The sequence below is a fragment of the Roseobacter sp. AzwK-3b genome (genome assembly GCF_000170875.1).
Lineage (GTDB): Bacteria > Pseudomonadota > Alphaproteobacteria > Rhodobacterales > Rhodobacteraceae > Roseovarius > Roseovarius litoreus.
The window spans coordinates 286,586-342,857 of sequence record NZ_ABCR01000001.1 but is presented as its reverse complement, the minus strand read 5'-3'; the positions used below and the strand labels follow the sequence as shown (position 1 = coordinate 342,857).

Below are 56,272 nucleotides of genomic sequence, written 5' to 3'. Positions count from 1 at the left end.
ACCTCGGACCAGTTCCTCGATCTGCTGCGCCCCGAGGCGCTCGCCAGCGCCTGCGCCGAACGCCGTCAACACGCCACGCTGCGACTGCAGCCGGGCTACGACCACAGCTATTTCTTCATCTCGTCCTTCATGGAAGACCATGTCAGCTTCCATGCCGAGGCGCTCTATTCGGGGTGATCCATGAGCCATTATGACCTGATCATCATCGGCTCGGGTCCGGCGGGCCGGGCCGCCGCCATTCAGGCCGGCAAGCTCAAGCGTCGGGTGCTGGTGATCGACCGCAAGGACCGGTTCGGCGGGGTGTCGGTGCATACCGGCACGATCCCCTCCAAGACCCTTCGGGAAACCGTGCTGAACCTCTCGGGCTGGCGCGAACGCAGCTTTTATGGCCGCTCCTACCGGGTCAAGGACGATATCGGCGCCCATGATCTCAAGGCGCGCCTGCACAAGACCCTCGATTACGAGGTTGACGTGCTCGAACACCAGTTCAACCGCAACCATGTCGACACTCTGAACGGCGCCGCCCGCTTCGCCGGCCCGCACCAGATCGAGGTCGCCACCGAAGCCGGCGAAAAGACCATCCTCACCGCCGACCGCTTCCTGATTGCGACCGGCACCAAAACCTACCGCCCCGAGACCGTGCCCTTCAACGGCACCACCGTCTTGGACAGCGACGAGTTTCTCGACCTCGCCCAGATCCCTCGCAGCCTGATCGTGGTGGGCGCCGGGGTGATCGGCGTGGAATACGCCACGATGTTTTCCGCGCTCGATGTGCGCGTGACCCTGATCGAACCGCGCGAGACCTTTCTCGATTTCATCGACCGCGCCATCATTCAGGACTTCACCCACCAGATCCTCGAAAACGGCGTCGATCTTCGCCTCGGCAGCGCCATCGACCGGATCGAGACAACCCCTGGCCATGTCGAGGTCAGTCTCGCCAATGGCCGCCATGTCCGTGCCGAAATGCTGCTCTTCGCCGCGGGCCGCATGGGTGCGACCGACGGTCTGAACCTCTCCGCCGCCGGGCTGAAGTCCGATCACCGTGGCCGCCTGTCGGTGGACCGCAAGACCTACCAGACCGACATCCCGCATATCTACGCCGCAGGCGACGTGATCGGCCATCCCTCGCTGGCCTCCACCTCTCTGCAACAGGGCCGCGTCGCCGCCTGCCATGCGCTCGACACGCCTACATTGCCGGAAAGCCCCTGGTTTCCCTATGGCATCTATTCGGTGCCCGAGATTTCCACCTGCGGCATGTCCGAAGAAGAGATGCAAGAGCGCGGCATCCCCTACGAGGTCGGCGTCGCCCGCTTCCGCGAAACCTCGCGCGGCCATATCATGGGGCTGGAGCACGGCATGCTGAAAATGCTCTTCAGCCTGAAAACCCGCCGTGTGCTGGGGGTGCAGATCGTCGGCGAAGGCGCGACCGAGCTGATCCACATCGCCCAGGCGGTGCTCAATCTCAAGGGCACGGTGGATTATTTCGTGCAGAACACCTTCAACTATCCCACCCTCGCCGAAGCCTACAAGATCGCCGGTCTCGATGCGTTCAACCGCATGCCCATCCCCGAGGAATACAAGGTCCGCCGCGATCCCCCGGCCACCCCTGCGACGATGTCGGGCGACACGCCCGCGGACCCCTCCCGATGAGCATCTATGTCGACGCCGATGCCTGCCCCGTAAAGGCCGAGGTCGAAAAGGTCGGCACCCGCCACAAGGTGCAGATGTTCATCGTCTCGAACGGCGGCCTGCGCCCCTCGCAGAATCCGCTGGTCGAAACGGTCATCGTGCCCGAAGGCCCTGACGTGGCCGACCAGTGGATCGCCGACCGTGCCGGACCGGGCGATGTGGTCATCACCGGCGACATCCCCCTTGCCGCCAAATGCGTGGCCTCCGGGGCGCTGGTGCTCAAGCATAACGGCGAGCCACTGACCGAGGCCAATATCGGCAACGTCCTGGCCACCCGCGACCTGATGGCCGATCTTCGCGCCGCCGATCCGTTCCGCCAGGGCGGCGGCAAGAGTTTCTCTCGCGCCGACCGCTCCCGCTTCCTCGATGCCCTCGAACGCGCCCTCCGCACCGCCGCCACCCATCGCCCCGGCGCCTGACCCTCTCCCCCCTTTCATCGTTCCCCAAATACTCAAACCCTGTCCCCGCCCGCACCTTGTCCACTCCTTCCGCGAACCGCCCCCCGGGGGTTTACAAACCGCGACCGCTCCTCTCATGTATCCCCCACAGGACAAGCCGCGGATCTTAATGACCACCTCTGCCATTCAGCGATCCAACCTGATGGGCGCGCTTTTCGCGCTTGCGGCGGTGATGTGCTTTTCGCTCAACGATGTCGGCATCAAGTTCCTGTCCGACCGCTATGCGCTGCATCAGGTGATCCTGATCCGTTCGGTGATCGGCACGCTGATCCTTCTGGCGGTCATCATGCCGCTGGCCGGTGGGCTGCGCGTGATGCGCACGCGGCGGCTCGGGGCGCATCTGTTGCGCGGGGTCTGCGTGGTCTTCGCCAATATGTGCCTGTTTCTGGGTCTTGCGGCGATGCCCATCGCCGATGCGGTGGCGGTGTTCTTCGTCTCGCCGCTCATCATTACCATCTTCTCGGTGATCTTCCTGCGTGAAACCGTGGGCGCGCGCCGATGGGCGGCGATCGCCGTGGGATTCATCGGCGTGATGGTGATCGTCAAGCCCGGCACCACGGCGTTTCAACTGGCGTCGCTTCTGCCGATCGCGGCGGCCACGCTCTATGCGGTCATGCATATCGTCGCCCGCAAGATCGGCGGCACCGAAAGTGCGGCGACCATGGCCTTCTACATCCAGTCCACCTTCATCGTGGCCAGCGTGATCTTCGGCCTGACCCTCGGCCATGGCAACTTTGCGGGCTCCGGGCATCCGTCGCTGGAGTTCCTCTTGCGCGCATGGGGCCCCATCGCGCCCGAGGATTGGCCGATCCTTGTCATGCTGGGGGTGTCCGGCGTGTTCGGCGGCTTTTTCATCTCTCAGGCGTATCGGCTGTCTGAGGCTGCCTTCGCCGCGCCCTTCGAATATGTCGCCATGCCGATGGCGATCATGTGGGGCGTCACCGTCTTCGGCACATGGCCCGCGCCCACCGCGTGGATCGGCATCGCGCTCATCATCGGCTCGGGCCTCTATCTCATCTGGCGCGAGTCCACCAAGGGCCGCACATTGGTCGCCAAAGACCCGAGCAGAAGGTAATCGCATGACCATCAACGCCGTCATTTTCGACATCGGCAATGTCTTGATCGAATGGCAGCCGGAACGGCGCATGGCCGAACGCATCGGCGCATCACGGGCCTCCGCCCTGTTCGAGGCGTTCGACGTCCACGCCATGATGACCCGGATCGACAGCGGCGAGGATTTCGCCGGCGTCATCCATGAAACCGCTGCCGCCCATCCCGACTGGCACGACGAAATCGCGCTGTTTCACTCCGACTGGACCGGCATCGCCCAACCCGACATCCCCCATTCCGTCCGCCTGCTGCGCGCCCTGCGTGCCCGGCGCGTTCCGGTCTTCGCGCTGACCAATTTCGGCGCGGCGAACTTTCCGCTCAGTGCCGCGCAATTCCCCTTCCTGACCGAGTTCGACCGCCATTACATCTCGGGCGAGATGGGCCTCGCCAAACCCGACCCCGCCATCTACGCCGCCGTCGAGGCCGATTGCGGGTTTGCGCCCGAAAGCCTGCTCTTCGCAGATGACCGCGACGACAACATCTCCGCCGCCGCGGCGCGCGGCTGGAAAACCCATCTGTTTGCAGACCCTGCCGATTGGGCGCAAACTCTGATAGACTACGGATTACTGACCAAGGACGAGGCCGCATGAGCATCACCATCATCCCTTTCGACGAAGGCGAAGCGCATCTTGACTGGCTGGCCCTCTGCGATGCGTTCGAGGCGGGTCACACACTCCCCCGCGCCGAGATCGCCGACACGTTCCTTTACCGTGACCCCGATACGATGCTCAATCGCGCGGCATGGATCGACGGGCTGGGCATGGCCGTCAAGACCGCGACGATCTTCCCCGGCAATCCCGGGCGTGGCGCGCCGATGGTCAACGGCGCGGTCAACCTCTATGACGACGCGGGCGGCACCCTGTCGGCTCTGGTGGATTTTCACCTCGTGACCAAGTGGAAGACCGCCGGCGACAGCCTTTATGCCGCGCGCAAACTGGCCCGCCCCGACAGCCGGAATATCCTGATCGTCGGGGCCGGCACCGTGGGCCGCTCGTTGTTTGAGGCCTATTCCGCCGCCTTCCCAGACGCCCGCTTCACGGTCTGGAACCGGACGCGGGCAAATGCCGAAGCGATGGCCGCCGACTGCCCCGGCCTGCAGGTGGCCGATGATCTGGAAGCCGCCGTGCGCGCCGCCGATATCGTGACCTCCGCCACCATGTCCACCGATCCGATCCTCAAGGGCGACTGGCTGCAGCCCGGCCAGCATATCGACCTGATCGGCGCCTACCGCCCCGACATGCGCGAGGCCGACGACACCGCCATCTCCCGTGCGCGGGTGTTCGTGGACAGTTTCAACACCACGGTGGGTCATATCGGCGAGATCAAGATCCCGCTCGAGACAGGCACCATCACCCGCGACGCGCTGATCGCGGATTACTACCAGCCGCAGGCGTTCCAGCGCCGCTCCGAAGACGAGATCACGCTCTTCAAGAATGGCGGCGGCGCGCATCTCGACCTGATGACCAGCCGCTATATCCTCGACGCCTGGCAGGGCTCGCAATGATCTGGTGGGTGCTCACGGTCCTCGTCCTGACGGTCCTGCTGGCACCCTTTCTGGCCGAAGCCCTGCGCCCGGCCCTCTCGGATGCGGACCGTGCCGATGCGCCGGGCCAAATGGCCGATCTCCCGCTCGGGCCCACGCATTACCAATGGCTCGGCGCGCAGTCCGGGCCGCTCATCGTCTGCGTGCATGGCCTGACGACACCTTCTTTCGTGTGGTATCCCATCGCCGCCGGTCTGGGGCGTCTGGGGTTTCGGGTGCTGGTCTATGATCTTTACGGGCGCGGCTGGTCGGCGCGACCGCGCGGCGCTCAGGACAGCGATTTTTTCGTGACCCAGCTCGAAGACCTGCTCGATACGCTCGAGATTGACGAGCCGATCACCCTCATGGGCTATTCCATGGGGGGCGTGATCGCTGCCGCTTTTGCGGCGCGCCATGCGGATCGACTGCGCCAGCTTGTGCTGCTGGCGCCCGCCGGCATGGGCCACGATCTTGGCCCCATCGCGCGGCTTGTGGTCAATCATGACTGGCTGGGGGCATGGCTGTTCATGGGGCTCTATGGCCGCCAGTTCCGCTCCGCCACGGAAGCCGAGCGTGGTCTCGACACCAGCATCGACAACGTCGTCGATCTCCAGCAGGGCCAGTTGCGCTGGCGCGGGTTTCGGGGGGCAGTCCTGTCGTCTATGCGCGGCGCCCTCGACGAGGATATGGCCCCCGCCCACCGTGCCATCGCCTCGGCCGGCCTGCCGGTTCTGGCGATCTGGGCGCGCGAGGACGAGGTGATCCCGATCTCCGGCATGGGGCGGCTGGCCGAATGGAACCGCGATGCCCGGCAGGAAATGATCTCGGGCGCAAGCCATGCGCTCGCCTATACCCATGACACCGAGGTGGTCGATCTTCTGGATGTCCTGTTGACCCGCTAAAGCGTTTCGCGAAAAACCTGACTCACAGATTTTCGCGAAATGCAGTGCTCCGTTCAATCGTTGCGAGCGTTCCGCCTGTCGCTGATGCCTCAGGTTAAAGGCGGAACGCTTTAGCCCGCGTTCCTTCAGCTCGCCATGGCCAACGGTGGCGGTGGCGTGCTGCGGCGCTCGCGCACCGGCAGATGCACCAGCGCCGAGAACGCGCCCACCCCCACGCCGATCCACCACACCAGCGTATAGTCGCCATGCAGGTCATACATCCGACCGCCCAGCCAGACGCCCATGAAACTGCCAAGCTGGTGGCTGAAGAACACGATCCCATAAAGCGTGCCCATATAGCGGATGCCGTAGATATGCGCGATCAGCCCGCTGGTCAGGGGAACCGTGGCCAGCCACAGCGATCCCATCGCCGCCGCGAAGATCAGCACGCTTGTGGGCGTCATCGGCACCAGGATGAACACCGCCGCCACCACGGTGCGCGCGGCGTAAATGCCTGCCAGCAGGTATTTACGCGAATACCTCTTGCCCAGCCATCCCGCGCTCAGCGTGCCCGCGATATTGGCCAGCCCGATCACCGCGATCGCCATCGCGCCAAGCGCCGATGTCGTCGTCACCCCGATGGAATGCAGCACACCGCCCGCCATGATCGGCCCGCACATTTCTGTGACGAAGGCCGGGAAATGCGCCGTCACGAAGGCAAGCTGATACCCGCAGCTGAAAAACCCCACGAAGATCAGCGTGAAGGACGGATCGCGAAACGCGCGGCCCAGAACCGTGCCCATGCTCTCTTCCAGCTCGGCGCGGCTGGCCGCTGCCGGACTGCGCATCATCGGCAGGAACGCCAGCGTCGCCAGCACCGCGCCCGCAAAGACCACGAACACCATCTGCCAGTCCATCACGCTCAACAGCGCCTCGGCCACCGGCGGGCCGAACACCTGCCCCGCCGATCCCGCCGCCGTGGCGATGCCAAGGCTCATCGAGCGGTTTTCCTCGGAACTGGCCCGTCCCACCACCGCAAGGATCACCCCGAACCCGGTGCCCGCGATGCCAAAACCGACAAGGATTTCATATAGCTGATGCGCCTCCGGCGTCACCGCGAAGGACGACAGCACCAGCCCCGCGGCATAGGTCACTGCCCCAAGCACAATCGCCTTGCGATCCCCGATCCGCTCGGCCAGCGCCCCGAAGATCGGCTGCCCGATCCCCCAGGCGAGGTTCTGTATGGCAATCGCCAGGCTGAACTCGGCCCGCAGCCAGCCGAATTCTTCGGCGATCGGGATCTGGAACACGCCGAACGACGCGCGCACCGCGAAAGACACCAGCATGATGGCGCAGCCCGCGATCAGAACGGGGGTGAACAGCGGGGTGGATGATTTCATGGGGAACGTCCTGATCTTGCGCCGCCCCATAATGCGCAATGCCCGGCCTGCGTCAATTCAGGCTTCGTGATGCCACCCATCACCAAAGCGACGGCTTTTCTTGCCGCCCGTGCCGCGCTATGCGGAACGCCATGAGCAGTCTGACCGATCTCTATGCCGAAAAAGTGGCCACGGGTGCGCTGACCCCCGATCCCGCGCAGCGCGCCGTGCTGCCCGAGTTCGACCGTATCCGCGACGCCCTCGCCCAACCTGCGCCCAAGGGCTGGTTCCGTCGCCGTGCGCCCGAAGCCCCTCCCGGTCTTTACCTCTGGGGTGGGGTGGGGCGCGGCAAGTCGATGCTGATGGACCTTTTCGTGGAAACCGTGCCGGTGCCCGCGCGCCGCGTGCATTTCCATGCCTTCATGCAGGAAATCCATGCCGGGATGCACACCGCCCGCCAGCGCGGGGTCGAGGATGCCCTGGCCCCCGTTGCCAAATCCGTTTCCGACGATCTGCGCCTTCTGGCCTTCGACGAAATGCAGATCACCGACATCACCGACGCGATGATCGTGGGCCGGCTGTTTCAGGCGCTTTTCGATGCCGGCGTCGTGGTGGTCACTACCTCCAACCGCCCGCCCGATGATCTCTACAAGAACGGTCTCAACCGGCAGCTGTTCCTGCCCTTCATCGACCTCATCAAGACCCGCATGGTCGTGCACCAGATGGACGGCCCCACCGATTACCGCCAGGATCGGCTCTCGGGCAGTCCCACCTATTTCACCCCGCTTGGTCCCGACACCCGCACGCAGCTCGAAACCCTCTGGTCCGAGCTGACCGATGCGCAGCCCACCCCGCCGCTGACCCTGCATGTCCAGAAACGCGAGGTTACGATCCCTGCCTTCCGCAACGGCGTGGCGCGCGCCAGCTTCTATGACCTCTGCGGCAAGCCGCTCGGCCCCGCCGATTACCTCGCCCTTGCCGCCGCCGCGCGTGTGCTGGTGCTGGAAAACATCCCCCAGCTCGGCCGCTCCAACTTCAACGAGGCCAAGCGCTTCGTCACCCTGATCGACGCTTTATACGAGGCAAAGGTGCAACTGATCTGCTCGGCCGCCGCCGATCCCGAATATCTCTATCTCGAAGGCGAGGGCAGTTTCGAATTCGAACGCACCGCCAGCCGCCTGCGGGAAATGCAATCCGACGGCTGGGGCGCCGCCTGACCCGGTTCAGGTCTTTGCCGTCGCCTGCAGCCAGTTGATATACAGCCGCTCGGCCATATCGTTGAACGTGGTCATCCTGGCCGCGCACTCCGCCTCCAGCCGCTCCACGGCGCCCGCGCCCAAAGCCGCCTCCAGCGCACCCGCATATTCCGGGATATCGGCCCAGACCCGCACCGTGTCCGGCTCGACCTCCATGTGGAACTGCATCGAATAGGCCCGCGTGCCCCATTTCATCGCCTGCACCGCGCAATCCGGCGATGTCGCCAGAACCTGTCCGCCGGGCGGCAGGGCCGTCACCTCCGCGCCATGCCATTGCAGCGCCGGAAACACCTCGGGCAGCCCGTCGAACAGAACGCCGCTCGCGCCCGCCTCGGTCAGCATCACATCCAGCACACCCACCTCCGGGCGCTCGGATTTGCCCACCGTGCCGCCAAGCGCCTCGGCCAGCAGTTGATGCCCCAGACACAGGCCCAGAAACGGCATCCCGCGCTCTTCCACCGCCTCCCGGATATAGGCCTTTTCAGCCACCAGCCAGGGATGCGCCTCCTCCTGCCAGACATCCATCGGCCCGCCCATGACCCATAGCGCGTCATAGCCGTCGATCTGGGGCAGCGCCTCGCCCTCATCCAGTTCGATGGCGTCCCATGTATGGCCATCCTCGGCCAGGAACTTGCGGAAGATGCCGGGATGTTCGACGCGCTCATGTTGCAGAACAAGGATATGCATGCGGGCCTCCAATGCGATCGGTCGCGCCAACGGTAGGGGCGCTGCGCGCCTTGGGCAAGCATCCAGCAGGGCTTTGCGCAATTCGCGTCCACCCTGCCGGTTTCCGCCCCTACCTGTAGGACGAGGGCGGCCCCCCGAAATGCTGCGCATAGACCCTCGAGAAATGCGAGGAACTGGCAAACCCCGTCGCCAGCGCGATCTCGGTCAGGCTCAGCGGCGAATTGCGCAACAGGCTCTGCGCCTTGTCCAGCCGCAACTCCCGGTAATAGCGCATCGTGGACCGGCCCAGCCTGTCCTGAAAAAGCCGGTTCAACTGCCTTGGCGACAGGCCCGCATAGGCCGCCAACCGCTCGAGCGGCAGCGGCTCGGCCACATGCGCCTCCATCGCCTCGACCGCATCAAGGATCGCCGGGGTGTTCGATCCCACCCGCTCGACCAGACCGGCACGCTGCGGCCCGATCGACGGGCGCACCTCGGTATGCATGAACCAGTCGCTCACCAGCCGCGCAAAGGGCGCGCCGTGATGCTGGCTTATCAGCGCGTGCATCAGATCCATCGGCGCGGTCCCCCCGGCACAGGTCACCCGATCCCGGTCGATCACGTAAAGCGTCCTCTCGATCAGCAGATGCGGCGAGATTTCGGCAAGTGCTGCGGCATGTTCCCAATGCACCGTCATCCGCCGTCCCGCCATCAGCCCGGCGCGCGCAAGGATGATCGGCCCGCCCGACACGCCGCCAAGCGGGACACCCTCGCGCGCCAGCCTTGCCAGCCATGTCATCACCCGCCGGTCGTCATATCCCGTCGGATCGCCGCCCGCGACCACGAACAGGTAATCCAGATCCAGATCGTCGCCCACCTGCGCTTGCGGCATCACCACCGCCGCACCGGAACTCGCCACCGGCGCGGGGCCGGTCGACACGTTGACCATGTCATAAAGCACCCGGCGCGCCAGCAGGTTCGCCGCGCGCATCGGCTCCACCAGCGACGCATAGGACATCATCGCGAACCCATCGACCGGCAGAACGCCGATTCGCCGGGTGGTCACGGTTTTTGTACCAATCTCGTCCATAAAATGAAAATAAACGTCCGTTTCGGAAAAGTCCATTTCCTGAAGACTCGTCATTGTAGAATGGACCACTGATAGGAAGCGATGCCAATGCGCTACTCTGCATTTCGGATTTTTCGTGAGGGGCTGACCGGCAACAAGGGCTGGAAACCCGTCTGGCGCGAACCCGAGCCGAAATCCGAATACGATATCGTCATCGTCGGCGGCGGCGGGCATGGCCTTGCCACCGCCTATTATCTCGCCAAGGAATTCGGCCTGACCAATGTGGCCGTTCTGGAAAAGGGCTGGCTTGGCTCGGGCAATATCGGGCGCAACACCACCATCATCCGCTCCAACTACCTTTTGCCGGGCAACGAGCCGTTCTACGAATTCTCGCTCAAGCTCTGGGAAGGGCTGGAGCAGGATTTCAACTACAACGCCATGGTCAGCCAGCGGTCGATCCTGAACCTGTTTCACACCGATGCGCAGCGGGATGCCTTCGTGCGGCGCGGCAACGCGATGATCCTTGCGGGCGCCGATGCCGAACTGGCCGATGCCGCGCAACTGCGCCGCGAATTGCCGTTCCTCGATTTCGACAATGCCCGCTTCCCGATCAAGGGCGGGCTTTACCAGCGGCGCGGCGGCACGGTGCGCCACGACGCGGTCGCATGGGGCTATGCGCGCGGCGCCGATGAACGCGGCGTCGACATCATCCAGAATTGCGAAGTGACCGGCTTCGACATCGAAAACGGCACCTGCCGGGGCGTGCAGACCACCCGGGGTGCGATCCGCGCCAAAAAGGTCGCGGTCTGCGTCGCCGGCTCGTCCAGCCGCGTGATGGAAAAGGCCGGCATGCGCCTGCCCATCGAAAGCCATGTGCTGCAGGCCTTCGTCACCGAAGGTCTGAAACCCGTGCTGCCCGGCGTCATCACCTTCGGCGCGGGCCACTTCTATGTCAGCCAGTCCGACAAGGGCGGTCTGGTCTTCGGCGGCGATATCGACGGCTACAATTCCTACGCGCAGCGCGGCAACCTGCCTGTGGTCGAGGATGTGGCCGAAGGCGGCATGGCCATCATGCCGATGATCGGCCGCGCCCGTCTCCTGCGCAGCTGGGGCGGGATCATGGACATGTCGATGGACGGCTCGCCCTTCATCGACAAGACCCATATCGGCGGGCTCTATTTCAACGGCGGCTGGTGTTACGGCGGCTTCAAGGCCACACCCGCCAGCGGCTTTTGCTACGCGCATCTGCTGGCCCGCGACACGCCGCACCCCACCGCCACCCAGATGCGGCTTGACCGCTTCATGACCGGCAACCTGATCGACGAGAAGGGGCAGGGCAACCAGCCCAACCTGCATTAACAAAGGCACGACAGATGATCATCGACCATCCGCTTCTCGGTCCCCGCGACGCCGCCGAATTCGTTTATCTGGGCGATGTCTCCCTAATCGACCGTCCCGATTGGCAGGCCGAGGACGCAATGCAGCGTTTCCATGAATACGGCTATCTGCGCGACAACCCCGCCGGTCTGCACCGCGAGCTGTGGTATCACGAACAGGGCGACCGCTCGTGGCTTGTCGTGACCCGTGACACCGTCACGCATGACATCACATCGGTCGAACTGGCCCGCGACGTGGCCCGCGAACGGGGGCGCAGCAAATGAGCCAGAAGAACCGCATCGCCGACGGTCAGGTTGACCGCGCCACCGAACTCAGCTTCCGCTTCAACGACACCTGGATGAAGGGCCATCCCGGCGACACGCTCGCCTCGGCGCTTCTGGCCAACGGGCAGCGCCTTGTGGGCCGCTCGTTCAAGTATCACCGCCCGCGCGGCATCCTCACCGCCGGCTCCGAGGAACCCAACGCCCTCGTGCAACTCCGCTCCGGCGCCCATCAGGAACCCAACACCCGCGCCACCACGGTCGAGCTCTTCGACGGCCTGACCGCCACCAGCCAGAACCATCGCGGCTCGCTCGAATTCGATCTGATGGCCGTGACCGATCTTCTGTCGCCCTTCCTCTCGGCGGGCTTCTACTACAAGACCTTCATGTGGCCGCGCGCCTTCTGGGAAAAGCTCTACGAGCCGGTGATCCGCGCCTCGGCGGGCCTTGGCAGCCTGTCGATGAAGGACGACCCCGACCGCTATGACAAGGGCTTCGCCCATTGCGACCTTCTGGTGATCGGCGCCGGTCCCTCGGGTCTTGCCGCCGCTCTGGCCGCGGGCCGGGCGGGTGCGCGCGTGATCCTCGCTGACGAGGATTTCCGCCCCGGTGGCCGCCTCAACGCCGAAACGCTCGAAATCGACGGCATGCCCGGCACCGATTGGGCGGCGGGCGTGGTGGCCGAACTCACCGCGATGGACAATGTCCGCCTGATGACCCGCACGACGGTCTATGGCGCCTACGATCACGGCACCTACGGCGCTCTGGAACGCTGCACCGATCACCTGGCCGATGCGGGCGGCAAGCCGCGCCAGATCCTCTGGCGGATCTATTCGAAACGCGCCGTGCTGACCGCTGGCGCCACCGAGCGCCCCATCGCCTTTGGCAACAACGACCGTCCCGGCATCATGCTGGCCGGTGCCGTGCGCGCCTATCTCAACCGCTATGGTGTCACCCCGGGCCACGAGGTTGCGGTGTTCACCAACAACGACGACGGCTGGCGCACCGCCGCCGATCTGGCGGCGCGCGGCGTGCATGTGCCCGCCGTGATCGACAGCCGCGATGCCCCCGCCCCCCTCGACGTGCCCGGTGCGCGCCATATCCGTGGCGCCGGCGTGGTCGATACCGTGGGCCGCAAGGGGATCAAGTCGATCACCCTCACCGATGGTCAGGTGATCCCCGTCGATTGCCTTGCCGTCTCGGGCGGCTGGAACCCCAATGTTCACCTCACCTGCCACCAGCGCGGTCGCCCCGTCTGGCGTGACGACATCAACGCCTTCGTGCCCGGTGACGCCCTGCCGCCCGGCATGGCGGTGGCCGGTGCCGCCAATGGCGCGCTCACCCTTGCCGCTGCCCTTGCGCAGGGGCAGGCGACCGCCAATGCCCAGATCGAACAGCTCGGCTTCACCGCCAGCCACACCGCCACACCCCGCGCCGAGGACGAGCCGCATCGCGGCGCCGCCTTCTGGCATGTGCGCGAAAGCACCAAGCGTGCATGGCTCGATCAGCAGAACGATGTGACCGTCAAGGACGTCAAGCAATCCTACCGCGAAGGCTTCCGCGCGGTCGAACATCTCAAGCGCTACACCACGCTTGGCATGGCCACCGATCAGGGCAAGACCGCCAATATCCCGGCCCTTGCGATCATGGCCGAATGCACCGGCAAGACGATCCCCGAAACCGGCACCACGATCTTCCGCCCGCCCTATACGCCCGTGCCCTTGGGCGCGCTTGGTGGCCGGTCCCGTGGCCACGATTTCCGCCCCTACCGCCTGACACCCTCGCATCAATGGGCCAAGGACAACGGCGCCACCTTCGTCGAGGTGGGCAACTGGCTGCGCGCCCAGTGGTATGCCCGCCCCGGTGAACAGGGCTGGCGCGACAGCGTCGACCGCGAGGTGACGGCCACCCGCAATTCCGTCGGCATCTGCGACGTGACCACCCTTGGCAAGATCGACATTCAGGGCCGCGACGCGGGCGAGTTTCTCAACCGCATCTACTGCAACGGCTTCGCCACGCTGGCCGTGGGCAAGGTCCGCTACGGGCTGATGCTGCGCGAGGATGGCATCGCCTATGATGACGGCACCACCGCGCGGATGTCCGAAAATCACTACGTGATGACCACCACCACCGCCAACGCCGTGCTGGTCTTCCGCCGGCTGGAATTTGCGCGTCAGTGCCTCTGGCCCGATCTGGATGTGCACCTGATCTCGACCACCGATGGCTGGGCGCAATTCGCCGTCGCCGGTCCCAATGCCCGCAACCTTTTGCGCAAGGTGATCGACGCCGAGCATGACATCTCGAACGAAGCGTTCCCCTTCATGGCCTGCGGCGAGGTGACGGTCTGCGGCGGCACGCCCGCGCGGCTCTTCCGGATCTCCTTCTCGGGGGAACTGGCCTATGAAATCGCCGTTCCCGCGCGCTATGGCAACGCCATGATGGGCGTGCTGATGCAAGCCGGGGCCGAATATGATGCTACCCCCTATGGCACCGAGGCGCTTAGCGTCATGCGCATCGAAAAGGGCCATGCGGCAGGCAATGAACTCAACGGTCAGACCACCGCGCATAACCTTGGCATGGGCCGCATGGTCAGCCAGAAAAAGGACAGCATCGGCGCCGTGCTCAGCCAACGCCCCGAGATGATCCGCGACGACGCGATCAAGCTGGTGGGCTTCCGGCCAGTCAACCGCGCCGACAAGCTGGCGGCAGGCTCGCATTTCATCACGCGCGGCGACACGGCCAGCATGGACAACGATCAGGGTTGGATGACCTCGGTGGCCTATTCGCCCTCTTTGGGCCATTCCATCGGCCTCGGCTTCATCAAGCGCGGCGATCAGCGCCAGGGCGAGATCGTCCGCGCCGTCAACCCGCTCATGGGCAGCGAGATCGAGGTCGAGATCGTCTCGGCCCATTTCATCGACCCGGAAGGAGAGCGCCTCCGTGCCTGACCTGACCCTCACCCTCACCTCCGCGCCGCCGCTTGCAGGCTATGACATCACCTTCGGCGATCTGCGCCTGACCGCGCCCGCCGATCTGGCGGTCGTGTCGCTGGCCCTCCCCCTCGGCGCCGAGGATGCCGCCAAAAAGGCGATCAAATCGGCTTATGGCATCGACCTGCCCGATTCCGGCAAATCGGCGGTCTCCAACGAGGGCGCACGGCTGGTCCGGCTGGGGCTGGACATGGCTCTGGCGATCTTCACCCATGCCACCCCCGATGCCGAACGCGTCGTTGCGGGCAAGCTCAAGGGCAAGGTCTACACCACCGATCAGACCGATGTCTGGACCGGTCTTGCGCTCAGCGGTCCGCGCGCCCGTGTCGCGCTGGAACGGATATGCCCGATTGATCTGCACAGCGATGCCTTTGCCGAAAACGATGCCGCGCGGACCGTGATGGAACATCTGGGCGCGCTCATCATCCGCACCGGGCCGGACGCGTTCCTGCTTCTGTCCGCCAGTTCCTCCGCAGGCTCGTTCCTGCATGCCATCGAAACCTCGATTGAAAACATCACTTAAGCCAACCACGCGGAATTCAGGGCTCCGTGTCACAACAGGGAAAGGAAGATAACCATGTATCTTGAAAACCTGGAACCAGCCCCCTCCGCCGCTGTCGGCACCAGTAATGCCCGTCGCAGCCTGTCAGGCGATTTCGTGTTTCTCAGTCAGGACAGCGGCGTGGCCTATGCCGCCGAAGCCTGCATCGACGTACTGCGTTCCGCGAACCGGCTTCTGGGGCACGACGCCTATGGCTGGACGCATCTGCGCGCCGACGATCACGCTTGTGACGCCGCGCCGATCTGCGGCCCCGACCAGACGCTTGTGCTGATCGGCGGCACCGAGCATCCCTGGCGCCCGGCCAAATCCCACCTCACCGCCCTGCGCGCCTGCATCCGCAACGCCGCCCGCGTCTGCGTCGTCGGCTCCGCCGTCTTCGTGCCGCTGGCCGCCGGCGTGCTGGGGACCAAGCGCCTCGCCGTCCACCCCAATTTCCGCCCCGGGGTCGAGGAAACGGGCCGTGGTCTGGACCTCGCCCAAGGCGCCACCTGCCACCACAACGCGCTGAGCAGCGCCATCAGCCCCGCTGCCGCCATGCGCATGATCGTCGAGCTGGTGGGCGCGCGCGACGGCGAATTCACCCGCGCCGCCCTGTCGCGCTATCTCGGCCTCAGCGAACCCGAGGCCGAAACCGGCGCCGGCGAACACTGGCGCTACAAGCGCATGGCCCAGGGCGACGAGGTGATCGGCGACGCGCTGCAGATCATGCTCGACCATCTCGAGGATACCTTGACCGTCGGTCAGATCGCTGGCCTCCTCGACGTCTCCCCCCGCAAGCTCGAACGTGGCTTCCGCGATCTGCTCGAACAGACCCCCCTCAAGGTCTACCGCGACCTGCGGCTTGATCGCGCCCACAGCCTTCTCGCCCAGACCTCCCTGCCGGTGAACGAGGTCTCCGTGGCTTGCGGGTTTTCCAACGTCACCCTGATGAAGAAATGGTTCACCCGCAAATACGGCCAAACCCCCGATCAGGTCCGCCGCCACGCCTTTGCCGGCAGCGCCGCCGCCTGATCCGCGCCGCGCATGGGGGCGCACCCGATCATGTGCGCCCTTGCCAGCCCCATCCCCCTTTGATTTAACCGGCCCGGACCCAACATACCGGAGGCCGGCATGGTCGACATCGCCACCCGCGTCTACAATCACCGCTGGAAGATGGACCCGATCGTCCGCTCCCTGATCGACACCGATTTCTACAAGCTGCTGATGTGCCAGTCGGTCTTTCGCAACAAGCCCGACACCATCGTCACCTTCAGCCTCATCAACCGCACCAAATCCGTCCGCCTGGCCGAGCTGATCGACGAGGGCGAGCTGCGCGCGCAACTCGATCACATCCGCTCTCTGTCGCTCAGCCGGGGGGAATCCACATGGCTGCGGGGCAACACATTCTATGGCCAACGCCAGATGTTCACCCCCGAATTCATGGAATGGTTCGAGGCCCTCCGCCTGCCGCCCTACCATCTCGAAAAGCGCGACGGCCAATATGAACTCACCTTCGAAGGCAAATGGCCCGAGGTCATGCTCTGGGAAATTCCCGCCCTCTCCGTCCTGATGGAGCTGCGCGCCCGCGCCGTTCTCGGCCGTATGGAAAAATTCGAACTGCAGGTGCTCTATGCCCGCGCCATGACCAAACTGTGGGAAAAGGTCGAACGCCTGCGCCCGCTCCCCGATCTGCGCATCGCCGATTTCGGCACCCGTCGCCGCCATTCCTTCCTCTGGCAGGACTGGTGCGTGCAGGCCATGCGCGAGGGTCTGGGCGAGGGGTTCGTTGGCACCTCCAACTGCCTGATCGCCAAGAACCGCGATCTCGAGGCGATCGGCACCAACGCCCATGAACTGCCCATGGTCTATGCCGCCTTGGCCGAAACCGACGCCGAACTGGCGCAGGCCCCCTACAAGGTGCTGGCCGATTGGCACGAAGAGCATTCGGGCAATCTGCGCATCATCCTGCCCGATACATACGGCACCGAAGGGTTCTTGCGCGCCGCGCCCGACTGGCTGGCCGGCTGGACAGGCATCCGCATCGATTCCGGCGATCCGGCAACCGGCGCCGAGGTGGCGATCCGCTGGTGGCAGGACCGTGGCGAGGATCCCCGCAAGAAGCTCATCATTTTCTCGGATGGTCTGGACGCCGACAAGATCATCGAGCTGCACCGCCGCTTCCATGGCCGCGTCAAACTCAGCTTCGGCTGGGGCACGCTCCTGACCAACGATTTCCGCGGCCTGACCGAGGGCGACGCCCTGGCGCCCTTTTCGCTCGTCTGCAAGGCGGTCGCCGCCGACGGCCACCCCACTGTCAAACTCTCCGACAACCCCAACAAGGCAATGGGCCCGTCTGACGAAGTCGCCCGCTACAAACGCGTCTTCGGCGTAGGCGCGCAGGAGGCGATGGCGGTGGAGGTTTAGGGTATCAAATGAAACCGTCAGTATGAGCTTTTAGCTCTCGTTTCACACCGTGATCCATATGGGCGAGTATGACTCGCACGCCCTCGCGGCGCGCGAATTTGAAAGCGGGTATGAAGTCGCTGTCCCCAGTTACAACAACGATTGTCCGAACCATTTGGCGTAAAGACAATCGGTCAATATCCAGACCGATCCTGAGATCAACGCCCTTTTGTTCTATGTCGAGCATGAAGTCTTTTTCTTCCAAAGGCCGACTGGCCAGATCATCTTGGTGCATAACCCTATAGTTGAGTTTGTAACCTCTCGGCGACAGCTCTCCGGCGCGCAAAGATATGTTTGGCTGCAGTTCCAATTTTTGGAGAAATGCTTTGTTTCGCGTAAATACGTCTGTTTCTGCAAGATTTACCGTTTGTTTTGTCACAGGGTGCTTCACTTTACCTGATGCAGCATACGCATCGTAATAATACGTCCTAAGTAACTCAAATCCCGAAAGAAGTTCATTTTCTTTCAGCTCATCGATCGCGTGTAAAACGTCGTCTACATCCGGCGTTTTATTCAGGCGCTGTTTCAGTTTTCTTGTGAAAAAACCACCATCAATCAATATCGCATATCGATGATCCATGAAAAAAATCGACTCCGTACATTCGCGTTATGGTTGCCCATAAACTTTGATAAACGGCGAATGGTACGGAGTCTATTTTTGTATTCAGAGATTTTCCAATCTCTATGAGCACCATATAAGAAAGAATGGGAGAATGTGTAGAGTCAAAAATGCAACACCTTCGGCGCCGACGATTCGCACAGAGCGGTACCTCAAATCAACCGATCCACATCCATCCGCTGATGCAACACCCGGATAACTATGATCTTGTCCGGCGTCTGTCTGAACACCACCAGATGGCGTGCTGCCACTGCCAGGTGATAGCCCGGTTTGGCACCATCTGCGCGACGTGACACCGTTTGACCATCCTGCAGGCCTTTGATCACGCTCCGAAGGGACGCAACATAAGCATCGGCCTGCGCAAGGCCCCACTCCGAAAAACTAAATAGCCAGATATCTTCCAGATCGTTTCGCGCTTTCGGGGAAAGTTCGAGCGCCTTCATGCAAGATGCTTGGCATGCATCTCCGCCAGAAACTCATCGAAATCGAAGGGTTCCGGTGGTCCGCTCGCCTCGCCCTCGGCGATCGCCGCCCGAAGCCGCTCCAGCTTTTCCTCTTCCATTTCCAACATCCGCAACCCCGCACGCACCACGTCGCTGGCCGAGGCATAGCGCCCACTTTCCACCGCCTGCGTTATGAAATCGTTAAAGTGATCGCTCAAAACGACCGAGGTGTTGCGCGCCATGGCCTGTCTCCTTCGCTCCCCAATATACCAATCCTTGGTACCCGGCTCAATCCTCCCCCTCGACCTTGCCGCGCATCGCCTTCACCTCGCCGCGGACCTTCTTGGCCTTCAGCCGCCGTTTCTTCGATCCCAGTGTCGGCCTTGTGGCCACCCGGCGCTTGGGCGCCACCAGCGCCTTGCGGATCAGCTCGGCCAGCCGTTCGCGGGCGATCTCGCGATTGCGGGCCTGGGATCGCGTCTCCTCCACCTGGATGACGACCGCGCCCTCCTTGGTCCAGCGCCGTCCTGCCAGCCGTTGTAAGCGCCGTTTGACAACATCCGGTAAATGCGGCGAGCGCTCCGCCTCGAAACGCAACTCCACCGCCGTCGAGACCTTGTTGACATTCTGCCCGCCCGGCCCACTGGCGCGGATGAACTGTTCGGTCAATTCCCAGTCCTCGATGGTGATCGTATCGGTGATCTTCATGCGGTCTTTCGCAGGCAGTTGTGTACGGGATGGACACAAATTCGCCCCTCGGGTCCGAATTTCGTCCTGAACGCGGGGTGGTTTCGTACGGATCGTACCAAACCCAAAGGGCCGTTCCGATCCCGGAACGGCCCCCTAAAGGCTAGCGAAGGTGGCCCGGTTAGGACGCACCAATTCGGGGGATCATCGCCCCAGGGACTGCCCTAGGACGCACCCTCCCAAACTGTTCCGGCACCTCGCTCCAAATCCTTTATAGACACTGGACCACCTCCTTTCGCTTTGTTGAACTTATCCCCAGCCTGCCACAGATTTTCGGCGTGTCAAAACAAAATGCGGTAGGGTGTGAGAATTTTTCCGCAGGATATGGTCAGTCTGCCTGCAAAACCGCCACGCATTGCCCCGGCAGGTCCGCCATCGTCAATTCGCGGCGCGGTTTCGGCTTGGGGGCGTTCGGATCAGGCGGCGGCGGGTTGAGGATATTGCTCACCCATTCCTGCGCATCCGCGCAGCCATCCCCCGGCGGCGGCGCCTCCTGCTCTGCGCAAGACGCTGAATTCGAAGGACATTTCAGGCGCACATGAAAATGGTAGTGATGCCCCCACCAGGGCCGAACCTTGCGCAGCCAGCTTTTGTCGCCGGTTTCGTCCTGACACATCCGCACCTTGGCGCCCGGAAAAACAAAGATCCGGTCCGTCCTCGGATCCTTCGCTGCGGCCTTGATGATCTCATGATGCGCCCGGCTCCATTCCCCGTTGGTATAGGCCCCGTTCGCCCGCTGCATCGAGATCGACGAGAGGCTCTCCCGCTCCGCCCGGCTCAGGTTCAACCGATCCGCCGGCCTCATCCAGACATCCGCATCCATCCCGATCTGATGACTGCGATGCCCGGTCAACATCGGCCCGCCCCGCGGCTGGCTGATATCGCCCACATAAAGCCCGCTCCAGCCCGGTTGCTTCGCTGCGAAACGGGAAAGATCCTGAATGAAACCAATGGTTTCTGGATGTCCCCAATTGCGGTTCCGGCTGAGCCTCATGGCCTGCCATGTCGGCCCCGTCTCGGCAAGTTGCACACCGCCGGCGAGACAGCCCTTAGCATATCCGCCAAACGGTTCGGCCGCCTGTCGTGACCCGTCGGGCGCGTTTCCGAACAACTGCTTGGCATGCACGCCCACCATCGCGGCGGGGATGTTCTGCGTCGAGACGACCTGACGCGGTGCGGAGATGTCCTGTGGCGTCGCGTTGCACCCGGCGAGGATCAGGCCCAAGGCCATCAGTTTCAGGAAGCGATCCATGTCTCACTGTCTCCCTTCGGTTGAACCCACCGTAGCAGCACCAGACCGATCAGGAAAAGAACAATCACCGGAGAAACACCGATGCGCGCACTCTCGCTAAGGGCTGTGACGGTTCCGATCAGGGCCGGTGCAAGAAAGGCGGTGGCTCGGCCCGACAGCCCGTAAAGCCCAAAACTTTCGGTCGGCGCCTTGGGGTCGGTGTGGCGCACCATCAGCGACCGGCTTGCCGCCTGCAAAGTACCACCAAACCCGCCGATCAGAACACCGCAGCCGAAGAAGATGATGTCGGGCAGTCTTGATCCATCGGCCAGCGTTATCCCGAAAAGCTGCTCGCGGTCCATGCCTACCACGATCACACAGACCATGATCAGCGCCCAAACCGATGCAATGATCACCGGCTTGGGGCCAAAGGCGCGGTCCGCCTTGCCCCCGATCCAACTGAATACGGCGGCAGCAATCGCGCCGATGATCCCGAAGATCCCGATGAAGACGAGCGGCCAGTTCAGAACCAGAGCCGCATATGTCCCACCAAAGCCATAAAGCCCGTTCAGCGCATCGCGATACATCATCGATGATCCAAGATAGGCCGAGAGGCTGATGCGGCGGCGCAGCGACTTGACCGACTTGACCAGCAGGGCCATCGCATCGCCGACACCTTTGCCTTGTGCGGGAGGTCCGACATCCCTGACCCACAGAAAGTAGGGTATCATAAAGATCACGAACCATATCGCCACGAAAGGCCCTACAAAGCGCGTGCCTTCTTTCTGCGTGGCATCGAGACCAAAGGCCGGGTCAAGTCCGATCAATGTCTTGCCCGACGGTTGTTCCACGAACAGCAACAGCATGATGATCAACGACAGCACGCCACCGACATAGCCGATGGCGAACCCGGATCCCGACAACGCGCCCACCTCTTCCTTCGAGCCAAGCGAGGGCAGCTGCGAGTTGATGAAGATCAGCGCATATTCGGCCCCGATGAAGCCGATGCCGAACGCGGTCAGGGCAAGCCACATGTTCGATCCGTCGGGCTGCGTCCACCACAGCCCGCTCGCCCCGATCACATAAAGCACCGAAAATCCGATGATCCATGGCAACCGGCGGCCTGTCGTATCCGCAAGCGCCCCCATGAAGGGCGCACCGAAGCCGATAATGAGCCCCGTAATCGTCAGACATAGCGACCAGAGGCTTTGCGCCCTGGCATCGGCGGCCTGTTCGTCAAGGCCGGACGCCATGAAGTATTCGGCAGCCGTGGCGGCAAAGAAAGGTCCGAAGATGAACGTGATCAACAGCGTGTGATAAGGCTGGCTTGCCCAATCGAAAAAGAACCACCCCCATATACGCTTACGCTTTGAAATACCGGTCATGCTCGCCTCGTGTTTGACAAGATATGACAGGCTCCTTGCGGTTCTATCAAGCTATTCCTGCGCAGGTGGCCAAGGCCTTTGGGCTTCGGCGGCGATCCAGGCGCTGACCCACTCGGGCGCTTGCGGAACGGGCGCCTTGTGCCCCATGACATCGAAGACCCTTGCAGGAGGCACGATCCCGGCCTTGCCGGTGACGGCGATCCGCAAAAGAACGTGGTTGGAGCAGTCACCATCGGGTTTCCACATCGACTGTTCAATATACAAGAAGCGGTCATCCCAGAACACCACGCGCGATCGCATCGTTATGCGTTCGAACATGCGAATACGGCGTCGATACCTAACGGATGCGCCCGCCACGGCGAGCCCCCAGCCTTGCGGCTTGAGTGCGTCGATCAGCCCGATGCGCTGTGCAAGGGGGATACGCCCCAGATCGAACAGGGTCAGGGTCCGCCCATTGTTCAATTCCATCCACATGTCGATGTCCCAAGGCAGGCAGATATGGCTCGAGACATGAACCCCGGTCGCTGCAAGGGGCGGATCGTTGCGGTGCTTGAACATCTGCCAGAACAGGCGTGGGGCTGGATACATCTGAAGCTCCTTTCTTGCCGGGTTTTCTGCCCGCGGCACGGCGGCGTCAACCGCAACCCGGCGTCAGGCTTGCGCTTTGTCGCTGGCGCGCTTAGGTCTTGGGCGTTTCGCGGTTGAAGGACACGCCTATGCAATCCCTGTTTCAGATCCTCATGCTCCTGCTTGATGTGCTTTGGTTCTTCATCATTGCGCATGTCGTGATGAGCTGGCTGATAAACTTCCAGGTGCTGAACCTGCATCAGCAATTCGTGGCGCAGATCTGGTACATGCTCAACCGCATCCTCGAGCCGATCTATGGCCCGATCCGGCGGATCCTGCCATCCATGTCCGGTATCGATCTGGCGCCGCTCGTGGCCTTGATCGCGGTCTATGCAATCCGCATCATCTTGATGAACAATGTGGCGGCCTTTTACTGACCAGCCTCTTGTTCCGCGATTCCGAGTGTGAAAAAGTCCTGCCAAGAGCATAGTAAAAGACAGACAGGACTTTCATGCCGGGCGCGACCACGCTTTTGCGCGACATCTTTGGGTTTGATGCGTTCCGCCCCGGGCAGGAAGACATCGTCGATGCTGTGGCACAGGGCCAAAACGTGCTGGCCATCATGCCGACGGGTGGTGGTAAATCCCTTTGTTTCCAACTGCCCGCTCTGATGCGCGAGGGTGTGACGGTGGTGATTTCACCGCTGATTGCACTGATGCGGGATCAGGTTCGCGCGCTGCGCGAGGTCGGGGTAGAGGCTGGCGCGCTGACGTCGGGCAACACCGAAGAGGAAACCGCCTCCGTCTGGGACGCCTTGGACAACGGGCGGCTCAAGCTTCTCTATATCGCGCCGGAACGACTTGCGACCGGATCGTCCATGACCATGTTGCGGCGCATCGGTGTCAGCCTGATCGCCGTGGATGAAGCCCATTGCGTCAGCCAGTGGGGCCATGATTTCAGGCCGGATTATCTGCGCATAGGGGAATTGCGACGGGCGCTCGGCGTGCCGCTGGCCGCCTTCACCGCCACGGCTGATGCCGAAACCCGCGCCGAGATCGTCGAAAAGCTTTTTGATGGTCAACCGCCCCAAACCTTCCTGCGTGGTTTCGACCGGCCCAATATCCATCTCGCCTTCAGCCCCAAGGACAGCCCTCGCCGGCAGATCATGGATTTTGCCGAAGCGCGCAAAGGGCAGTCCGGCATCATTTATTGCGGAACGCGCGCCCGCACCGAAAGCCTGTCCAAGGCCTTGTGTGACGGTGGCCACAATGCGTGCCATTATCACGGTGGCATGGACCCCGAAGGCCGGCGCGAGGTCGAGACCCGGTTCAACACCGAGGACGGGTTGATCGTGGTTGCAACGGTGGCCTTCGGCATGGGCGTGGACAAGCCCGATATCCGTTGGGTTGCCCATGCCGATCTGCCGAAGTCGATCGAAGCTTATTATCAGGAAATCGGCCGCGCCGGTCGTGACGGGGCGCCAGCGGAAACCCTGACCTTGTTCGGTCCTGACGATATCCGCCTGCGCCGATCCCAGATCGACGAGGGGCTTGCCCCGCCCGAGCGCCGCATGGCGGATCACGGCAGGCTGAACGCGCTTCTGGGGCTGGCCGAGGCATTGGAATGCCGCCGCGCCAATCTCTTGCGCTATTTCGGCGAAGAGGCGACTGCCTGTGGCAATTGCGATCTTTGCGACACGCCGCCTGATACGTTCGACGGCACCGAGGCCGTGCGCAAGGCGCTATCGGCCATATTGCGGACCGATGAACGGTTCGGCGCGGGGCATCTGATCGATATCCTGACGGGCAATGCGACCGACAAGGTCTCCCAAAGGGGTCACGACCAGTTGCCCACATTCGGTGTGGGGCGCGACATCGACAGGCGGGGCTGGCAGGGTGTGTTCCGGCAAATGATGGGGCATGATCTGGTGCGTCCCGACCCCGAGCGTCACGGCGCGCTGCGCATGACCGAGGCCGCGCGGCCGATCCTGCGCGACGAACAGCCGATCACCCTGCGCCGCGACACGCTGATCTCCAAATCGAACCGCCCGGCGGTGCGCGCGCTCGTATCGGACGAGGATGCACCTTTGCTGTCGGCGCTCAAGGCCAAACGCCGGGCGCTGGCCGAGGCTGCAAAGGTGCCTGCCTATGTGGTGTTCGCCGATCGCACCCTCATCGAGATGGCCGAGACCCGCCCTGCGACGCTGGATCAGATGGCGCGGATCAACGGCGTCGGTGCCAAGAAACTGGAACGCTATGGCGATGCCTTCCTGTCGATCATCAATGGCGAGGCGGAGGCGTTGCACCCCACGCGGCGCAAGCTGGCGGGGCGCGCGGCGGGGTCGCTGTACGATCAGCTTCTCGAAGTGCAGGCCGATCTTGCGCGCGGCGAGGGCGGCATCGACAAGCCGCTGAGTTGTTCGGCCTCGCTTCTGGCGCGGGTCGCTTCGAGCCGGCCGCGTGATCTGGGCGAGTTGACCCGTATCCTGGGCGAACGGCGGGCCGAAAGGTTTGGCCCGGCATTTCTGGACGTTCTGCACACGGCGGACTAAATCCTGACCAACTCATAGTAAGGGACTTTTCACATGCTGGTTGTCGTTTCCCCCGCCAAGAAGATGGACATGGACCCGGTGGAGGGGATCACCCCCACACGCCCGATGTTTCGCGCCGAGGCGGATGAGCTGGCCGGTGTGGCGCAGGGCCTTTCGGTGGATGCGTTGCAAAAGCTGATGAAGATCAGCGAGAACCTTGCCAAGCTGAACCGGGACAGGTTCAGCGATTTCGGCTCGATGGCGGAAAAGCCCGCGGCGCTGGCCTTTGCCGGTGACACGTATCAGGGGCTTGAGGCAACGTCGCTGGAACCTGAGGAAATGGCTTGGGCGCAGGATCATTTCCGCATTCTGTCGGGGCTATATGGCCTGCTTCGGCCTCTGGACGCGATCGAGCCTTACCGGCTGGAAATGGGCAGCCGCCTGAGCACCGCCAAAGGCAAGACGCTGTATGAGTATTGGGGCGACAAGATTTCCCGCGCCCTCAATGAACAGGCGGACCAGATCGGCGCCGAGGTTCTGGTCAATTGCGCCAGTCAGGAATATTTCGGCGCGGTCGATCCAGCGGCGCTCAAGTTGCGGGTGGTGACGCCGGTGTTCATGGAGGACAAGCCGGGTGGCCCCAAGATCGTCAGCTTCTACGCCAAAAGGGCGCGCGGGGCGATGGCGCGGTATATCATCCAGCGCCGGTTGACCGATGCCGAGGCCCTGGCCGAGTTCGACACCGGCGGCTATCGCTATCGGCCCGATATGTCCGAGCCTGACAAACCCGTATTCGTGCGCGCCGAGAGCGCCTAAAGCGTTTCGCCTTTAACCTGAGGCATCAGCTAAAGGCGAAACGCGCGCAACGATTGAACAGAGCCCCGCATTTCGCGAAACGCTTCAGGCGCTGGCCGCTTGCTGCTCTGGAGGAGCGCAGATCGCGGCGCACGGATCCAGGGCACGCTCTGGCAGTGCCGTGAGAATGTGTTCGATGATGGCATCCTTTCGCAGAGGTTTTGTCATGTAGTGGTCCAGTCCGGCCGACAGGATCTCGGTTTTGTCGCTGCCAAGGGCATGGGCCGTCATGGCGATGATCGGGACATGGCGCCCGGTGCTCTTTTCGAGGGCGCGGATATGGGCGGTTGCCTCTTTCCCGTCCATGCCGGGCATCGAGATGTCCATGAACACGATATCGGGCCTGACTTCACCATAAAGATCGACCGCCTGTCGGCCATCTTCGGCAAAATGAAGCTCGATGTTGAGATCCTTGAGCATGGAGGAAAAGACCAGCCGGTTGGTCCGGTTGTCTTCGGCGGCAAGGACGCGCATCGGGCGCGCAGGCTCCGGGGGGGCTGCCTTGTGCAAGGCCGCAAGAAGATCGCTGCGGGTTGCGGGCTTTTGAAGAACCGCCGACAGCAAGGGTCTGGCGGGATCAACATAGGTGCCGCCTGCAAAGGGGCTGAGCAGGACGATCGGCACATCCTGCCCGGCTTCGCGCAGGGCTTCGGCCAGCTCCATACCGTCCATGCCGGGCATGTGATGCTCGCTCAGGATCAGATCGGTCGCGCCGCACAGTTCAAGCGCCTGCGCACCGCTTGAACAACCGCGCACGTCGAGGCCCACGGATGCCAGTTGTTTTTCAAGGATCGTGCGGCTGACATCCTGCGGATCCACGATCAGGACGCGGCGCAGGCTGTCGGGCAGGCGGAGCATGTCGGGGTCCAGACGCTCGTGCACGGGCAGGTTCAGTGAAATCCCAAAGGTGGAGCCACGCCCTTCTTCGGAGCCGATCCATATATCGCCCTGCATCATCGCGATCAGCTTGCGCGAGATCGCAAGGCCCAAGCCAGTGCCCTCGAACCGGCGGTTCTTGGCATCCTCGACCTGATTGAATTCGCCGAAGATATGCGCCTGTTTGTCGGGCGCGATGCCGATGCCGGTATCTTCGACCGTGATGCGCAGATGCGCGATCGCGTCTGCATGCTCCGGGCTTTCGGGCGCCGCTGCGGGCATACCGACAACGCGGACAAGCACATGACCCTTTTCGGTGAATTTGACCGCATTGCCGATCAGGTTGGTCAAAACCTGCCGGATGCGCCCCGGATCGCCGTGAAACCGGGTCGGCAGGAACATGTCGTAATCCACCAGAAGCTCGAGCTCCTTGTCGCGCGCATTGGGTTGCAACAGCATCACCAGTTCATGCACCGTGCGTTCGAGATCGAAAGGTTCCTCGTGCAGATGCAGTTTCTCTGCTTCGATCTTGGAGTAATCCAGAACGTCGTTGATGATGACCAAAAGCGCCTCGCCGGATTTGCGGATCGTGTTGGCGTAGAGATTCTGTTCCTCGGTCAGGTCGGTATCCATGAGCAGTTCGGCCATGCCCACAACGCCGTTCATCGGTGTGCGGATCTCATGGCTCATGTTGGCAAGAAACGAGGACTTGGCATGATTTGCCGCCTCGGCACGGCGGCGGGCATCTTGCAACTCCTTTTCGCGCAGGATCGTTTCGGTGATGTCCAGCGCAAGGCTGACCACGTCCCCGCCTTGACCGCGTTCGTCGATCAGCTTGATATAGGCGCCATTCCAGAGGCGGATCACCTCGGGTTCGGGGGCGTTGCCCTGCCAGCGGTCAAGCATCCGCTCGCGCCATTGGGCGGGCGGGGTGTTTCCGATGTTGACGATGCCCTCTTCGGTCAGGAATTGCAGGATTTCGATATAGCTGATGCCGGGCTTGACGGCTTCGAGCCCATCGAACACCGCCAGCCATGAATCATTGGCCGCGATCATCCGGCTGTCGGCGTCGAAAAAGGCAAAGCCGTCGCGGATCGTCTGGATCGAGTGCCAAAGCCGGCGTTCGGCGATTTCGACCTTCTGTTTGGCGGCGGTCAGGTCGGATTTGACGCGCAGGTTTTCATTGCGGACGGTTTCAACCTCGGCCCGCGTCTCGACTATCTGGTCGCTCAGGCGTTCCGCATGCTTTCCCAGCTTGCGGTTGGCGGCCTGCAATTCCGCCTGTTTCTGTTCCAGCAACCGTTCGGCTGCCAGCCGTGCGCGCCGTTCTTCGGCAAGTTTGTTGGCAAGGCTCATGCCCTGTCCTCCGACAGCCCTGTCCCGGGAATGCCGTCAGACTCCGCGATTAAAGTGAACAACCCCTTAAGGCAACGCGTCAGAGCCGTTCGAAAGCCAATGCAATGCCCTGTCCGCCACCGATGCACATGGTCACCAGCGCACGCTTGCCCCCGGTTCGTTGCAGCTCGTAAAGCGCCTTGATCGTGATGATCGCACCGGTGGCGCCGACCGGATGACCAAGTGCGATTGCCCCGCCATTGGGATTGACCCGGGCAGGGTCCAGCCCAAGCGCCTTGTTGACGGCCAGCGCCTGTGCGGCAAAGGCCTCGTTGGATTCGATGACATCGAAGTCATCCGCCGTAAGTCCGGTCTTTTGCAACAGTTTTTCCACGGCAGGCACCGGGCCGATGCCCATCACATCGGGGCGCACACCGGCATGGGCATAGCCCAGGATACGCGCCTTGGGCGAGAGGCCAGCCGCCTCGGCGGCGTCGGCGCGGGCGAGGATCATGGCGGCGGCCCCGTCGTTGATGCCGCTGGCATTTCCTGCGGTCACGGTGCCGTCCTTCTGGAAGGCGGGGCGCAGACCGGCAAGGGCTTCGGCGGTGGTGGGCTTGGGGTGCTCATCGGTGTCGAAAGACACGGTGTCGCGGCGGATCTTGACCTCGACCGGGACAATCTGATCCTTGAAATACCCGGCCTCCATGGCGGTGGCGGCGCGACGCTGGCTTTCGAGGGCGAAGGCATCCTGTGCGGCGCGGTCGATGCCATGCTCGGCGGCGACATTTTCGGCTGTGATGCCCATATGGCCGGTTCCGAACGGGCAGTTGAGGGCACCCAGCATCATGTCGAGCGTGCGCACATCCCCCATCTTGGCGCCCCATCGCTGGTCAGGGATGATGAAGGGTGAGCGGCTCATGCTTTCGGCGCCGCCCGCCAGCGCAAAATCGGCATCCCCCAGCATCAGGGATTGCACTGCTGAAACAATAGCTTGCGCGCCCGACCCACAGAGCCGGTTGACGTTCATCGCGGGTGTGGTGTCGGGGATGCCAGCGGTCATGGCGGCGACCCGGCTGAGATACATGTCCTTGGGTTCGGTATTGATGACATGGCCGAAAACGACATGGCCGATCTGTTCGGGTGAGACACCGGATCGCTGCATCGCTGCGGTGGCGACGGCGGCGCCAAGCTGGGCGGGGGGTGTGGCCGCGAGCGCGCCGCCGAAGGTGCCGATGGCGGTGCGTGCGCCGTCCAGAATAACGATATCGGTCATGGCGTGGTCCCTTTGTGACATGCGTTGCAGCAAGGTAGCGGGGCAGGGGGGTGGAGTGCAATGCGGACGTGCCGTCACATGATGCAGAGGGGGTGGGCCGCGAATCGGGTTAATGTACTGAAAAGGTAAGTAAATACGAGTTCGGCATGACGTCGGTATAACGTCGGTATCGCGTCGGTGCGGTATCGGTAAAAAGCTGGGGTTAACGCGGCGAGCGGTGCAGGGGGCGCTGCAAAGGAAAACGGCCCGGGCACGCGATGGTGACCGGGCCGCTTGGGCGTCAGTGTGCCACAGGTTAAGCCACGTCGAATTGCAGCGCGCGAACCTGTTGGAACTTGCCGGTGGCTTCCAGCTTCTTGATGACTGCAGTTTCGATCGGGGCATCGACATAGAGCAGCGCGATCGCCTCGCCGCCTGCGTTCGAGCGGCCGAGGGTGAAGTTGGCGATGTTCACGCCGTTTTCACCCATCGTCTGACCGAGCGTGCCGATGATGCCGGGCTCGTCATTGTTGGTGGTATAGAGCATGTGGCGTCCGATCTCGGCGTCGATATTGATACCCTTGATCTGGATGAAACGCGGTTTGCCATCGCTGAATACCGTGCCGCCAATGGAGCGTTCGCGCTTGTCGGTCACGACCGTCAGCTTGATATAGCCTTCGAACGCGCCAGATTTGTCCTGTTTGGTGGTGCTGATCTTGACGCCGCGTTCCTTGGCCACAACAGGCGCGGAGACCATGTTCACCTCGGGATTGACCGATTTCATGATCCCGGCGATGGCCGAGCAGGTCAGTGCCTCAAGGTTCATGTTGGACACGACACCGTCATAGAGGATGTTGATCGCCTTGATCGGCTCGTCTGTCATCTGGCCGATAAAATTGCCCAGATGATCCGACAGCTTGATCCACGGGCCCATGACCTTGGCCTCTTCGGCGGTGACCGACGGCATGTTGAGCGCGTTGCTCACCGCACCGGTCAGAAGATAGTCCGACATCTGCTCGGCCACCTGCAGCGCCACGTTTTCCTGTGCCTCGGTGGTGGCGGCCCCCAGATGCGGTGTGCAAACCACGTTGGGCAGGCCGAACAGCGGGTTTTCCGTGGCCGGCTCCACCGCGAACACGTCAAAGCCCGCACCGGCGACATGGCCGGATGTCAGCAGATCGGCCAGCGCCTGCTCATCGACCAGCCCGCCGCGGGCGCAGTTGATGACCCGCACGCCCTTCTTGGTCTTTTCAAGGTTTTCGCGGCTCAGGATATTGCGGGTCTGATCGGTCAGCGGCACATGCAGGGTGATGAAGTCGGCACGCTTGAGCAGCTCGTCCAGCTCGACCTTTTCGATACCCATCTTGTCGGCCTTTTCCTGACCGAGGAAGGGGTCATAGGCCACCACCTTCATCTTGAGACCACGGGCGCGGTCGCAGACGATGCCGCCGATATTGCCCGCGCCGATCACGCCGAGCGTCTTGCCGGTCAACTCGACACCCATGAACTTGGATTTTTCCCATTTGCCTGCCTGGGTCGAGGCGCTGGCCTCGGGGATCTGGCGGGCCACGGCGAACATCATGGCGATGGCATGTTCGGCGGTGGTGATCATGTTGCCAAAGGGCGTGTTCATGACGATCACGCCTTTTTTCGAGGCGGCGTCCTTGTCGATATTGTCGGTGCCGATCCCGGCGCGGCCGATCACCTTGAGATTGTCGGCGGCTTCAAGGATCTTGTCGGTCACCTTGGTGGCCGAGCGAATGGCGAGACCGTCATACTGGCCGATCACCTCGCGCAGCTTGTCCTTGTCCTTGCCCAGATCGGGCATGAAATCCACGTCGATGCCGCGATCACGGAAGATCTGCACGGCGGTTTCAGAGAGTTTGTCGGAGACGAGCACCTTGCGAGCCATTTTCGTGGTCCTTGTGAGAAATGGGGGAGGGGCGGGGCCACTGCGGGCCCCGATATTCTTGCAGGATTGTGGGGATCAGGCCGCTTGTGACAGCGCCTCGATCTCGGCCTCGAAGGCCCATTTGATCCACGGCATCAGGGCCGCCACATCAGTGGCCTCGACCGTGCCGCCGCACCAGATGCGCAGACCCGGAGGGGCGTCGCGATAGGCGCCGATGTCATAGGCCACGCCTTCGGCGTCGAGACGCTTGACCACCGCCTTGGCAAAGGCCGCGCCGTCGGTGATCCGGTCGTCGGTGAACTTGAGGCAGACGCTGGTGTTCGAGCGGTATGCGGGATCGTTGACGAGGAACGCGATCCAGTCGTTTTCCGCAACGAAGCTCTGCACCGTGGCGAGGTTCAGGTTGGCCCGGTCGCGCAGGCCGTTCAGCCCACCCTCGGAGCGCGCCCAGTCCAGCGCCAGCAGGTAATCTTCGACCGCCAGCATGGAGGGGGTGTTGATCGTCTCGCCGATGAAAATCCCCTCGATCAGCTTGCCACCCTTGGTGAGGCGGAAGATCTTGGGCAGGGGCCAGGGCGGCGTATAGCTTTCCAGGCGTTCGACGGCACGGGGGCTGAGCACGATCATGCCATGCGCCGCCTCGCCGCCCAGAACCTTCTGCCAGGAGAAGGTGGTCACATCCAGCTTGTCCCAGGGCAGGTCCTGCGCGAAGGCCGCCGAGGTGGCATCGCAGATCGTCAGACCCGCACGGTCGGACTTGATCCAGTCGCCATTCGGCACGCGCGCGCCGCTGGTGGTGCCGTTCCATGTGAACACGACGTCATTGTCGGTATCGACCGTGGACAGGTCCACGATCTCGCCATAGGGGGCTTCCTTGACGACGGCGTCCAGCTTGAGCTGTTTGACCGCGTCGGTGACCCAGCCTGCGCCGAAGCTTTCCCAGGCGAGCATCTCGACCTTGCGGGCACCCAGCATGGTCCACATCGCCATTTCCACGGCGCCGGTATCCGAGGCGGGCACGATGCCGATGCGGTAATCGTCGGGGATGCCGAGGATCTCGCGGGTGCCGTCGATGGCGGCCTTCAGCTTGGCCTTGCCCACGGCGGCGCGATGGCTGCGGCCCAAGGGAGCGTCAGCCAGTTTGGAGAGATCGAATGCGGGGGGTTTGGCACAGGGGCCAGAGGAAAAACGCGGGTTTGCCGGCCGCGTTGCCGGATATTGCGTAGCCATTGATGCTATCCTTCCAGATAAGCGCCCCTCGTTGGGGAGGGGTGTCCCGCCGCCGGGAATATGTCCAAGCCGCGACCTGTGCAAGAGCAGAAATGACGCAGAGCGGCGTTTCGGTGACAAAATGCGACGCGAGTATCCATCATCGGAAACTTCAGGCGGTCGGGCGGGTGGCGTTTGCCTTTTGCACAGGGGATGCGCGACGGGTGAATGTGACGAGAACGGTGAATGGCGCGGTGTTCTGCGCGAAAATCACCAAGGTTAATTGGTGGTGCAAAAGGGGTGATTGCACGTCTGGTCATTGCGTCGGAGCCAAGGAAGACTTAAATGGCGCGACAAGCGCATGCGACAGGATCCGTCTTTCGAGTTTGCGTTGCGCCCCTGTTTGACGCCGGGGCAAGCGACTGACACGTGAACGCGGAAAGAATGATGGACATATCCTGCAGACGCCTGGTGCGCCTTGTGGCTTTCCTGAATGAAGGCAGAGGCGATGCCAAGACCCACAACCGGGCCGGTTGCAACGTGATCCTGCATGTGTGGGCCGCCTTATGAGCCAAATTGACCGTTCCCGCAGGCGGACCGCCCGACATATTTGCCGACATCGCTTCGGACATGGGGTCCGTGCGGACGGCGCCCTTGACTTGATCTTTGGCCAAACAGGAGCTTGAACGATGACGAAACCGTCACAGCCACGGCCGTTTAGCGGGGTGAAACCCCGAGCAGAAACCGCGATGGAAAAAACCACGCGCGCCGCGAACGAGATCATCGAAGAACAGAACGCCACCAAGGACCGCAAGACCGCGCAATTGCGCGAGGCGCGGCTTGAACGCGACGCGCAGGCCAAGCTTGACTCCGAACCGACGAAACCCAAGCCGCCTGCCAAGAAATCCACCGGGAAAGCCTGAGCCGTGTGCCACGCGACGGGTCGTCGACCTTCTCCCTTCTTTCTGACAATCCCTGAGAAAAGGCATTCGCTTGCAACCTTCTGAATGGACCCGGATCCTCGCCAAGTATCGCGAACCGATCCTCTCTCGTAGTGTGTTTGAACTCAGCGTCACGATCCTGCCGTTCCTCGCCTTGTGGGCTTTGGCATGGTGGTCCCTGCAGATCAGCCCGTGGCTTGCCTTGGCGTTTGCGGTTTTGAATGCCGGTTTCCTGATGCGGCTATTCATGATCCAGCATGATTGCGGGCATGGCTCTTTTCTCAAGAACCGACAGGTGGGCGACTGGGTGGGCCGCGTGATCGGCGTTCTGACGCTGACGCCCTACGAAACATGGCGCCGGACCCATGCCATCCATCATTCGTCAACGGGCAATCTGGACCGTCGCGGGATCGGTGACGTGCCGACCCTGACGGTGCAGGAATACCGGGCCAAGGGCTTTCTGGGGCGGTTGGGCTATCGTGTTGTACGAAACCCCGTCTTTTTGTTCGGCATCGTACCGTTCTTCATGTTCTTCCTGCACAACCGGCTTCCGGTTGGCCTTATGCGGTCGGGCCGAAAATACTGGATCAGTGCGATGGGCACGAACCTGTCGATTGCGGTGCTGCTGACGGGACTGTTCTGGTTGGGCGGTTGGCAGGTGATCCTGTTCATCTACCTGCCGACAACGCTGCTGGCGGCAATGGCCGGCATGTGGCTGTTCTTCGTGCAGCACCAGTTCGAGGACACGATCTGGGATCAGGAGGCGGATTGGAACGTGCAGGAAGCCGCGCTGCATGGCAGTTCGTTCTATGACCTTCCCGGTGTCCTGCGCTGGATGACTGCAAATATCGGGATGCACCATGTGCATCACCTTGCCAGCCGCATTCCGTTCTACAGGCTGAGCGAAGTGCTGCGCGACCATGACATTCTGGCCCATACCCAACGTCTGACGTTGCGCGACAGCCTTGGTTGCGCGCGCTTGCACCTGTGGGACGAGAAAAGCCGCAAGCTGCTGTCGTTCTCGGATGCGCGGCTGTTGCCTGCGTGACGCTTGACATCATTGGGCCGGCGCCCGATTGGTCCGGCGTGATGGAGCATTTGGCGTGATATCGGAAACCGGGATCTGCATCGTCGGCGCGGGGCTTTCGGGCCTTGCTTTGGCGGCCAGTTTGCAAGCCGAGGGGCGGGATGTGACCGTGCTCGAGGCCCGCGACCGCGCCGGTGGCCGGGTGCTGTCGTGGCGCGGCTATGATCTTGGGCCAGCCTGGGTCTGGCCGCATAACCGCCGAATGCTGGCGCTTGCCGAGCGATTGGGCCTGCGCTGTTTTCCGCAATATGCTCAGGGCCGTCTGGTGTTCGAGGCAGGCGACGGGACCATTCGGCGCGATCTGGATTTCGCCACGATGGGCGGCGCGCTGCGTATCGAGGGCGGGCTGGCGCGGGTGACAGATGCCCTGGCGGGGCAACTGGGCGACCGGCTGGTGCTGGGGCAAGCTGTGCGCCGCGTGTCCGAGGATGCGGCGGGCGTGACCCTGAATTGTGACACCGCAGAGATCCGCGCCGGTCGGGCCGTGCTGGCCCTGCCCCCCCGTCTGATGACCGGGCTTGGCGTTGCGGTGCCCGATGCGCCGACATGGATGGCGGGCCATGCGAAGCTGGTTGCCACATATCCCACCGCCTTCTGGCGTGACACAGGGCTTAACGGCGACGCCATTTCCCATCGCGGGCCGCTGGCGGAAATTCATGACGCCTCGCTGGCCGAGGGCGGCGAGGGCGCGCTGTTTGGTTTCGCCCTTCCCGGCGCTGCGGGCCACCCCGGCTTTCAGGAGGCGGCACTGGCGCAGCTTGCGCGCCTGTTCGGGCCGGATGCCGCCACGCCGCGTGATGTGATCGTCAAGGACTGGAGCACAGACCCCGCCACCGCCACGCTGGCCGACCTGACCCCGCCCGCCGGTCATCCGGCCTACCGGGTGATTGCGCCGACCGCGCGGCTGGTCTTTGCCGGGACCGAGACATCGGCAGAAGATGGCGGCTTTCTTGAAGGGGCGCTGGCGGCGGCGGAAGCAGCTTATATGCGCCTTGGCCGGTCTGTCGCATGATCGGGGTCCGGCGCACGCGCCTCGACCCTAGAACCTTGGTCAAAGCTGCGCTATGGCACAGGCGCACAGCAACGCCGAGGTTTCCATGTTCATCGTCACCCTGATTGCGCCGGCAGGCGCGCTTGATCCTGCCCTTGTCGATGCGTTGCGCAATGCGTGGGGCGGCGGCGACGCACAGTGGCTCTCGCCCGATGAGGCGGCGGAATTCGCAGTGGCGGAAACTCCCGGCAATCGCTGGGACGTCTGGGCCGATCTGCAAAAGCAACGCGTCGATCTGGTGGTTCAGCCCGCCGAAACCCGCCGCAAGGCGATGCTGCTGGCGGATATGGACAGCACCATGATCCAGCAGGAATGCATCGACGAGCTGGCCGACATGGCCGGTGTCGGCGCCCATGTCAAAGAGATCACCGCCCGTGCGATGAACGGCGAGCTGGATTTCGAAGGCGCGTTGCTGGAGCGTGTAGCACTACTCGAGGGGTTGCAGGCCGATGTGATCGACCGGGTCCTTGCGGAGCGGATCACCTATATGCCGGGCGGGCGTGCACTTGTGGCGACCATGCGGGCGCACGGCGCGCATTGCGCCTTGGTGTCGGGCGGGTTCACCGCCTTCACCGCCAAGGTGGCTGCCGATCTTGGCTTTCACGAGAATCACGCCAATACTTTGCTGATCGCGGATGGCCTGCTGACCGGGGATGTGGCCCGTCCCATCCTTGGCCGCGAAGCCAAGGTGCAGGCGCTGCAGGACATCACCGCGCGGCTTGGCCTGACGTCGGCCGATGTGATCGCGGTTGGCGATGGGGCGAACGATCTGGGAATGCTGGGCCTTGCAGGCACGGGTGTCGCGCTGCATGCCAAGCCGTCGGTGGCGGCTGAGTGCGATATCCGGATCAATCACGGCGACCTGAGCGCGCTGCTTTACCTGCAAGGATATGCGCGCAGCGAATTTGCCGAAACATGATGGCACCTTGCGGCTTGCAGGTGATCGCGGGCTGCCCCATATCCTGCGCAAATGGGGACAGGTGGGTAACTAAGCCATGACAGTCAGACAAAAGGTCGGCGCCTTCATCGACCGGCGCGCGGTGCAGAACTTTATCCTCGGGGTGATCCTGTTCAATGCGGCCATTCTTGGCATGGAAACCTCGCCCGTCATCATGCAGGCGGCCGGTCCGCTGATTATCGTGCTGGATACGATCTGCCTGAGCATCTTCGTGATCGAGATCGCCGCCAAGCTGTTTGCCCGCGGCCCGATCGCGTTCTTCCGAAGCGGCTGGAACATCTTTGATTTCGTGATCGTCGCGATTTCACTCATCCCAAGTGGCCAGGGTCTCAGCGTGCTGCGGGCGCTGCGCATCCTGCGTCTGTTGCGGGTGCTGTCGGTCACGCCTTCGTTGCGCCGTGTGGTCGAAGGGCTTATGGCGGCGCTGCCCGGCATGGGATCGGTGTTCCTGCTGATGGGCATCATCTTCTATATCGCGTCGGTGATGGCCACGAAGCTGTTTGGTGCCACCTTCCCCGACTGGTTCGGCACGCTTGGCCTGTCGGCCTATTCGCTGTTTCAGATCATGACGCTGGAATCGTGGTCCATGGGCATCGTGCGCCCGGTGATGGAAGTCTATCCCCAAGCCTGGATGTTCTTCGTGCCCTTCATCCTTGTCACCACCTTTGCGGTGGTGAACCTTGTCGTCGGTCTTATCGTCAATTCGATGCAGGACGCCCACCATCAGGAAGACGCCGCAAAAACCGATACCTATCGCGACGAGGTGCTGCGCCGGCTTGACCGCATCGAAACCTCGATGACAGATCGCAAATCCGGCTGAGGGCGCGGCGCGCCTATCGCGACCGGGTGAGTTCCAGGAACACGTCCTGCAGGTCGGCCTGTTCGGTCTTGACGTCGCGAATGTGGATACCGGCATTGCGCACGGCTTCCAGCACGGCCTCGGCCGGGGTCTGGTGCGACTGGTAGCTCAGCGCAAGCGATCCGTCGGCGCGACGCTCCACCTCGATCCCCGGCGCCTCGGGCAAGGTGGTGACCTCGGTCTCGGGATGGATGATCATCGTTTTGGAATCGAGCCGGTCGAGCAGGTTGGCGGTGCTGTCGCGCGCCACCACCTGACCGGCATTGATGATGGCGATCTCGTCGCACATCTCTTCTGCTTCCTCCAGGTAGTGGGTGGTCAGGATCACGGTCATCCCCTGCTCATTCAGCCGCCTCACATTGGTCCAGAGCATCTGGCGCAACTCGATATCGACGCCCGCCGTCGGTTCGTCCAGCACAAGAACATGCGGGTTGTGCACCAATGCCTTGGCCAGAAGCAGCCGCCGCCGCATGCCCCCCGACAGGGTCCTTGCATAGGCTTCGGCCTTGTCTTCCAGCCCCACCAGCGCAAGGATCTCGTCGCTGCGCCGTTGTGACTTGGGCACGCCGTAAAGCCCCGCCTGCACCTCGAGTGCGGCGCGCGGCGTGAAGAAGGGATCAAGGTTCAGCTCCTGGGGCATCACCCCGATCGACGCGCGGCTCTGGCGCGGGTTCACATCCTGATCGAAGCCCCAGATCGTAACCTGGCCCGCGGTCTTGACGACAAGCCCGGCAAGGATGTTGATGAGGGTCGATTTACCCGCGCCGTTCGGCCCCAGCAGGCCAAAGACCGCGCCTGTCGGGATCTCCAGATCGACGCCCCGCAGGGCCGGTTTGGCCGGACTGCCCTTGCCGGCGGCATAGGTTTTTTCAAGACCTCGGATTTCGATGGCGTTCTCGCCCATGGCTGCCCTTGCCCCTGTCGTTCGGATCGCTCATATTCCGCACGTAGTGGAATTGCAGGCAAAAGGAAACGCCAGATGGTCACGCAGGCACCTGAAACCCGGATCGTCGACAGCTATCGCATCGCCTGTGATGGCGGCGAAGGCGCGTTGGGACATCCGCGTGTCTGGCTGTCGATTCCCCGCGACAAGGGCTTCGTCGAATGCCCCTATTGCGATTGCAAGTTCATCCACCGCGATTTCGAAGGTCAGGTCCCCGCTGCCTGACCGCCGCGATCTTCTGATGTCCGGCGCCGCGGCGCTCGGGCTGACCGGGCTTGGCTTTGCCGCTTGGCCCCGGCTCTCGGGTCTGCTCGCGCCGTCCTTCGCCTTCGAGCCGATCCCTGATCTGCCGGGGTTTCGCCGGATCGCCGGATCGCCCTCAGCACCCGCAGCGCTTGTCGGCATCGAGGATAGCCAGCGGACCGACAGCGCATGGTCCGGCCTGTCGACCTGCGAGCTTCTCTACACCGAAGCCCGCGCGCCCGGTGACATCCCGCTCGCCTATTTCTCGGATTACCGCTGCACCTTCTGCCGCCGCCTCAGCCCGCGGCTTGCCGATCTGGCGCAAACGCGTGGCGTCTCGCTCACCTGGCACGAACTGCCTCTGCTTGGCCCCGCCTCGCTGCAGGCTGCCCGCGCCGCCTTGGCCGCGCGTCGTCAGGGTGCCTATGCGGCGTTCCACACAAGGCTGATGGACAGCTCTTTCGTGCCCAACCCCGCCTTTCTGCGCCGGTTGGCGCAGGACGAAGGCATCGATCCCGACACGCTGATCGCCGACATGGACCATCCCGGCGTCAGCCGTCAGCTTGCCATCACGGCCGATCTTGCCCGGCGCTTCGGTTTTTTTGGCACGCCCGCTCTGGTGATCGGGCGCACGGCCTCGCTTGGGGCGATCCCCGATGCCCGGATCGACGCCCTGATCGCACTCGAACGCTCTGAGCCCGCGCCGGCCTGCGCCTGAGCCGCTGTTTCTTCTGGCTGAAAATATCCCGGGGGAGGCGTTGAAATCCCTCTTGGGGGATTTCGACGTCGGGGGCAGGGCCCCCATCCTGTCCTTCCCGCTGGAAGCGCGCGGCGGTTCGTGGCAATACCGCACCGCAGGTCATCGGCAATTCGCAAGGGGGCGATCATGGGCAATTCATTCGGCAAGGGCTGTCACCTTCACCTGATCGACGGATCGGCCTTCATCTTTCGCGCCTATCACGCGCTGCCGCCGTTGACGCGCAAATCCGATGGTCTGCCGATCGGGGCCGTGTCGGGCTTTTGCAACATGTTGCAGCGCTATATCGACGGCAACAGCGCCAGCTCCGATGCGCCGACCCATATCGCGGTGATCTTCGACAAGGGCAGCCATACCTTCCGCAACGACCTTTATGATCTCTACAAGGCCAACCGCGAGGCCATGCCCGAGGATCTGCGCCCGCAGATCCCGCTGACACGCCGCGCCACAGAAGCCTTCAACATCGCCTGCAAGGAAATCGAGGGCTATGAGGCCGATGACATCATCGCCACGCTGGCCTGTCAGGCCCGTGATCTGGGCGGGCGCGTGACGATCATCTCGTCGGACAAGGACCTGATGCAGCTGGTGGGCGACGGGGTCGAAATGTTCGATGCCATGAAGAACCGAAGGATCGATGTCGAAGGCGTGGAAGAGAAATTCGGTGTCGGCCCGGATCGTGTGGTGGATGTGCAGGCGCTGGCCGGTGACAGCGTCGACAACGTGCCCGGCGCGCCCGGCATCGGCATCAAGACCGCCGCCTTGCTGATCAATGAATTCGGCAGTCTTGAAGAGCTTCTCGACCGCGCCGAGGACATTCCCCAACCCAAGCGCCGCCAGACCCTGATCGAGCATCGCGCGCAGATCGAGCTGAGCAAGAAGCTGGTGCAGCTGGATTGCGAGACGCCGTTGGATTTCACGCTGGACGATCTCGAGCTGCGCGATCCCGATCCCGATACGCTGCTGGCGTTTCTGGCGGAAATGGAGTTTCGCACCCTGTCCAAGCGCATCGCCGACAGCCTTGGCGCCGAGCCGCCGGTGATCCCAGACACCAACCCGGCGGGCGCCAATCCGACAGAGGGCGATGCCGCGCCCGATTGGCCCGCCATCGACCCCGACAGCTATGAGCATGTCCGCGACATGGAGGCGCTCGAGGCATGGATCGCCCACATTCAGGCGCGGGGCCTTGTGGCGGTCGATACCGAGACGACCTCGCTCAACGAGATGCAGGCGGCGCTTGTGGGGATATCTCTGGCGGTCGAGCCGGGGCGTGCGTGCTATATACCGCTGCGCCATACCGAGGGTGCGTCGGGGGATCTGTTCAGCAGCGATGCGCTGGCCGAAGGGCAGCTTGATCTGGACGCCGTTCTTGGGGCGCTCAAGCCCATGCTTGAGGACGATGCGATCCTCAAGATCGGGCAGAACATGAAATACGACGCGAAGATTTTCGCGCGTCATGGCATCAGGGTCGCGCCCTTCGATGACACGATGCTGATGTCCTATGCGCTCAATGCGGGGATTCACGGACATGGCATGGACACGCTGAGCGAGCGGTATCTCAGCCACCAGCCGATCCCGATCAAGGAACTACTGGGCACGGGGAAATCCGCCGTCACATTCGACCGCGTGCCCGTCGCGGATGCCGTGAAATACGCGGCCGAGGATGCCGATATCACCCTGCGCCTGTGGCATGTCTTCAAGCCGCAGCTGCACCGCGAGAAGGTGACCACCGTCTATGAAACGCTGGAACGCCCTCTGTCGCCGGTGCTGGCACAGATGGAGCGGAACGGGATCAAGGTGGACCGCGAGACGCTGTCGCGCATGTCTGGCAAGTTCGCCCAGAAAATGGCGCAGCTCGAGGAAGAGATCCACGAGTTGGCAGGTCGCAAGTTCAATGTCGGCTCCCCCAAGCAATTGGGAGAGATCCTGTTCGACGAGATGGGGCTGGATGGCGGCAAGCGCGGCAAGACCGGCGCCTATGCCACCGGCGCCGATGTGCTCGAGGATCTGGCGACCGAACATGATCTGCCTGCCCGCGTGCTGGACTGGCGCGCGCTGAGCAAGCTCAAGTCGACTTATACTGATGCGCTACAGGATCACATCGATCCGGATACGGGCCGGGTGCATACATCCTACGTGCAGACCGGCGCCACCACCGGGCGGCTGGCCTCGACCGATCCCAACCTGCAGAACATCCCCGTGCGCAGCGAGGAAGGCCGCCGCATCCGCGAGGCCTTTGTGGCCGAGCCGGGCAATGTTCTGGTCAGCCTCGACTACAGCCAGATCGAGCTGCGCATCCTTGCCCATATCGCCGATATCGACGCGCTCCGGCAGGCGTTTCGCGACGGGCAGGACATTCACGCCATGACCGCATCCGAGATGTTCGACGTGCCGCTGGACGAGATGACCCCCGAGATCCGGCGGCAGGCCAAGGCGATCAATTTCGGGGTGATCTACGGGATTTCCGGCTTTGGCCTTGCGCGTAACCTGCGCATTCCGCGCGGCGAGGCACAGGGCTTCATCGACCGCTATTTCGAACGGTTCCCGGGCATCAAGACCTATATGGACAAGACCGTCGACTTCGCGAAGGAGCATGGGTTCGTGCAGACCCTGTTCAACCGCAAGATCCACACGCCCGAGATTTCAGCCAAGGGGCCGCGCGCGGGTTTCGCCCGCCGTGCCGCGATCAACGCGCCGATTCAGGGCACTGCCGCCGACATCATCCGCCGCGCGATGATCCGCATGCCCGCCGCGATCGAGGGGATGCCCGCGAAGATGCTTTTGCAGGTGCATGACGAATTGATCTTCGAGGTCGAGGCCGGCGCCGCAGATGCCCTGATCGCGACCGCGCGCGATGTGATGGAAGCTGCCGCCGACCCGGCGGTCAAGATCGACGTGCCGCTGGTTGTGGATGCAGGACAGGGCGCCAACTGGGCCGAGGCGCATTGAGCCCGGCGCGACCGACCCGGCTTAGCCGCTGAAACGATAGTCGGGCAGGATATCGAGCGCCTCTTTCAGGGCATCGCCCCAGCCTTTGGAGACCTGTTGGAAATAGGGGTCTTCGGGTTCGATCCGCCCCCGATGTCCGACACGCAGGCTGTCGGCCTCGTAGAAATGGAAATCGAAGGGTGCCCCAACGGTCAGATTGGCCTTGAGCGTGGAATCGAAGCTGACGACAAGCAGTTTCATCGCCGCCTCGAAGCTCATCGCGGGGTCATAGGCGCGCACGAGGATGGGGCGGCCATATTTGGTCTCGCCGATCTGGAAAAACGGCGTGTCCTGACCGGATTCAATGAAATTTCCTTCGGGATAGATCATGAACAGGCGTGGGGGACTGCCGGCGATCTGCCCGCCGATGACCAGCGTGGCGTGAAACGTGCTGTCCGACCGCAGGCCGCCATCGCCATGCTGGTCGATCACCTCGCGCAGAGTTTCGGCCACCATGCGGGCGGCCTGAAACATCGACGGCACCGCCAGCAGCGACGGCTCGCGATGTTCCGGCGATTTGCTGCGTTCATCCAGCAGGCTGACCACGGCCTGTGTCGTGGCAAGGTTCCCCGCTGCCATCAGCGTGATGACCCGCTCGCCCGGCTGTTCCCAGATCGTCATCTTGCGAAAGGTCGAGATATTGTCGAGCCCGGCATTCGTCCGGGTGTCTGACATGAACACCAGTCCTCGATCCAGAACCATTCCCACGCAATATGTCATCCACAGGGCCTTTACTGCTGTGCCACGTCGATCTGCACCTCGAGAGTTTCGCCCGTGCCGCCGATCCGTGTTCCCGATACCGGAGAGGCCTCGGCATAGTCCAGCCCGGTTGCGACACGCACATAGCGCGTATCCGGCGAAATTCCGTTGGACACATCGAAGCCGACCCAGCCAAGACCGTCCACATGGGCCTCGGCCCAGGCATGCATGGCGTCCTGTGCGGTGGTGTCGTCCAGCATCAGGTAGCCCGACACGTAACGTGCAGGCATCTGCATCTCGCGTGCGCAGGCGAGGAAGATATGGGTGTGATCCTGACAGACGCCGCGCCCTGCGGCGATGGCGTCCTCGGCGCTCCAATTCGGCTCAGAGGCGCCGATCTCATAGGTCACGGCCTCGCGGATACCGGCAGACAGCCGATGCATTCCTTCAAGATCGGGCGTGGCGCCGATGCTGCGCACAAGGCTGCGCACCCCGGTTTTGATCCGTGTATGGACCGTGTCGCGCAGATAGAGCCACAAGGGCGCAGGTCCGCGATGGGGGCCGACGATCCCGCCGGTATCCGTGACGTCGATATCGCCCTCGCTGATGACGCTGAGTTCCGTGGCGCCGGGCGCAAAACTGATCAGTTCGGTGGTGTTATGATGATAATCCTCGAAGCTGAGTTCCTTGCGGCCGTTCTCGACCTTGGTGCGCCATGACCGGATCGATTGCTGCGCCGTGGATTTCGGCGTCTTGCGCAATTGCTGCAGCCCGTATTTCACGGGCGTCTCGAAGCGGTAGCGGGTGGCGTGGCGGATTTTCAGGCGCATGGAGCCGCTCATTCGTAGAACCGGAAGTCGATTTCGATCTGTCGGGCGATCTGCCCCAGATGATCCAGGATCTGCTGGATGCATTCATGCAGCCCGAATTCGAACACAGCGGCGATGTCATGCGACAGGTAAAGCCGTTCCAGCTGATCGACCTGCTTGAGCGACGGCAGGGGCGTCCGCTTGCCCTTGTGCAGATAGCGCAGATTGTCGCGCATCTTGCCCACGCAGAACGCCAGACTGCGCGGCATCCGCCGGTCGAGCACCAGAAATTCGGTGATCTCCCTGGGGCCGCCGCCGGCACCGTATTCCATCCGGAAGCCGCCTCGCGCCGAGACCGAGCGCAGGATCGTCTCCCACTGCACATTGTCCAGTGATGTGCCAACTGAGCTGGCCGATGGCAGCAGCACGTAATACTTCACGTCGAGGATGCGCGCGGTGTTGTCGGCGCGTTCCAGAAAGGTGCCGATTCGGGCGAAATCGTAGATCTCATTGCGCAGCATTGTGCCATGCGTCATCCCCCGTACCAGCGCTGTCTGTTGCCGGATCGCGCCCAGAACGGCAGGCAGATCGCGTTCCGACACCTTGCGCGCCAGAACCTCGCGGCTTTTCATGTAGGTGGCGTTCACAGCCTCCCAGACCTCGCCGGTCAGGGCGGTGCGCACCATGCGGGCGTTCTGCCGCGCGGCTTCGATGCAGGACAGCACCGAGGAAGCGTTGGAGCGCGACCGCAACAGCCAGTCGATCGCGGCCTCCTTGGTGACACTGTCGTTCTCGGCCTGAAACGCCTCTAGCGCGCCGGCAGATTGCAGCACCGAGACCCATTCACCATCCCCGTCGGTCAGGCGCGTCAGCGCAATGCGCTGTCCTGTCTCGATCAGGCGGGCGGTATTTTCGGCCCTTTCCAGATAGCGATACATCCAGAACAGCCCGTTTGCGGTTTTTCCCAGCATCGCGCGTCAGTCCTCCAGCACCCAGGTGTCCTTGGTGCCGCCGCCCTGGGACGAGTTCACCACCAATGATCCTTTCTTGAGCGCAACGCGCGTCAGGCCGCCGGGCGTGATCTTGATCCCCTCGGGACTGACCAGCACGAAGGGCCGCAGATCGACATGTCGCGGCACTAGCCCGGTGCGCGAGAAGATCGGCACGGTGGACAGGCTGAGGGTCGGCTGCGCGATGTAATTGCCGGGCCGCGCCATCAGCTTCTTGCGGAAGGCGGCGATCTCCTTGCGGGTCGCAGTGGGCCCGATCAGCATGCCGTAACCACCCGAGCCATGCACTTCCTTGACCACCAGATCCGAAAGATTGTCCAGCACATGCGCCAGATGGCCAGGATCCGAACAGCGCCATGTCGGCACGTTCTGAAGAAGGGGGCGTTCGCCTGTGTAGAACTCGACGATCTCGGGCATGTAGGAATAGACCGCCTTGTCATCGGCGATGCCGGTGCCGGGTGCGTTGGCGATCGTGATGCCGCCCGCGCGGTAGACATCCATGATCCCCAGCACGCCAAGCTGACTTTCGGGATTGAAGTTGAGCGGATCTAGAAAATCGTCGTCGACCCGGCGATAAAGCACGTCAACGGGCTTGTAGCCGCGTGTGGTGCGCATCGCGACACGCCCGTCCACCACGCGCAGATCATGCCCCTCCACCAGTTCGACCCCCATTTGATCGGCCAGGAACGCATGTTCGAAATAGGCTGAGTTGTAGATCCCGGGCGTCAACACCGCCACGACCGGCGCGTCCGCGCTGCCCGAGGGCGCGCAGGCCGCCAGCGACCTTCGCAGATCGGTGGGATAGCTCTGCAACGGCTGAACACGGTTCTGGCTGAACAACTCGGGGAACATCTGCAGCATGGTCTCGCGGTTTTCCAGCATGTAGCTGACACCCGATGGCGTGCGGGCGTTGTCTTCGAGCACATAGAATTCCCCGGCCCCGGTACAGACCAGATCGATGCCGACGATATGCGTATAGACCCCGCCCGGAGGGCTGACATTGATCATCTGCGGCACGAAAGCGTCATTGCGGCTGATCATGTCCTCGGGGATGCGCCCGGCCTTGATGATCTCCTGCCCATGATAGATGTCATGCAGGAAAGCGTTGATCGCGCGCACCCGCTGTTCGATGCCGCGCGACAGCTTGAGCCATTCCGATCCCGAGATGATGCGCGGGATGATGTCGAAGGGGATCAGGCGTTCCTCGGCCTCGGCGCGGCCATAGACGTTGAAGGTGATGCCCGTCAGGCGAAACAGCTCTTCTGCCTCGCGTTGCTTGGCGCGCAGGCGCGCCGGATCCTCATCCCCAAACCAGTCGTGAAACTTGCGGTAAGCCGGGCGCAATGACCCGTCATGTCCCCACATCTCGTCGAAAGTAGTCGTGTCGTTCATTATTGGCCCCCAACCTCTTCCGAGGACGCCCCAGATTAGTCCGATCGTCACGGGGTACGCCTGTTTCATGCGCGCGGCACCGGATCAGCCTGGAAGTATGCACAATTGTTGGCGCGCTCGCACAATAAATGAACTGTTTTGAAATTCTTGGCTGCAGGCGGTGTTTGGCCCGGGCTGAACGCTGCCGCTTCCGGGCATCCGAGCGCCGGTCGTGTGCCGCGCCGATTTTGCGAATCATCTAGGGCCATGCAACCTTGTCACGCCAAGTTGCAGAAAGGCCCGTGATGCCCCGTGAAACCAAGCTCATCCTCTGTCCGGTCAATCTTCGCCACGTGAAGTTCGAATATCACGCCTATCAGGAAGCCGTCGAAATGGCGCAGCGTCGTGGCGCCAAGCTGATCGTTGCCACCGTGGCCCCCGAGATCGAGCGGAACCTGAACATCTACGATTCAGGACAGTATTGGGGCGATGAGCTGAAGAAATTCATTGCCTCCCAGCCCGCCGAAGGGGTCGATATAGAAACCGTCGTTTGCAAGGGGGCGGTGCACCGGCAGATCGTCAAGCTGGCGACCGCCCGAAAGGTCGATATCATCGTGATGGACGCCGCCAATCCCAAGGTTCAGGATTATCTTCTGGGCACCACCGCGAGCCATGTGGTCACCCATGCCGAATGCTCGGTCTACGTGGTGCGCAACCCGTCCTGATCGCTGCGGGATCCCTGCAGGAGGTGGATGATGCCGCACGATCACAGCCATGTCCCGGATCTGCAGGGCGACCGGCGCGTCGCCTGGGCGGTCGCGGTCAATATCGTGCTGACCCTCGTGCAGATCGCGGCGGGTGTCGTTTCGGGCTCTCTGGCGCTTGTTGCCGATGCGGTTCACAATCTGGGTGACGCGCTGTCGCTGGTCATCGCCTTTGCCGCGCGGCGGATCGGGCGGCGTCCGCCGGATGCCAGCATGACGTTCGGCTATGGCCGGGCCGAGGTGGTGGCGGCACTCATGAATTACACGACATTGATCGTCATCGCGGTCTTTCTGCTGGCCGAAGCGGTGCAGCGGGCCCTCAACACAAGTGCCGTCGAGGGATGGATCGTTGTCGTTGTCGCGGGCGTGGCGCTGGTCATCGACACGCTTACCGCATGGCTGATCCACGGCATGTCACGGGACAGCATGAACATCCGAGCGGCCTTCTTGCACAATCTGGCCGATGCCATGGGATCGCTTGCGGTCATCGTCGCGGGCACGCTCATCCTGCTTTATGACTGGCGGCTGATCGACCCGCTGGTGACTGTGCTGATCGCGGGCTACATCCTTTTTCATGCGGCCAAGGGTATTCGTCCGGCCATCCATGTGCTGATGCTGGGCAGCCCCGACAGTCCCGCGCTGCACGAGGTGGCAGGCGTCCTTTGTGACATGGATTGCATCGAGGGCGTGCATTCGGTGCATCTGTGGCGCATGCAGGAACATGAAAACGCATTTCAGGCCCATGTCGTCATGGCACCCGGCGCCGATGCAATGACCCTGAGGGCGCAGATCAAGGACAAACTGGCGGATCGTTTCGGGATTCACCACGCCTCGATCGAGATCGAGACCGCAAGTGCTCAATGCCCTGATCCGGGTCTGATCGGCTGACGGGGGCATCGCCGAGCCGCCGCTCTGCCATCCGATCATATTTTAATCTTTCGTTCATCTTTGGCTCATGCGGCAGTCAGGCTCGGTTCTTAACTGTTGGTCATGTCGTGCGGATGGTCCGTGCGCAACCATAAGGACAATACACCATGAAATCAGTTGTTTCGGCAGTTGCTGCTGCATCCTTTTTCACGGTTTCGGCGACTGCCGTACTGGCCGTTGAAGCCACGATGATCGACACCACCATCACCCAGGCCGAGGTTGAAGCCGCGCAGGTGGCTTGGGGCGAGGCGCTTGTTCAGATCTCGAACGACTACGCCGAAGGCGGCATCGACAAGGCACGTGCCACCGCCGAGGCCGTCATCGACGCAGCCTATGGGTATGGTATCGGCCCGGTCCTGTTCAAGCCGACGCTTGCCGCGGCGCCGCAGACATTCCGCACAACGTCCGAAGGCGCCTTGGCCTATTTCGTCGGTCATGATGAGAACTTTCCCGGCGATTCCGGTTTTGCTCTGAAGGGCTGGACCGCGGTGGAAATCGAGAATGCCGCCATCTTCATCAGCGGTGACACAGCCCAGACCATCGGCAATGTCCACATCACCGACACGACAGGCGCGGTGACGACCGTCGACAAGACGTGGGGCTATCAGCGCGATGACGAGGGCAACCTGCGGATCGTGCTCCATCACTCATCGCTGCCGTTCAGCGCAAACTGATCGCGCCCTACGGCGCGTCCACCCCGTCTCCACTCGTGTCTAAATCCCCGGCATGGTGGGGGCGGGGTCCGGTTATCCGGTACCCAAGCCCGCGTACTGCGGTAATCGCCACATCCGGGTCAAGCCGGACGATTTTGCGACGCAGGCGGCTCACATAGACATCGACGATATTGGTCAGCGGATCGCGATCCGCCTGCCAGACTCGCGACAGGATACGTTCGCGGCTGACGGTGGCTCCATTTGCGGCGACCAGCAATTCCATCAGCGCCATTTCCCGCGCGCTTAGGATAGTCTCGATGCCGGCGCTGCGCAGACCCGGCAATTGCCGGTCCAGCGTGATCGTTCCGATGCTCGTGGACTTCGCGGCCGCCGGAGTCCGGCCACGTCGCATCAGCGCTTCGATCCGCGCCAGAAGTTCGTCGAAATCGAAGGGTTTCGTCAGGTAGTCATCTGCGCCGCGCCGAAGCCCATCCACCCGCTCATGGCTTTCCCCCATCGCGCTCAGCATCAGGACGGGCACATGATGGCCGCGCTGCCGGAGCATCTGGCACAGGGTCAGCCCGTCCAGCTCGGGCAGCAGCACATCCAGAATAACCACAGCCGCGCTTTGCTGACTGGCGCAGCCGCGCGAAAATGTTTCGGCAGCCGCCAATCCGGCGCGTCCGGTCCGCACCCATTGCACGCCATATCCTTCGGCCTGAAGGCCGCGCATCACGAAATCCGCCACGCGGGCGTCATCCTCGATCAGCAGAATGTCCATGTGCCTCTTTCTCCTCCTGTCCGGGCCTGTCATCCGTCACCGCCAGAGGCAGGCCGACAATGGCGATGACCCCTTGCCCGTCAGGCCCGCCCCGTATCTCGAGCACGCCGCCCTGCGCGTGTGTCAGCTGCCGCGCGATGGCCAGCCCAAGCCCCAGCCCGTCCGGTCGGTGCATCCGCGCGCCTTCGGACCGCCAACCGCGATCGAACACCCTGTCCAGATCGTCGGGATCGATGCCGATTCCCTGATCGCTGATCTGGATCTCCAGCCGATCCGGGGACTCCTGCGCCACCGCAAGGCGCACCGTGCCGCCGGGATGCGAATAGCGCAGCGCGTTGTCCAGAAGGCAGCCGAGCACCTGCCTCAGCCGCGCAGGATCGGCCCGCAGCGTCACGTCGCAATACGGATCGGGGCCTTGCAAGATCACCTCGCGCTCCCGGGCAAGGCTCTGCGCCGTCTCAAGCACCGGGGCGATCACATCTGCCAGCCCGATGTCGCGCGCCGCAATCAGGGGTTGGCCCTTGGGGTCGCGCACAAGAACCAGCAGATCCTCGATCAGATGTCCCATCTGGCGCGTGACGCCGACAATCCGTTCAAGTGCTGTGCGATAGGTCTGCGGGCTCGCTGCCTTGTGCCGCAACGCGACCTGCGCCTCGCCCCGGATCACGGTCACGGGCGTGCGCAATTCGTGGCTGATATCGGCAAGCAACTTTTGCCGCGCCCCTTCCGAGGCGGCCAGTTCATCAAGCGTGCGCCGCAGTTCCGCGGTTCGCGCGGCCACGGTCCGTTCCAGTTCGGCGCGGTTCTGCTGACCGCGCGCACGGGCGGCTTCGACTTCGGTGGCCATGGCGTTCAACTGCTGCCCGAGGGTTACGAACTCGGTGTCGCGGAACCGGTCGAACCGATAGGTGAAATCACCCTCTTGATAGGCGCTCAGCCCGTCTTCGAGATGTTTCAGCGGCTGACGCAGGCGACGAGCGAGAAGAACGGCCATGATGAACGTGGCCACAAATCCGAAGCTGCCCGCCGTCACGAACAGACCGCGCGCCGCGGACAGGCCGTCATCCGCCCGGGTTCGTTCCCGATCAAGCGCTGCGGCCTCAACCGCCAGCGCGTCACGCAGCGCATCAGCCAAAGGCACACCACGCACCTGATCGAAATCCGCGTCAATAACCGCCATCGGCCATGTCTGGCCGTCATCCTGTATCAGCAAGCGCGCTGTTTCGCGGTCCAGCTTGCCGACCACTTCGTTCAGAAAATCCAGCAATCCAAGCCGTTGTGCGTGTTCATCCAGAACCTTGCCGCGTTCCAGATCGAGCTGCGCAGCACGCTCGGCCTTGTCGGCGATGCGGGTGATCTGGGCGCGCATCCGCGTGAGGCTGGCATCCCTCTGGCTCGGGTCGGCCACCTGATCCAGCGCCTGCTGATAGCTCCATTTCCGCAGGCTGGCCTTTTCAAGGTCGAACTCCAGAAGGCTCGTGTAGATGTCGCTTGCGATCCTGCCCCGTTCGACCCTGTATTGCGACTGTGCCAGAACCTGCCAGCCGAGCCATGCAAAGATCACCGCCGGCGCGGCAAGCCCGACCATTGCAAGCTGCAATTGCGCCGCGTAGCTGAATGTCCTGTGAGGCCTAAACCCTGTCATGCGCGCCGCCCTGTCGCCCGTTGTGCCTGTGGTGCAGGCCATGTTCGGGCCGTCTCTCGTTGTGCGACGCTTCAGGCTGTACATAGCCTCTCAACACACCGCAGAAATCACCGGATGACCTTACCAGCCGCCGGAGGCGTCTGGCAATCTCGGCGCCACATTAGGGCAGGTGCCGCCCCGCCGCGCGCGCCTCAATGATCAGGCAGGTCCGCCTCGGGGATCATACGAAAGAACATGCCCCCGGACCACAATCCGAACCAGCCATCGTTGATGCAGCCGATCTCGGCCAAGCGGTAAAAGCTCTTGCGGTCGATCAGCGCCTCCAGCCCGTCCCGGATCATCACATAAGGTGACGGCTCTCCGCTGTCGGGGTCACGCTCCACCCGGATTGGATTTTCCGGGCCGGCGACGACCTTGTCACCGATATTGGTCTCGAAAATCAGGTCCTGCTGCGGGCCGCTGCCCTCGGCTTCGACATCGACCGCCAAGAACGGCGCGTCCTCGACCGTGATTCCCACCTTTTCCACCGGCGTGACAAGGTAATACCGATCCCCTTCGCGGCGCAGGATGCCTGCGAACAGCTTCACGAGACCCGGCCGGTTGATCGCGCCACCCTCGTGATACCACGTCCCGTCGCGCGCGATTCGGATGTCCAGATCACCGCAATAGGGCGGGGTCCATTGATGAACAGGCGGCAAACCCTTGCCTTGCGCCGCCCTGACCGAGGCGGCAAGACTGTCCACTGACAGCGTCGTGATCGTATCGTTGCTCATTACTTTTGCCATTTCGGTTTCGCGCGATACACTCTTAACGAAGGATATAGCCCCGACTGGAGTTTTGCCATGACCGATGACGCCGATCTGCTTGCCGGTATTGAAGCGCTGGAAGACAAACTGGCGCAGGCGCGCGCCTCGATCACCCGCCGCTTCATCGGACAGGAGAGGGTGGTCGACCTGTCTCTGTCGGCGCTTTTATGCGGTGGCCATGGCCTCCTGATCGGCCTTCCGGGTCTGGGCAAGACGCGGCTGGTGGAAACGCTCAGCACGGTGATGGGCCTGAATGCCAATCGCGTCCAGTTCACGCCCGATCTGATGCCGGCCGACATTCTCGGCTCAGAGGTGCTGGAAACCGCGGCAGATGGCGGGCGGGCGTTCAAGTTCATTCCCGGCCCGATCTTCTGCCAGCTGCTGATGGCCGACGAGATCAACCGCGCCAGCCCCCGGACGCAATCGGCGCTGCTGCAGGCGATGCAGGAACGACAGGTGACCGTCGCCGGCGAGGATCGGCCCCTCGATGCGCCGTTCCATGTGCTCGCCACGCAGAACCCCATCGAACAGGAAGGCACCTATCCCTTGCCCGAGGCGCAGCTTGACCGCTTTCTGGTGCAGATCGACGTGCCCTATCCCGACCGCGACACCGAGCGTGGCATCCTGTTGGCCACCACCGGCGCCGAAGAGGCGACATCCCATCAGGTGTTCGACGCGGCCCAGCTGATCGCGGCGCAAAAGCTGCTGCGCCGGATGCCTGTGGGGGAATCGGTTGTCGAGACGATCCTCGATCTGGTGCGCGCCTTCCGTCCCGAAGACGCAACTGCCACCGACGCCGTCCGCAAGGATGTGGCATGGGGCCCCGGTCCTCGTGCGGCACAGGCCCTGATGCTGACGGTGCGTGCGCGGGCGATGCTGCAGGGGCGTCTGGTGCCCGACCTCGACGATGTGGCGGCGATGGCACAGCCTGTGCTTGCGCATCGCATGGCGCTGAATTTCGCGGCCCGCGCCCGTGGCGAAAGCCTTGAAGGCCTGATCGCTGAAACCGTCTCGCAAATCACACGGGTCGAGGCCGCAGCGTGACCGACGCCGCCCATCTTCGCGCCAGATCCGAGGCCGAAGCCGCCCCGCTGCCGCCGCTTCTGGCGCGGGCCGAGCATTTGGCCGGGACTGTGCTTTTGGGCGAACATGGGCGCAGGCGTGCGGGCATGGGCAACGATTTCTGGCAATACCGCCCGGTGATGCCGGGCGACGCGCGCCGCGACATCGACTGGCGCCGCTCGGGCAAGTCTGATGCGCAATTCGTGCGGCAACTGGAATGGCAGATTGCGCAAAGCGTGATGATCTGGGTGGATGACGCGGCCTCGATGCGGTTTTCCTCGGATGCAAGCCTGCCCGAAAAGGCGGATCGCGCTCGGGTTCTGGCGCTTGCGGTGTCGATCCTGCTCAACCGCGCGGGCGAACGCGTTGGCCTGACCGGTCAGGCTTTGCCGCCGCGCCGGGGGGAAACCCAGATCCTCCGGCTGGCCGAGGCGCTCACGCAAGAGAGCGATGAGGATTACGGCACGCCCGACCTGAACGGCCTTCTCCCGCATGGCCGCGCGCTCTTCATCTCGGATTTCCTCGGCTCCATCGATGCCGTGCGCGCCGCCCTGACCAGCGCGGCCGATCGTGGCGTGCAAGGTGTGCTTCTCCACCTTCTGGACCCCGCCGAAGAGGCGTTTCCCTATCGAGGGCGCACCATCTTCGAAAGCATGGGCGGCACCATGGCGCATGAAACGCTCAAGGCGTCGGACCTGCGTGACCGGTATCTCGAACGGCTGGCCGAGCGTAAGGACGAGCTGCAATCGCTTTGCGCCGCAACCGGCTGGCATTACGGGCTTCACCACAGCTCGGATCCTGCGCAATCGGCGCTGTTGTGGCTCTATCGCGCCTTTGACGGGGGGATGTCGCGATGATGCTGGGCCCCATCGGATTTACCGCGCCCTGGCTCTTGCTCGCGCTGGCCGCGCTGCCGATCCTTTGGATCTTGCTGCGCGCCGTGCCGCCCGCACCGATCCGGCGCCGGTTTCCCGGTGTGGCGCTGCTCCTTGGGCTGCAGGACGACGACACCGTGACCGACCGCACGCCGTGGTGGCTTTTGCTGTTGCGGATGCTGGCGGTGGCGGCGGTGATCGTGGGGCTGGCCGGGCCGGTGCTCAATCCGCGCAGTGCCGATGATGCGGCGCGCAGCGGCCCGCTTCTGATCGTGATGGATGCCAGCTGGGCCAGCGCCCGCGATCACGCCGCACAGACGGGTCTGCTGGATGGGCTCCTGTCCGAAGCGGGCCGGGCCTCACGGCCCGTCGCCATCCTTCGCCTGACCGATCCCGAACCCGTGACCTTCCGCTCGGCCGAAGACTGGCGCAGCCGTTTGTCCGGGCTGGCGCCCGATCCTTGGGCGCCCACCCCTGCCATGATGCAGGACGCTTTGGCGATGCTGGGCACGCAGGAGTTTGAAACACGCTGGTTTTCCGACGGGCTGTCGCGGCCTGGCCGCGATGCGCTGCTCTCCGAACTCGAGCGTCGCGGGCCGGTGACCGTGCATGAAAGTCCCGCAACCATCATCGCCTTGAAACCGGCGGTGATCGAGGACGGGATCGTGCAACTCAGCGCGCTGCGCGCCACCCCTGGTGCTGCGCGCGACATCACGGTCGAGGCGCATGGCCGCGATCCGCAAGGTGTGCCGCGTCTGTTGGCGACCTTGCCGATCACCTTCGAGGAAAGCGCCCTGGAGGCGTCCGGCGAATTGTCCTTGCCCGGTGAATTGCGCGGTCGTCTGACCCGGTTCGAGATCGCGGGGCAGGGCACTGCCGGCGCCGTCAGCCTGACCGATGACAGCCTCAAGCGCCGCGAGGTTGCCCTGATCGCCGGGCGCGAAGATCGCGAGGGGCTCGAACTCCTGTCGCCGCTGCATTACCTGGAACAGGCGCTGTTGCCCTCGGCTGATCTGCTGGATGGCGCGCTGATGGATATCCTTCCCGCCAACCCGGACGTGATCGTGCTGGCCGATGTCGCCGTGCTGTCCACCGCCGAACAAGAGGCCCTGCTGGACTGGCTGGACAAGGGCGGGCTTCTCTTGCGGTTCGCCGGTCCGCGCCTCGCCGCGTCGGATGTGTCGCGCGACAGTGAAAGCCCGCTCCTGCCTGTGCGCCTGCGGGCCGGTGGGCGCACCGTCGGCGGCGCCATGAGCTGGGGTGAGCCAAAGACGCTTGCGCCCTTCCCTGATGACAGCCCATTTGCCGGGCTGAGCATTCGCGATGATGTGACCGTCTCGGCGCAGGTCATGGCGCAGCCCGATCCAACCCTTGCCGACCGCGTAATTGCGCAGCTGACCGACGGCACCCCGCTGGTCACCCGCAAGCGTGTCGGGGCCGGGCAGGTGGTGCTGTTTCATGTGACCGCCAATGCAGAATGGTCGTCGCTGCCGCTGTCGGGGCTGTTCGTGCAGATGCTCGAACGTCTGGCCGTGTCCTCGGCCGTGGCGCTGCCGGACATGGCCGAGATGCAGGGCACAACATGGCAGCCGGTTCAGGTGCTCGACGGGTTCGGGCAGTTGCGCGATGCGGGCACCTTGCCGGGGATCGCGGGCGAGCGGCTGATCACGGATGCGCTTGGCCCAAACCTGCCTCCGGGGCTCTATGATGGTCCGGACCGCCGTCTTGCGCTCAATGTCACCCGCGCCGACACTGTGCTTTCACCCGTTTCATGGCCCTCGCGCCTTCCGGTCGAAGGGCTGGCACGTGCGCCGGAAACGCCGCTTGGTGGCTGGCTTCTGGCGCTGGCCTCGGTGATCCTGCTTGCGGATATCGTGGCATCGCTTGCGCTGTCTGGACGCCTTTTGCCGGCGCGTGCCGCGGGATTGGTCCTCGGCGCGGTGATGCTGCCGGGCCTGATGCTGACCGCGCCTCCCGCTGCCGCGCAAGAGGGGACGCCATCGGCGCTGGACAAGGAACTGCTGGCCGTATCCGAAGTGGTTCTGGCGCATGTGCTCACCGGCGACCGCGGGTTGGATGACACCGCGCGCGCCGGTCTTGCAGGCCTGTCGGAAACGCTGTTCTTCCGCACCTCGGTCGAGCCGTCCGAGCCGATCGGCGTCGATCTGGAAACCGATGAGCTGGCGGTTTACCCCTTCCTCTACTGGCCCGTGACCCCTGAACAGCCGATCCCCTCGCAAGAGGCCTATGCCAACCTCAACAGCTATCTGCGCACCGGCGGCATGATCCTGTTCGATACCCGTGATGCCAACGTGGCGGGGTTCGGCGCATCCTCGCCCAATGGTCAGATGTTGCAACGCCTGGCCCAACCGCTTGACATCCCGCCTCTCGAGCCGATCC

General features: G+C 63.3%; 53 protein-coding genes (2 of these 53 cut by a window edge). 31 read left to right on the top strand and 22 right to left on the bottom strand.

Annotated elements, in window-relative coordinates:
* The 7 genes from fghA to RAZWK3B_RS01435 all read left to right on the top strand — a co-directional run.
* A protein-coding gene (fghA, locus tag RAZWK3B_RS01465) for an S-formylglutathione hydrolase (RefSeq protein ID WP_007811549.1) crosses the window boundary here: on the top strand, positions 1-177 show its 3' portion. It extends 657 nt beyond the left edge of the window; the window shows 177 of its 834 coding nt (coding positions 658-834); its start codon lies beyond the left edge, outside the window; the stop codon is at positions 175-177.
* A gap of 3 nt (positions 178-180) precedes the next feature.
* Positions 181-1,650, top strand: coding sequence for a Si-specific NAD(P)(+) transhydrogenase (gene sthA, locus RAZWK3B_RS01460; protein ID WP_007811547.1), 1,470 nt, complete (start codon positions 181-183; stop codon positions 1,648-1,650).
* On the top strand, positions 1,647-2,108 hold the full coding sequence (locus RAZWK3B_RS01455) for a YaiI/YqxD family protein (protein WP_007811546.1): 462 nt from the start codon (positions 1,647-1,649) through the stop codon (positions 2,106-2,108). The genes sthA and RAZWK3B_RS01455 overlap by 4 nt, the downstream gene beginning before the upstream one ends.
* 148 nt (positions 2,109-2,256) lie before the next feature.
* Positions 2,257-3,222 carry a DMT family transporter gene (locus tag RAZWK3B_RS01450; protein WP_007811542.1) on the top strand — a complete coding sequence of 322 codons (966 nt, stop codon included), beginning with the start codon at positions 2,257-2,259 and terminating at the stop codon, positions 3,220-3,222.
* Positions 3,223-3,226: 4 nt separating this feature from the next.
* Positions 3,227-3,847, top strand: coding sequence for an HAD-IA family hydrolase (locus RAZWK3B_RS01445; protein ID WP_007811540.1), 621 nt, complete (start codon positions 3,227-3,229; stop codon positions 3,845-3,847).
* Positions 3,844-4,761 (top strand): ornithine cyclodeaminase family protein, encoded by a 918-nt coding sequence (locus RAZWK3B_RS01440; RefSeq protein WP_007811535.1) that lies wholly within the window; start codon positions 3,844-3,846, stop codon positions 4,759-4,761. Before RAZWK3B_RS01445 ends, RAZWK3B_RS01440 begins: the two co-directional genes overlap by 4 nt.
* Complete coding sequence (locus tag RAZWK3B_RS01435) at positions 4,758-5,681, top strand: alpha/beta fold hydrolase (RefSeq protein ID WP_007811533.1); 924 nt, start codon at positions 4,758-4,760, stop codon at positions 5,679-5,681. The genes RAZWK3B_RS01440 and RAZWK3B_RS01435 overlap by 4 nt, the downstream gene beginning before the upstream one ends.
* A 125-nt stretch (positions 5,682-5,806) precedes the next feature.
* Here the strand turns inward: RAZWK3B_RS01435 and RAZWK3B_RS01430 are convergent, their stop codons facing one another.
* Positions 5,807-7,060 carry an MFS transporter gene (locus RAZWK3B_RS01430; RefSeq protein WP_007811532.1) on the bottom strand — a complete coding sequence of 418 codons (1,254 nt, stop codon included), beginning with the start codon at positions 7,058-7,060 and terminating at the stop codon, positions 5,807-5,809.
* Positions 7,061-7,191: 131 nt separating this feature from the next.
* On the opposite strand from RAZWK3B_RS01430, the gene zapE reads away from it, so the two are divergent.
* Positions 7,192-8,256, top strand: a complete 1,065-nt coding sequence (gene zapE, locus RAZWK3B_RS01425) for a cell division protein ZapE (RefSeq protein WP_007811531.1) — start codon at positions 7,192-7,194, stop codon at positions 8,254-8,256.
* 6 nt (positions 8,257-8,262) lie between these two features.
* On the opposite strand, the gene RAZWK3B_RS01420 is transcribed toward zapE, so the two are convergent.
* Both RAZWK3B_RS01420 and RAZWK3B_RS01415 read right to left on the bottom strand, forming a co-directional pair.
* The gene (locus tag RAZWK3B_RS01420; protein WP_007811530.1) at positions 8,263-8,982 is read right to left on the bottom strand and encodes a type 1 glutamine amidotransferase; all 720 of its coding nucleotides are present in this window, start codon (positions 8,980-8,982) and stop codon (positions 8,263-8,265) included.
* 109 nt (positions 8,983-9,091) lie between these two features.
* Complete coding sequence (locus RAZWK3B_RS01415; protein ID WP_232279465.1) at positions 9,092-10,027, bottom strand: GlxA family transcriptional regulator; 936 nt, start codon at positions 10,025-10,027, stop codon at positions 9,092-9,094.
* A 111-nt stretch (positions 10,028-10,138) separates the two neighbouring features.
* On the opposite strand from RAZWK3B_RS01415, the gene RAZWK3B_RS01410 reads away from it, so the two are divergent.
* The 6 genes from RAZWK3B_RS01410 to pncB all read left to right on the top strand — a co-directional run bounded on the left by RAZWK3B_RS01410 (position 10,139) and on the right by pncB (position 17,643).
* Entirely contained in the window at positions 10,139-11,389 is a 1,251-nt protein-coding gene (locus tag RAZWK3B_RS01410) for a sarcosine oxidase subunit beta family protein (RefSeq protein ID WP_007811528.1), read from the top strand.
* A gap of 14 nt (positions 11,390-11,403) precedes the next feature.
* A complete protein-coding gene (locus RAZWK3B_RS01405) occupies positions 11,404-11,691 on the top strand; it encodes a sarcosine oxidase subunit delta (RefSeq protein WP_007811527.1) in 288 nt (95 codons plus the stop codon).
* A complete protein-coding gene (locus tag RAZWK3B_RS01400; RefSeq protein ID WP_007811526.1) occupies positions 11,688-14,636 on the top strand; it encodes a sarcosine oxidase subunit alpha family protein in 2,949 nt (982 codons plus the stop codon). The genes RAZWK3B_RS01405 and RAZWK3B_RS01400 overlap by 4 nt, the downstream gene beginning before the upstream one ends.
* The gene (locus RAZWK3B_RS01395) at positions 14,629-15,201 is read left to right on the top strand and encodes a sarcosine oxidase subunit gamma (RefSeq protein WP_007811525.1); all 573 of its coding nucleotides are present in this window, start codon (positions 14,629-14,631) and stop codon (positions 15,199-15,201) included. The genes RAZWK3B_RS01400 and RAZWK3B_RS01395 overlap by 8 nt, the downstream gene beginning before the upstream one ends.
* 54 nt (positions 15,202-15,255) lie before the next feature.
* Positions 15,256-16,251 (top strand): helix-turn-helix domain-containing protein, encoded by a 996-nt coding sequence (locus RAZWK3B_RS01390; RefSeq protein WP_007811524.1) that lies wholly within the window; start codon positions 15,256-15,258, stop codon positions 16,249-16,251.
* A 99-nt stretch (positions 16,252-16,350) separates the two neighbouring features.
* On the top strand, positions 16,351-17,643 hold the full coding sequence (gene pncB, locus RAZWK3B_RS01385; RefSeq protein ID WP_007811523.1) for a nicotinate phosphoribosyltransferase: 1,293 nt from the start codon (positions 16,351-16,353) through the stop codon (positions 17,641-17,643).
* A 4-nt stretch (positions 17,644-17,647) separates the two neighbouring features.
* Here the strand turns inward: pncB and RAZWK3B_RS01380 are convergent, their stop codons facing one another.
* From RAZWK3B_RS01380 to RAZWK3B_RS01350, 7 genes are all read right to left on the bottom strand, one after another.
* On the bottom strand, positions 17,648-18,262 hold the full coding sequence (locus RAZWK3B_RS01380; RefSeq protein ID WP_007811522.1) for an NYN domain-containing protein: 615 nt from the start codon (positions 18,260-18,262) through the stop codon (positions 17,648-17,650).
* Between the two features lie 191 nt (positions 18,263-18,453).
* Positions 18,454-18,744, bottom strand: a complete 291-nt coding sequence (locus RAZWK3B_RS01375) for a type II toxin-antitoxin system RelE/ParE family toxin (protein WP_007811521.1) — start codon at positions 18,742-18,744, stop codon at positions 18,454-18,456.
* Positions 18,741-18,986: a type II toxin-antitoxin system ParD family antitoxin gene (locus tag RAZWK3B_RS01370; RefSeq protein ID WP_007811520.1), complete on the bottom strand. Its 246-nt coding sequence runs from the start codon at positions 18,984-18,986 to the stop codon at positions 18,741-18,743. Before RAZWK3B_RS01370 ends, RAZWK3B_RS01375 begins: the two co-directional genes overlap by 4 nt.
* 46 nt (positions 18,987-19,032) lie before the next feature.
* On the bottom strand, positions 19,033-19,452 hold the full coding sequence (gene arfB / locus RAZWK3B_RS01365) for an alternative ribosome rescue aminoacyl-tRNA hydrolase ArfB (RefSeq protein WP_007811518.1): 420 nt from the start codon (positions 19,450-19,452) through the stop codon (positions 19,033-19,035).
* A 367-nt stretch (positions 19,453-19,819) separates the two neighbouring features.
* The gene (mepA, locus tag RAZWK3B_RS01360) at positions 19,820-20,743 is read right to left on the bottom strand and encodes a penicillin-insensitive murein endopeptidase (RefSeq protein ID WP_007811517.1); all 924 of its coding nucleotides are present in this window, start codon (positions 20,741-20,743) and stop codon (positions 19,820-19,822) included.
* Positions 20,728-22,107, bottom strand: coding sequence for an MFS transporter (locus tag RAZWK3B_RS01355; protein ID WP_007811511.1), 1,380 nt, complete (start codon positions 22,105-22,107; stop codon positions 20,728-20,730). The genes mepA and RAZWK3B_RS01355 overlap by 16 nt, the downstream gene beginning before the upstream one ends.
* A 51-nt stretch (positions 22,108-22,158) precedes the next feature.
* Positions 22,159-22,695 carry an acyl-CoA thioesterase gene (locus RAZWK3B_RS01350; RefSeq protein WP_007811509.1) on the bottom strand — a complete coding sequence of 179 codons (537 nt, stop codon included), beginning with the start codon at positions 22,693-22,695 and terminating at the stop codon, positions 22,159-22,161.
* A 128-nt stretch (positions 22,696-22,823) separates the two neighbouring features.
* On the opposite strand from RAZWK3B_RS01350, the gene RAZWK3B_RS01345 reads away from it, so the two are divergent.
* The 3 genes from RAZWK3B_RS01345 to yaaA all read left to right on the top strand — a co-directional run bounded on the left by RAZWK3B_RS01345 (position 22,824) and on the right by yaaA (position 26,020).
* Entirely contained in the window at positions 22,824-23,111 is a 288-nt protein-coding gene (locus tag RAZWK3B_RS01345) for a YggT family protein (RefSeq protein ID WP_007811507.1), read from the top strand.
* A gap of 74 nt (positions 23,112-23,185) precedes the next feature.
* The gene (gene recQ, locus RAZWK3B_RS01340) at positions 23,186-25,225 is read left to right on the top strand and encodes a DNA helicase RecQ (protein WP_007811505.1); all 2,040 of its coding nucleotides are present in this window, start codon (positions 23,186-23,188) and stop codon (positions 25,223-25,225) included.
* A 33-nt stretch (positions 25,226-25,258) separates the two neighbouring features.
* A complete protein-coding gene (gene yaaA / locus RAZWK3B_RS01335) occupies positions 25,259-26,020 on the top strand; it encodes a peroxide stress protein YaaA (protein WP_007811497.1) in 762 nt (253 codons plus the stop codon).
* 84 nt (positions 26,021-26,104) lie between these two features.
* On the opposite strand, the gene RAZWK3B_RS01330 is transcribed toward yaaA, so the two are convergent.
* The 4 genes from RAZWK3B_RS01330 to RAZWK3B_RS01315 form a co-directional block, all read right to left on the bottom strand.
* The gene (locus RAZWK3B_RS01330) at positions 26,105-28,291 is read right to left on the bottom strand and encodes a response regulator (RefSeq protein ID WP_007811495.1); all 2,187 of its coding nucleotides are present in this window, start codon (positions 28,289-28,291) and stop codon (positions 26,105-26,107) included.
* A gap of 79 nt (positions 28,292-28,370) precedes the next feature.
* The gene (locus RAZWK3B_RS01325; RefSeq protein WP_007811493.1) at positions 28,371-29,546 is read right to left on the bottom strand and encodes an acetyl-CoA C-acyltransferase family protein; all 1,176 of its coding nucleotides are present in this window, start codon (positions 29,544-29,546) and stop codon (positions 28,371-28,373) included.
* Between the two features lie 295 nt (positions 29,547-29,841).
* On the bottom strand, positions 29,842-31,437 hold the full coding sequence (gene serA, locus RAZWK3B_RS01320; protein WP_007811492.1) for a phosphoglycerate dehydrogenase: 1,596 nt from the start codon (positions 31,435-31,437) through the stop codon (positions 29,842-29,844).
* A 75-nt stretch (positions 31,438-31,512) separates the two neighbouring features.
* The gene (locus tag RAZWK3B_RS01315; protein WP_007811490.1) at positions 31,513-32,667 is read right to left on the bottom strand and encodes a phosphoserine transaminase; all 1,155 of its coding nucleotides are present in this window, start codon (positions 32,665-32,667) and stop codon (positions 31,513-31,515) included.
* 728 nt (positions 32,668-33,395) lie between these two features.
* Here RAZWK3B_RS01315 and RAZWK3B_RS20960 point away from each other — a divergent pair.
* The 5 genes from RAZWK3B_RS20960 to RAZWK3B_RS01295 all read left to right on the top strand — a co-directional run bounded on the left by RAZWK3B_RS20960 (position 33,396) and on the right by RAZWK3B_RS01295 (position 37,503).
* On the top strand, positions 33,396-33,569 hold the full coding sequence (locus RAZWK3B_RS20960) for a hypothetical protein (RefSeq protein ID WP_007811486.1): 174 nt from the start codon (positions 33,396-33,398) through the stop codon (positions 33,567-33,569).
* A gap of 70 nt (positions 33,570-33,639) precedes the next feature.
* Entirely contained in the window at positions 33,640-34,635 is a 996-nt protein-coding gene (locus RAZWK3B_RS01310; protein WP_007811484.1) for a fatty acid desaturase, read from the top strand.
* Positions 34,636-34,690: 55 nt separating this feature from the next.
* On the top strand, positions 34,691-35,686 hold the full coding sequence (locus RAZWK3B_RS01305; protein WP_007811476.1) for a flavin monoamine oxidase family protein: 996 nt from the start codon (positions 34,691-34,693) through the stop codon (positions 35,684-35,686).
* An 85-nt stretch (positions 35,687-35,771) separates the two neighbouring features.
* Entirely contained in the window at positions 35,772-36,644 is an 873-nt protein-coding gene (gene serB / locus RAZWK3B_RS01300; protein ID WP_037294933.1) for a phosphoserine phosphatase SerB, read from the top strand.
* A gap of 76 nt (positions 36,645-36,720) precedes the next feature.
* On the top strand, positions 36,721-37,503 hold the full coding sequence (locus RAZWK3B_RS01295) for an ion transporter (protein WP_007811472.1): 783 nt from the start codon (positions 36,721-36,723) through the stop codon (positions 37,501-37,503).
* 13 nt (positions 37,504-37,516) lie between these two features.
* Here the strand turns inward: RAZWK3B_RS01295 and RAZWK3B_RS01290 are convergent, their stop codons facing one another.
* Positions 37,517-38,446 (bottom strand): ABC transporter ATP-binding protein, encoded by a 930-nt coding sequence (locus RAZWK3B_RS01290; RefSeq protein ID WP_007811471.1) that lies wholly within the window; start codon positions 38,444-38,446, stop codon positions 37,517-37,519.
* 75 nt (positions 38,447-38,521) lie between these two features.
* Between RAZWK3B_RS01290 and RAZWK3B_RS01285 the strand changes: the two genes are divergently transcribed.
* From RAZWK3B_RS01285 to polA, 3 genes are all read left to right on the top strand, one after another.
* Positions 38,522-38,710, top strand: coding sequence for a zinc-finger domain-containing protein (locus tag RAZWK3B_RS01285; RefSeq protein ID WP_007811470.1), 189 nt, complete (start codon positions 38,522-38,524; stop codon positions 38,708-38,710).
* A 16-nt stretch (positions 38,711-38,726) separates the two neighbouring features.
* Positions 38,727-39,446, top strand: coding sequence for a DsbA family protein (locus RAZWK3B_RS01280; RefSeq protein ID WP_007811469.1), 720 nt, complete (start codon positions 38,727-38,729; stop codon positions 39,444-39,446).
* A gap of 168 nt (positions 39,447-39,614) precedes the next feature.
* Entirely contained in the window at positions 39,615-42,431 is a 2,817-nt protein-coding gene (polA, locus tag RAZWK3B_RS01275) for a DNA polymerase I (protein WP_007811468.1), read from the top strand.
* Between the two features lie 21 nt (positions 42,432-42,452).
* Here the strand turns inward: polA and RAZWK3B_RS01270 are convergent, their stop codons facing one another.
* From RAZWK3B_RS01270 to RAZWK3B_RS01255, 4 genes are read right to left on the bottom strand one after another with little or no spacing between them, the layout of a single operon-like run.
* Positions 42,453-43,190 (bottom strand): proteasome-type protease, encoded by a 738-nt coding sequence (locus RAZWK3B_RS01270; protein WP_198133230.1) that lies wholly within the window; start codon positions 43,188-43,190, stop codon positions 42,453-42,455.
* A gap of 11 nt (positions 43,191-43,201) precedes the next feature.
* Positions 43,202-43,999, bottom strand: coding sequence for a transglutaminase family protein (locus RAZWK3B_RS01265; protein ID WP_007811466.1), 798 nt, complete (start codon positions 43,997-43,999; stop codon positions 43,202-43,204).
* Between the two features lie 8 nt (positions 44,000-44,007).
* Positions 44,008-44,949: an alpha-E domain-containing protein gene (locus RAZWK3B_RS01260; protein WP_007811465.1), complete on the bottom strand. Its 942-nt coding sequence runs from the start codon at positions 44,947-44,949 to the stop codon at positions 44,008-44,010.
* Positions 44,950-44,955: 6 nt separating this feature from the next.
* Positions 44,956-46,380, bottom strand: a complete 1,425-nt coding sequence (locus tag RAZWK3B_RS01255) for a circularly permuted type 2 ATP-grasp protein (protein WP_007811464.1) — start codon at positions 46,378-46,380, stop codon at positions 44,956-44,958.
* 284 nt (positions 46,381-46,664) lie between these two features.
* On the opposite strand from RAZWK3B_RS01255, the gene RAZWK3B_RS01250 reads away from it, so the two are divergent.
* The 3 genes from RAZWK3B_RS01250 (at position 46,665) to RAZWK3B_RS01240 (ending at position 48,724) form a co-directional block, all read left to right on the top strand.
* Complete coding sequence (locus tag RAZWK3B_RS01250; RefSeq protein WP_007811463.1) at positions 46,665-47,084, top strand: universal stress protein; 420 nt, start codon at positions 46,665-46,667, stop codon at positions 47,082-47,084.
* 30 nt (positions 47,085-47,114) lie between these two features.
* Positions 47,115-48,011 (top strand): cation diffusion facilitator family transporter, encoded by an 897-nt coding sequence (locus RAZWK3B_RS01245; RefSeq protein WP_007811461.1) that lies wholly within the window; start codon positions 47,115-47,117, stop codon positions 48,009-48,011.
* A gap of 146 nt (positions 48,012-48,157) precedes the next feature.
* Complete coding sequence (locus tag RAZWK3B_RS01240) at positions 48,158-48,724, top strand: metal-independent carbonic anhydrase family protein (protein WP_007811459.1); 567 nt, start codon at positions 48,158-48,160, stop codon at positions 48,722-48,724.
* A 7-nt stretch (positions 48,725-48,731) separates the two neighbouring features.
* Here RAZWK3B_RS01240 and RAZWK3B_RS01235 read toward each other — a convergent pair whose 3' ends face one another.
* From RAZWK3B_RS01235 to RAZWK3B_RS01225, 3 genes are all read right to left on the bottom strand, one after another.
* A complete protein-coding gene (locus RAZWK3B_RS01235) occupies positions 48,732-49,484 on the bottom strand; it encodes a response regulator transcription factor (RefSeq protein WP_007811456.1) in 753 nt (250 codons plus the stop codon).
* Entirely contained in the window at positions 49,459-51,129 is a 1,671-nt protein-coding gene (locus RAZWK3B_RS01230; RefSeq protein ID WP_198133229.1) for a sensor histidine kinase, read from the bottom strand. Before RAZWK3B_RS01230 ends, RAZWK3B_RS01235 begins: the two co-directional genes overlap by 26 nt.
* 191 nt (positions 51,130-51,320) lie before the next feature.
* The gene (locus RAZWK3B_RS01225; protein ID WP_007811452.1) at positions 51,321-51,902 is read right to left on the bottom strand and encodes a DUF1285 domain-containing protein; all 582 of its coding nucleotides are present in this window, start codon (positions 51,900-51,902) and stop codon (positions 51,321-51,323) included.
* Positions 51,903-51,971: 69 nt separating this feature from the next.
* Between RAZWK3B_RS01225 and RAZWK3B_RS01220 the strand changes: the two genes are divergently transcribed.
* The 3 genes in view from RAZWK3B_RS01220 to RAZWK3B_RS01210 are tightly spaced (each overlapping or abutting the next) and all read left to right on the top strand, a layout consistent with a single transcriptional unit that may run on beyond the window.
* A complete protein-coding gene (locus RAZWK3B_RS01220; RefSeq protein WP_007811451.1) occupies positions 51,972-52,979 on the top strand; it encodes an AAA family ATPase in 1,008 nt (335 codons plus the stop codon).
* Entirely contained in the window at positions 52,976-53,854 is an 879-nt protein-coding gene (locus RAZWK3B_RS01215) for a DUF58 domain-containing protein (protein ID WP_007811449.1), read from the top strand. The genes RAZWK3B_RS01220 and RAZWK3B_RS01215 overlap by 4 nt, the downstream gene beginning before the upstream one ends.
* Positions 53,851-56,272, top strand: the 5' portion of a protein-coding gene (locus tag RAZWK3B_RS01210; protein WP_007811447.1) for a DUF4159 domain-containing protein. The gene runs 362 nt beyond the window's last position; only the first 2,422 of its 2,784 coding nucleotides appear in the window; the start codon lies at positions 53,851-53,853; the stop codon falls past the right edge of the window. The genes RAZWK3B_RS01215 and RAZWK3B_RS01210 overlap by 4 nt, the downstream gene beginning before the upstream one ends.

Excerpts from the sequence above, each read along its gene's own strand:
- sthA (WP_007811547.1), top strand. The coding sequence starts at position 181 with ATGAGCCATTATGACCTGATCATCATCGGCTCGGGTCCGGCGGGCCGG.
- RAZWK3B_RS01455 (WP_007811546.1), top strand. The coding sequence starts at position 1,647 with ATGAGCATCTATGTCGACGCCGATGCCTGCCCCGTAAAGGCCGAGGTC.
- RAZWK3B_RS01450 (WP_007811542.1), top strand. The coding sequence starts at position 2,257 with ATGACCACCTCTGCCATTCAGCGATCCAACCTGATGGGCGCGCTTTTC.
- RAZWK3B_RS01445 (WP_007811540.1), top strand. The coding sequence starts at position 3,227 with ATGACCATCAACGCCGTCATTTTCGACATCGGCAATGTCTTGATCGAA.
- RAZWK3B_RS01440 (WP_007811535.1), top strand. The coding sequence starts at position 3,844 with ATGAGCATCACCATCATCCCTTTCGACGAAGGCGAAGCGCATCTTGAC.
- RAZWK3B_RS01435 (WP_007811533.1), top strand. The coding sequence starts at position 4,758 with ATGATCTGGTGGGTGCTCACGGTCCTCGTCCTGACGGTCCTGCTGGCA.
- RAZWK3B_RS01430 (WP_007811532.1), bottom strand. The coding sequence starts at position 7,060 with ATGAAATCATCCACCCCGCTGTTCACCCCCGTTCTGATCGCGGGCTGC.
- zapE (WP_007811531.1), top strand. The coding sequence starts at position 7,192 with ATGAGCAGTCTGACCGATCTCTATGCCGAAAAAGTGGCCACGGGTGCG.
- RAZWK3B_RS01420 (WP_007811530.1), bottom strand. The coding sequence starts at position 8,982 with ATGCATATCCTTGTTCTGCAACATGAGCGCGTCGAACATCCCGGCATC.
- RAZWK3B_RS01410 (WP_007811528.1), top strand. The coding sequence starts at position 10,139 with ATGCGCTACTCTGCATTTCGGATTTTTCGTGAGGGGCTGACCGGCAAC.
- RAZWK3B_RS01405 (WP_007811527.1), top strand. The coding sequence starts at position 11,404 with ATGATCATCGACCATCCGCTTCTCGGTCCCCGCGACGCCGCCGAATTC.
- RAZWK3B_RS01400 (WP_007811526.1), top strand. The coding sequence starts at position 11,688 with ATGAGCCAGAAGAACCGCATCGCCGACGGTCAGGTTGACCGCGCCACC.
- RAZWK3B_RS01390 (WP_007811524.1), top strand. The coding sequence starts at position 15,256 with ATGTATCTTGAAAACCTGGAACCAGCCCCCTCCGCCGCTGTCGGCACC.
- pncB (WP_007811523.1), top strand. The coding sequence starts at position 16,351 with ATGGTCGACATCGCCACCCGCGTCTACAATCACCGCTGGAAGATGGAC.
- RAZWK3B_RS01380 (WP_007811522.1), bottom strand. The coding sequence starts at position 18,262 with ATGGATCATCGATATGCGATATTGATTGATGGTGGTTTTTTCACAAGA.
- RAZWK3B_RS01375 (WP_007811521.1), bottom strand. The coding sequence starts at position 18,744 with ATGAAGGCGCTCGAACTTTCCCCGAAAGCGCGAAACGATCTGGAAGAT.
- RAZWK3B_RS01370 (WP_007811520.1), bottom strand. The coding sequence starts at position 18,986 with ATGGCGCGCAACACCTCGGTCGTTTTGAGCGATCACTTTAACGATTTC.
- arfB (WP_007811518.1), bottom strand. The coding sequence starts at position 19,452 with ATGAAGATCACCGATACGATCACCATCGAGGACTGGGAATTGACCGAA.
- mepA (WP_007811517.1), bottom strand. The coding sequence starts at position 20,743 with ATGGATCGCTTCCTGAAACTGATGGCCTTGGGCCTGATCCTCGCCGGG.
- RAZWK3B_RS01355 (WP_007811511.1), bottom strand. The coding sequence starts at position 22,107 with ATGACCGGTATTTCAAAGCGTAAGCGTATATGGGGGTGGTTCTTTTTC.
- RAZWK3B_RS01350 (WP_007811509.1), bottom strand. The coding sequence starts at position 22,695 with ATGTATCCAGCCCCACGCCTGTTCTGGCAGATGTTCAAGCACCGCAAC.
- RAZWK3B_RS01345 (WP_007811507.1), top strand. The coding sequence starts at position 22,824 with ATGCAATCCCTGTTTCAGATCCTCATGCTCCTGCTTGATGTGCTTTGG.
- recQ (WP_007811505.1), top strand. The coding sequence starts at position 23,186 with ATGCCGGGCGCGACCACGCTTTTGCGCGACATCTTTGGGTTTGATGCG.
- yaaA (WP_007811497.1), top strand. The coding sequence starts at position 25,259 with ATGCTGGTTGTCGTTTCCCCCGCCAAGAAGATGGACATGGACCCGGTG.
- RAZWK3B_RS01330 (WP_007811495.1), bottom strand. The coding sequence starts at position 28,291 with ATGAGCCTTGCCAACAAACTTGCCGAAGAACGGCGCGCACGGCTGGCA.
- RAZWK3B_RS01325 (WP_007811493.1), bottom strand. The coding sequence starts at position 29,546 with ATGACCGATATCGTTATTCTGGACGGCGCACGCACCGCCATCGGCACC.
- serA (WP_007811492.1), bottom strand. The coding sequence starts at position 31,437 with ATGGCTCGCAAGGTGCTCGTCTCCGACAAACTCTCTGAAACCGCCGTG.
- RAZWK3B_RS01315 (WP_007811490.1), bottom strand. The coding sequence starts at position 32,667 with ATGGCTACGCAATATCCGGCAACGCGGCCGGCAAACCCGCGTTTTTCC.
- RAZWK3B_RS20960 (WP_007811486.1), top strand. The coding sequence starts at position 33,396 with ATGGAAAAAACCACGCGCGCCGCGAACGAGATCATCGAAGAACAGAAC.
- serB (WP_037294933.1), top strand. The coding sequence starts at position 35,772 with ATGTTCATCGTCACCCTGATTGCGCCGGCAGGCGCGCTTGATCCTGCC.
- RAZWK3B_RS01295 (WP_007811472.1), top strand. The coding sequence starts at position 36,721 with ATGACAGTCAGACAAAAGGTCGGCGCCTTCATCGACCGGCGCGCGGTG.
- RAZWK3B_RS01290 (WP_007811471.1), bottom strand. The coding sequence starts at position 38,446 with ATGGGCGAGAACGCCATCGAAATCCGAGGTCTTGAAAAAACCTATGCC.
- RAZWK3B_RS01285 (WP_007811470.1), top strand. The coding sequence starts at position 38,522 with ATGGTCACGCAGGCACCTGAAACCCGGATCGTCGACAGCTATCGCATC.
- RAZWK3B_RS01280 (WP_007811469.1), top strand. The coding sequence starts at position 38,727 with ATGTCCGGCGCCGCGGCGCTCGGGCTGACCGGGCTTGGCTTTGCCGCT.
- polA (WP_007811468.1), top strand. The coding sequence starts at position 39,615 with ATGGGCAATTCATTCGGCAAGGGCTGTCACCTTCACCTGATCGACGGA.
- RAZWK3B_RS01270 (WP_198133230.1), bottom strand. The coding sequence starts at position 43,190 with ATGACATATTGCGTGGGAATGGTTCTGGATCGAGGACTGGTGTTCATG.
- RAZWK3B_RS01265 (WP_007811466.1), bottom strand. The coding sequence starts at position 43,999 with ATGCGCCTGAAAATCCGCCACGCCACCCGCTACCGCTTCGAGACGCCC.
- RAZWK3B_RS01260 (WP_007811465.1), bottom strand. The coding sequence starts at position 44,949 with ATGCTGGGAAAAACCGCAAACGGGCTGTTCTGGATGTATCGCTATCTG.
- RAZWK3B_RS01255 (WP_007811464.1), bottom strand. The coding sequence starts at position 46,380 with ATGAACGACACGACTACTTTCGACGAGATGTGGGGACATGACGGGTCA.
- RAZWK3B_RS01250 (WP_007811463.1), top strand. The coding sequence starts at position 46,665 with ATGCCCCGTGAAACCAAGCTCATCCTCTGTCCGGTCAATCTTCGCCAC.
- RAZWK3B_RS01245 (WP_007811461.1), top strand. The coding sequence starts at position 47,115 with ATGCCGCACGATCACAGCCATGTCCCGGATCTGCAGGGCGACCGGCGC.
- RAZWK3B_RS01240 (WP_007811459.1), top strand. The coding sequence starts at position 48,158 with ATGAAATCAGTTGTTTCGGCAGTTGCTGCTGCATCCTTTTTCACGGTT.
- RAZWK3B_RS01235 (WP_007811456.1), bottom strand. The coding sequence starts at position 49,484 with ATGGACATTCTGCTGATCGAGGATGACGCCCGCGTGGCGGATTTCGTG.
- RAZWK3B_RS01230 (WP_198133229.1), bottom strand. The coding sequence starts at position 51,129 with ATGACAGGGTTTAGGCCTCACAGGACATTCAGCTACGCGGCGCAATTG.
- RAZWK3B_RS01225 (WP_007811452.1), bottom strand. The coding sequence starts at position 51,902 with ATGAGCAACGATACGATCACGACGCTGTCAGTGGACAGTCTTGCCGCC.
- RAZWK3B_RS01220 (WP_007811451.1), top strand. The coding sequence starts at position 51,972 with ATGACCGATGACGCCGATCTGCTTGCCGGTATTGAAGCGCTGGAAGAC.